Source organism: Pseudomonas oryzagri (genome assembly GCF_020831405.1).
In the GTDB taxonomy this organism is placed as follows: Bacteria; Pseudomonadota; Gammaproteobacteria; order Pseudomonadales; family Pseudomonadaceae; genus Geopseudomonas; species Geopseudomonas oryzagri.
This window is the reverse complement of the sequence record NZ_JAJHPU010000041.1, coordinates 169,495-219,445: the sequence shown is the minus strand read 5'-3', so window position 1 is coordinate 219,445 and position 49,951 is coordinate 169,495. Positions and strand designations below refer to the sequence as shown.

Below are 49,951 nucleotides of genomic sequence, written 5' to 3'. Positions count from 1 at the left end.
CTGCTCAGGTCGGCCTCGTAGTAGCCGTAGCCGAACCAGTCGTAGCTGCTGTAGCTGGAGTCGTACACATAACCGTTCTCGTACCCCAGACCGTAATACGTGTAGGCATCAACGTAGTACGCGTACTGCCCGGACTCGCTGTCGTAATAGTTATAGACGCCGACCTGGCCGATCAGGGCATCACTATAGCCAGAATAGTTCGCCGTGACATAGTAGTAGCCATAATTACCAGTCTCGTTATAGCTGTACCAATACTCGCCGGCATAATACTCGCCACTGGCCGAATAGCCGTACCCGGAATAACTGTCCCCATTATTGTAATAATAGGTAAAGTAATAAAGATCACTCATAGGATTAACCACCTATTGCTTTTCACTTCACTGTAAACCGGCCTTCCAGGCCGGCGCCTAACAACCCTGTTGCGCGCAGTCCAAGGTGGTATGCACCCATGCTTTCCTAGCGCACGAAAAATCGTGGCAATATGCTACCCGGCCCCACTGAAGTCAAGGTCGCCAGCCTCTGCCGAAGCCCCCGTCCGACGGGCTTCCGAAGCGCCAGCCAGGGACGCCGCAAAAATCGACAAGCGCGCCCCAAGAGTGAGGGGGTAGCGCCCGACTTTGCATGTACCCCGGGCGATTCCCCGACATTGAAACTTCCGGACCGGATTCGCTCGACACTGTCTTTGTAAAGTTCCTCGTCGGATTACAGATTTCTCCTATTGACAGCGAAAAATGAAACACTTCGTCGATCTGACCAGAGCCGAACCACACCTTTTGAAATAACCCACTACTACTTAATAACAATACCAGCGCAGCTCCACCTGCACCTCGCTCGCCGGCGTGCTCAGCTGGCTGAATTGGCGCGTGGCAGACAAGCGCAGGCCGAGGTTGTCGCCGAGCTCGATCTGCTGGCTGAGTGTCAGGCTGCGGCGTACCTCGCCGTTGTGAAAGTAGTCGCCGCGCGCCTCCAGCAGCAGGTTGCCGCCGCGGTTGCGCCATAGCAGGCCGCCGTCGAAGCCGGCAGCCGGGCTGAGCCAGGCGGCGAAGTCGCGGTTGTGCTCCAGGCGCGCGGTGGCCAGGGCGAAGGCCAGCAGCTCGTCGCCGAGCTGCCAGGTGAAGCCGCCGCCGCCGTCGAGATGGCCGACCAGGCGCTCGTCATCCCCTACCCCCGGCACCCGCTCCAGGCCGCCGGCGAGCTGCCAGGACCAGGGCTTGAGCAGCGGCGTGCGCGGGGTCAGCGAGCGGATACCGGCCAAGTCGAGCCGCTGCAGCTGCCAGTGGTTGCCCTCGTACTGACGCAGCTTGAGCTGGGCGATCTCGATCTGCGCGCCGAGCGGAAAACCGTACAGATTGTCGGTGAGATCGTGGTAGGCCATGCGCAGGCCGTACTCGGCGAAGGCGCGCTGGTCGCGGCTGCCCACCCCGAACTGCAGGGTGCGCGAGTCGTGGCCGTCCTCGGGCAGACCGGGACGGGCGATATCCAGGCGTGGCGGCGGATTGTGGTTGATCGCCTGCAGCAGGCGGTAGCTGCGCGCCGCGCTGGCCGGATCGCGCTCGGCGCCGGCGACCTGGTAGCGCACCAGGCGGTAGGCGCCGTCCTGGATGAGTGCACGCCGTTCGGCCGGCAGGGCCTGGAAGTCGGCGGCCTGCAGTGGCGCGCTGTCCGCCGCCAGTTGCTGCACCCACAGCTGCTCGGCCGGCGCCAGCGGCGCGGCGCGGCTCAGCAGCTCGCGTTCGCGGGACGGCCGGTAGTCGATACGCTCGACCAGCTCGGCGCGCTTGACCGCGCGCACGGTGTCGGCCGGGATGGCGGTGAGGGGGAACTGTGCGGTCAGGCGCAGGCCCGGCCGGGCGATCTCCAGCAGCTCGAGCAGACGGTAGGAGCAGTTCTCGTCGAAGAAGAAGTAGTCGAAGCGGATCTGCCTGAGCTCCCAGACGTGCTCGAGCATGCGCCCGGTTTCCTCGGGCGTCAGGTTGAGGCGGTACTCCCACAGGTCGCGATTTTCCAGGCGGCTGTACTCGCCGATCTTCTCGCGGTAGGGCAACAGCGCGAACAGGCCGGGATAACCGCCCATCAGGCCCTTCCAGGCATAGAGGATACTGTTGTCCATGCCCTCGATGGTGGCGCCGAAGTTGAGCGCGTAGCTGAGCAGCGCGGTGCCGTTGGCGTCGCTGCCGGGCGGATCGATGCGCAGCAGGGTGTGGCCGAACATCGACGACGGGCTGTTCAGGTAGGCGGCCGGGAACACCAGCACGCTGGAGTGCGGATCGATGTCGGCGTACCAGGCGCGGAACTCCGGGCACTCGACCAGCGGCAGGTCGGCAAGCGCCAGGCGCTCGCGCAGCCAGCGGGTACGCGCCGGGTAGATACATTGCGGATGGCGGTCGCCCAGCGCCGGATCGCGATACAGCGCCTCCAGCGTAGCGCTCAGCTCGGCGGCCGGGTCCTCGGCGCCCTGCGCGGCGAGGAAGAAGTCGTCGTCGTCGACGTAGCTGCGCCAGCCGCCCAACTTGCCGCTCTCGTAGTGGCCGAGGGCGAGCCAGTAGGGATCGCCGGCCAGGGCGGCAAGACGGGAACTGTCGATGGGTTGAGCGGCCTGCAAGGCGGTGCAGGCGAGCGATAGCAGCAGCGGGAGCAGGCGTCGCAGCATGGAGAGTCAACGGCGGGCGAATACGACGATGCCCGCGGCAGCGGGCATCAGGGCAAAGGGCGGCCAGCGGCCGCCCGCGGGCTCAGGCCTTGTCGGCGTACTGGGCCAGACGTGCGTCGCCCTTGAGCACGTTCAGGGTGGCGGCGTGCACCTGCTCGGCGGTCACGTCGGCGGAGCTGAAGATTTCCGCGAAGTGCTCGTGGGTCACCGCGGCGAAGTGGGCGCGGTCCTCGGGCTTGACGCCGAGCACCACGGCATAGGTGGTCAGGGCTTCACCCTCGCCCTGGGCCATGTCCTCGGACAGTTCGGTCATGATGCCGCTCAGCACGATCAGCGACTTGCCGGCGTAGGTCAGGGTGCCTTTGGTGGAGCAGCCGTTGGTGCCGGAGGTCATGCCGAAGGTGGCGTTGCCCGAGGTGCCGTTGGTCAGCGAGGCGACCAGGTGCGACGGCAGGCCCTTCTGGCCTTCGAACAGCATGTTGCCCCAGCCGCAGCCCGGGCCGCCCGGGGCTTCGGCGAAAGCGTTGAGGGAGGCGACGGCGAACAGGGAACCCAGCAGAATCCGTTTCATGGTGTTTCTCTTCTCTGTGAATGAGCCGGCCGGCATCCGCGCCGACCTGGCGGGGGAGCTTTTTGTAATCTTCCCGTCATGTCAACGCGACGAACGGCGCGCTGTGCGGCACTTCGCGCTCAGAAGCGCAGGCCCAGCTCCAGACTCAACTGGTCGCGGTCGACCAGGGTGCTGTAGCGCCCTCCGCTGTAGTCGGTCCACGCCAGGCTGGCGGTCCAGGTATCGCGGTAGTCGGCGTCGACGCCCAGGGTCAGCGCCCGCCGCCCCTCGACGAACACCGCCTCGGGCGCCGGCGAGTGGCCGTCGACGTCGTGGGACCAGGCCAGACGCGGAGCCAGGCTGATGCCGGAGAAGCGCTGCGGATATTCCCAGCGCGCCTGCAGGCGGTAGCCCCAGGCGTCGCGCGTGGTGAAGCCGGCGTTCTCGCAGTGGCGGCCGCTGGCGCCCGCCGGCAGCGCGCAGCCGCCGGCCTGCGGGCCGGGACCGAACAGCGGGTCGCGACCTTGGCGGCCGTTCGCGGCGCCGACATGGATCCACGCCAGCTCGCCGGTCAGGGTCAGCGCCGGGGCGTCGAAGCGATGTTCGAGGCTGGTCTGCAACTGGCTGACCGCCTCGCGCCGCCAGGCGGGCTGCGGCGTGCCGGCGACCAGGCCGTCGGCGATCGACGGTTGCAGCGGCGCGTCCGGGCGGTGACTGAGTTCGCCGCGCCAGCGACTGCCGCCGGCCAGGGTGGTGGCGAAGCTCAGGCCGTACAGGCGGATGTCCTCGGGCCAGGCGAGGAAGTAGCTCCCGCCGCTCAGGCCGAGCAGCGGCAGACGGCTGTGGTAGTTGAGCGCATAGGCGGCGAGCTCGGTGTCCAGCGCTTCGGCGTGGTAGCGCAACGCCACGCCGAACTGGCCCTGGTCGCGGGCCTCGCGGTCGGCGCCGCGCACCAGCGGCGCGCCCAGGGGCTGCGCCAGACGGTTGCAGCCGTCGGCCAGGTAGTCCGCCTGGGCGGTGAAGCTGGCGCAGTCGTCCAGCGTGGTCGGCCGCCACTCCAGCTGATAGAAGGCCTCCAGGCTCAGCGCGTCGTCGAGCGCCTGCACGCCGTGCAGCAGGTTCACCGGAACGCGCCCCTCGCTGAGCGGCGCGTCGGGACGGCGCCAGATCGCCGCGTCGAACGGGTTGATGACATCCATACCGCCGGGGATCAGCACGCCCTCGCCCCAGTGCAGCAACTGACGGCCGAGACGCAGGCGGCCGGGCTGCCCGGCGAGCTGATGGTTATGCCAGACGAAGGCCTCCAGCCACTGCGCCCCGGCGGGCTGCGCCCCCGGCGCACGGCCCGGGCCGCCGGCCTCGGCGAACGGCCGCGCCTCGTCCTTCAATTCGAAGTCGTACCAGTAGCGGCCGCTGACGAACAGGCCGCTGTCGCCCGCCTTCAGCTCCAGGCCGTGCCAGCCGCTCAGGCGCTTGCTGAAGGTCTCGCCGCGCTTGAAGTTGAGACGGCCGTCGTCGCCGCTGGCCGCCGGCGCGCGGCCGCCGTTGGCGGCGCCGATGAGGTCGCGGTCGGCATCCTCGCCGGCCCAGCGCGCGCTCAGCGTCAGCTCGCTGTCGAGCTGGCCTTCCAGCGCGCCCAGGTTGAACGGCACCGCCGCGGCCGGCGCGGCCAGGCCGGCCGTCAGCGTGGCGGCCAGCAACGGGCGGATTCTGTTTATCGACGACACCTCGGCTCTCCGTGTAGGCGTGCGGATCGGCTGGCGGGCGTGCAGCCCGCTGCGCGGCATTATCCGACAACTGGCCGGCCGCGGGGTTTCGCCGCTGCCGGCCGACGGCTTGCGGCCGGCCCGCCAGGGTGTAGAGTCGCACCTAGTGCACCGCAGCAACCACGCCGAGAGCGCGAGGAGCCTCCCATGTCCGAGATCGTGATCGTCAGTGCCGCCCGCACCCCGATGGGCGGCTTCCAGGGCAGCCTGTCCGCCCTCAGCGCCCCGCAGCTGGGCGCCGCCGCCATCCGCGCCGCGGTCGAGCGCGCCGGCGTCCCTCCGGCCGAGGTCGACGAGGTGATCATGGGCTGCGTGCTGCCCGCCGCCCTCAAGCAGGGCCCGGCGCGCCAGGCCGCCCTGCAGGCCGGCCTGCCCGCCGCCACCGGCTGCACCACCATCAACAAGCTGTGCGGCTCGGGCATGAAGGCGCTGATGCTGGCCCACGACCTGCTCAAGGCCGGCAGCAACACCATCATGGTCGCCGGCGGCATGGAGAGCATGTCCAACGCGCCCTACGTGCTGGAGAAGGCGCGCGCCGGCCTGCGCATGGGCCACGCCGAGCTCAAGGACCACATGTTCCTCGACGGTCTGGAGGACGCCCGCACGGGCCGGCTGATGGGCTCCTTCGCCCAGGAGACCGCCGACCGCTACGGCCTCACCCGCGCGGAAATGGACGCCTATGCCATCGAGTCGCTGCGCCGTGCCCAAGCCGCCATCGCCAGCGGCGTGCTGGACGCCGAGATAGTCCCGGTGACGGTGACCACCCGCAAGGGCGAGGTGACGGTCAAGGACGACGAGCAGCCGCTGACCGCCAATCTGGAGAAGATCCCCACCCTCAAGCCGGCGTTCAGCAAGGACGGCACCATCACCGCGGCCAACTCCAGCTCGATCTCCGACGGCGCCTCGGCGCTGCTGCTGACCACCGCCGATGAGGCCAGGCGCCGCGGCCTCCGGCCGCTGGCCCGGATCCTCGGCCACGCCACGCAGAGTCAGGAGCCGGGCGAATTCACCACCGCTCCGGTCGGCGCCCTCGCCAGGCTGCTGGCCAAGACCGGCTGGAGCAAGGACGCGGTCGACCTGTTCGAGATCAACGAGGCCTTCGCCATGGTCACCATGCTGGCGATTCGCGAGCACGACCTCGACCCGGCCCGCGTCAACGTCTACGGCGGCGCCTGCGCCCAGGGTCACCCGATCGGCTCGACCGGCTCGCGGATCGTCGTCACCCTGCTCAACGCCCTGCGCCAGCGCGGCGGCCAGCGCGGCATCGCCACGCTGTGCATCGGCGGCGGCGAGGCCACGGCGGTGGCGGTGGAGCTGCTCTGAAGGGCTGGTGCGCACGGCGCACCCTGCCCGGCCGCAGAGGCCCGTAGGGTGCGCTGTGCGCACCGCCACTGTCTTATCCCACCTCGCTGAGCGCCAGGCGCACGCCGAGGGCAACCAGCACCGCGCCCATCACCCGGTCGAACCAGTGGCCCAGGCGGGCGAAGCCGGCGCGCACCCGAGACTGGCTGAACAGCAGCGCCACTGCGCAGAAGAACACCGCGGTGGCGCCGGCCAGGTAGAGGCCGTAGCCGGCCTGGATCAGCCGCGGGGTGTGCGGGTCGATCACCACGCTGAACAGCGACAGGAAGAACAGCGTGGCCTTGGGGTTCAGCGCGTTGGTCAGAAAGCCCGTGGCGAAGGCGCCGCGACCGCTGCGCGCGCTGCCGTCGGCCAGCGCCTCGAACGCCGCCGGATCGGCCGGCCGGGCACGCAGCGCGCGGAAGCCGATATACAGCAGGTAGGCCGCCGCCAGCCACTTGAGCAGGGAGAACAGCACCAGCGACTGCGAGACGATCAGGCCGATGCCGAGCAGCGAATAGGCGACGTGCAGGAAGATCGCGCAGCCGACGCCCAGGGCGGTGAAGATGCCGGCGCGCCGACCATGGCTGACGCTCTCGCGGATCACCACGGCGAAATCCGGGCCGGGGCTGGCCACGGCGAGCAGGTGGACGAGCGCCACGGTGAGAAATTCCGTCCAGTACATGCGGGGCTCCTTGGCAGGCTTGAAGGGGTGGGCGGGCTGCCCTCGCCCGGCCCTTTCCGCTAGGCTGCGCCGATAATAGCGCGCCTGTCGGTCGCGCCGCTCCCGCCCAAGGACCGTCCCATGACCCGAGCCGTATTCCTCGACCATCCCTCCCTCGACCTCGGCGACCTCGACCTCGCGCCGCTGCACGCGGTGTTCGACGAGCTGGTGCTGCACGCGCAGACCGCCCCCGAGCAGGTCGCCGAGCGTCTGGCCGGCGCGCAGGTGGCGATCAGCAACAAGGTCCGGCTGGACGCCGCCACCTTCGCCGCCTGCCCCGAACTCAAATTGGTGCTGATTGCCGCCACCGGCACCAACAACGTCGATCTGGTCGCCGCCCGCGCCCACGGCGTCACCGTGTGCAACTGCCAGGGCTACGGCACCCCGTCGGTGGCCCAGCACACCCTGATGCTGCTGCTCGCCCTGGCCACCCGCCTGCCCGACTACCAGGCTGCGGTGCGCGCCGGGCGCTGGCAGCGGGCCAGCCAATTCTGCCTGCTCGACTTCCCGATCGTTGAACTGGAGGGCAAGACGCTCGGCCTGCTCGGCCACGGCGAGTTGGGCGGTGCGGTGGCGCAATTGGCGCGCGCCTTCGGCATGCATGTGCTGCTCGGCCTGCTGCCGGGCCGTCCGGCGGCCGACGGCCGCCTGCCGCTCGCCGAGCTGCTGCCGCAGGTCGACGCCCTGACCCTGCACTGCCCGCTGACCACCGAGACACACAATCTGATCGGCGCCCGCGAGCTCGCCCTGATGAAGCCCGGCGCCTTCCTGGTCAACACCGCGCGCGGTGGCCTGGTCGACGAACAGGCGCTGGCCGACGCCCTGCGCGCCGGCCATCTCGGCGGCGCGGCCACCGACGTGCTCAGCGTCGAGCCGCCCCGCGACGACAACCCGCTGCTGGCGCCCGATGTGCCGCGCCTGATCGTCACTCCGCACAGCGCCTGGGGCAGTCGCGAGGCGCGCCAGCGCATCGTCGGCCAGCTGGCCGAAAACGCCGCGGCCTTCGCCGCCGGCAAACCGATGCGGGTGGTGTCCTGACGATGATTTCGTAGGGACGAATTCATTCGCCTGACGGGGCCGCGTCGGCGAATGAATTCGCCCCTACAGGAGCGGACTCGGCGCCAATGGTGTGCTCGTCTTGTAGGGGGGAAAATGCCCCAGGCATTTCCCGCCGTAGGTAATCGGCGGCGGATCGCTGCACAACCGGCCCCGTGGTGGACAAGATCTGCGGTCGTTGTCCACCCTACGCCGCTAAACGATTGCACCTTGCCATGGCGAATGAATTCGCCTCTGCAGGCGCGGGCCCTGCGCCAATGGTTTGCCAGCCGCCGGGCCTTTGCCTAAGCTGCCCGCCCTTTTGTTCCGGAGGTGTCCATGGATCCGCGTAGCGAAGTGCTGTTGCGTCAGGCCGAGCTGTTCGAAGGCGATGTGCTGCTCGCCGGCCTGCCGGCCGACGGCCTGCTCGGCGAACTGCCCGAGGCCCATGGCTGGAGCTGGCTGTGGGACGAGCACAGCGGCGTGGAAGCGCGCTATCCCGGACGCTGCCAATTCGGCACCGCCGCGCCGGCGCAGGCGTTCGCCGCCGCCGTGCTGTTTCTGCCCAAGTCGCGCGAGCTGACCGACTACCTGCTCGCCGCCCTGGCCGCGCGCCTGCCCGGCGCACCGCTGTACCTGGTCGGCGAGAAGCGCGGGGGCATAGAGCGCGCCGCCAAACAGCTGGAACCCTTCGGCCGGCCGCGCAAGCTGGACAGCGCGCGCCACTGCCAGCTGTGGCAGGTGACGGTGGACAACCCGCCCGCCGCGCCGGATCTCGACGCCCTCGCCCGCCGCTATCCGGTGGCCAGCGAAGATGGCGAACTGCAGGTGGTCAGCCTGCCCGGGGTGTTCAGCCACGGCCGCCTGGACGTCGGTTCGCGCCTGCTGCTGGAACACCTGGGCGACCTGCCGCAGGGCGAGATGCTCGACTTCGGCTGCGGCGCCGGGGTGCTGGGCGCCGCCCTGCAGCGCCGCTATCCGCACAGCGCGCTGCACCTGCTCGACGTCGATGCCTTCGCGGTGGCCAGCAGCCGCCTCACCCTGGCCGCCAATGGCCTGGCCGGCACAGTGCAGGCCGGCCGCGGCATCCAGGACGCGCCGGGCGGACTGGCCGCCATCGTCAGCAACCCGCCGTTCCATCAGGGCGTGCACACCGACTACCACGCCACCGAACAGCTGCTGCGCGAGGCCGCCGCCCATCTGCGCCCGGGCGGCGAGCTGCGCCTGGTGGCCAACAGCTTCCTCAAGTACGCGCCGCTGATCGAGAAGCACCTCGGCCCCTGCCGGGTGCTCGCCGAGCGCGACGGCTTCCGCATCTATTCGGCGCGCCGCGTCTGATCTTCCGTAGGGTGGACAACGGCGCAGCCTTGTCCACCACCCGGCAACGCAGTCCGTAGGCTGGAAAACTCGTGCAGCGACTTTCCGCCAGCTCCTGTTCCACCCCAACGCCAACGGTGAAAAAGACCTGCGGTCGTTTTCCACGGGGTGGCCATCCACCCTACGCCTTGCCTGCCTCATCCCGCTTGGGCACAATGCGCGCCGTCCTGAGGGAGTAGTCTGTCGCCGAGCGATTCGGCGGCGTGCGCGTCAACATACTTGGTCCGCAGACCATGGCGCGCACAACCCGCACCGGCCCCGCCGGCGCCGCGGTTTGACAAGACTCATGACACTCACGAGCCGACCCGGGGCGGGCAGGCTGTGCGTGTCATGTCTTTGTCGACCCGCCCCCTATGGATTATCCGATGGAAGCCCTGCAATCCCTGTTCGTCCCCACCGGCCTCGTGGCCCTCGCCGAAATCGGCGACAAGACCCAGCTGCTCGCCCTGCTTCTCGCCGCCCGGTTCCGCAAGCCCTGGCCGATCATCTGGGGCATCCTCGCCGCCACCATCGCCAACCATTTCGCCGCCGGCGCGCTGGGCAAGTGGGTCGCCTCGTTCTTCAGCGAAGCCACCCTGAGCTGGGTCCTCGCCGCCAGCTTCCTCGCCGTCGCCGCCTGGATGCTGGTGCCCGACCAGATCGACGAAGAAGACGAGGCCTCGCACTTCAAGCGCTACGGGCCGTTCCTCACCACCTTGATCGCCTTCTTCCTCGCCGAGATGGGCGACAAGACGCAGATCGCCACGGTGATGCTGGCCGCGCAGTACGAGTACTTCTGGCTGGTGGTGGCCGGCACCACCCTGGGGATGATGATCGCCAACGTGCCGGTGGTGCTGGCCGCGCACTTCTCCGCCGACAAGCTGCCGATGACGCTGATCCACCGCGTCTCCGCGCTGTGCTTCCTGGCCCTGGCCGGCTACGCGGCCTGGCACGCCGCCAAGCTCAGCGGCCTGGTCGGCTGACCGGCGCCTGATGCGGGATGGCGACCTGGTCATCCCGCGTCGACCCGCTCGCGTATTCCACCTCCGTCCGATAGCCGCTCACCGACAAACGGCTTACCCTGCCAGACAGTGGGGAAATAAAACGGAGTACAAGAATGTCCCGACTCGCCCGCGTTCCACTGTTCACCGCCTGGCGCCAGGCCCTGCTCGCCGGCTACGGCCGCCAGGCCCTGCGCGGCGACCTGCTCGCCGGCCTGACCGTCGGCATCATCGCCATCCCGCTGGCCATGGCGCTGGCCATCGCGGTCGGCGCGCCGCCGCAGCACGGCCTGTACACCGTGCTGATCGCCGCGCCCCTGATCGCCCTCACCGGCGGCTCGCGCTTCAATATTTCCGGTCCCACCGCCGCCTTCGTGGTGATCCTGCTGCCCATCGTCCAGCAGCACGGCCTGTCCGGGCTGCTGCTGTGCAGCATGCTCGCCGGACTGATCCTCATCGCCCTCGGCCTGCTCAAGGCCGGCCGGCTGATCGAGTTCGTGCCCTACCCGGTGACCCTCGGCTTCACCGCCGGCATCGGCATCGTCATCGCCGGCCTGCAGCTCAAGGACGTCCTCGGACTGACCGTGACCGCCAGCGCCGCGCACTTCCCCGAACAGATGTTCAACCTGCTGCGCGCCCTGCCGAGCGCGCATGCCGGCGATGCGCTGGTCGCCGCCTGCACCCTCGGCGTGCTGATCGCCTGGCCGCGCCTGGTCCCCCGGGTGCCGGGCCACCTCGCCGCGCTGGCGGTCGGCACCCTGCTCGCCCTGCTGCTGGAATTCGGAGGCCTGCCGGTCGCCACCCTCGGCGAGCGCTTCAGCTATCTGGCGGACGGCGTCGCCCATCCGGGCATCCCGCCCTACCTGCCGGGCTTCGCCCTGCCCTGGCAACTGCCGGACGCGGCGCCGCTGAGCCTCAACCTGATCCGCGAGCTGCTCGCCCCGGCGATGGCCATCGCCATGCTCGGCGCCATCGAATCGCTGCTCTGCGCGGTGGTCGCCGACGGCATGACCGGCAGCAAGCACGATCCCAATGGCGAGCTGATCGGCCAGGGCATCGGCAACCTGGTGGCGCCGCTGTTCGGCGGCATCACCGCCACCGCGGCCATCGCCCGCAGCGCCGCCAGCGTGCGCGCCGGCGCCTTTTCGCCGCTGGCGGCGATCGTCCACGCCGGCGTGGTGCTGGCCGCGATGCTGCTGCTCGCGCCGCTGTTCAGCTATCTGCCGATGGCCGCGCTGGCCGCGCTGCTGCTGATGGTGGCGTGGAACATGGCCGAGGCGCCGCACGTGGTCCACACCCTGCGCATCGCCCCGCGTAGCGACGTGCTGGTGCTGCTCACCTGCCTGGTGCTGACCGTGGCCTTCGACATGGTGCTGGCGGTGGGCGCCGGCCTGCTGCTGGCCGCCGGGCTGTTCATCCGCCAGATGAGCGCGCTGACCGACGCCGCGCCCTTGCCGCGCCACTTCCACCAGGCGCTCGGCGACCTGCCCGAGCATGTGGCGGCCTACGCGATCCGCGGGCCGCTGTTCTTCGGCGCGGCGGAGAAGGCGCTGAACACCCTGCGCCGCTTCACGCCGGGGGTGAAGGTGGTGATCGTCGATCTGAGCGCGGTGCCGCTCCTGGACATGACCGCCCTGGCGGCGCTGGACACCGTGCTGCGCGACTACCGCCACCACGGCGTGGGGCTGATCTTCAGCGGCACCAGCTCGCGGGTACGCCTGCAGCTGCGCCGCGCCGGCATCCACCGGCACAACCACCAGCTGGCCTACGTGCACGATCTGGAGCAGGCACGCGGCAAGGCGCTGCGCTGGCTGGAGGGGCGGGAAGAGCAGGCGGAGCCGGCGGTCGCCGGCTCCGTGTAGGGGGGTTAGGCCACAGGCCGTAACCCACCGACCAAGCCGCAGGCTTGGCATGGCCATGCGCGACCTGCGGTCGCGATGGCGGGTTACGCCGCGGCGCGGCTAACCCACCCTGCACAAGGTGATCACATGCCCTTGACCGCGAAGATCCCCGGCGCGTTGCGCCAGTAGCCCTTGTAGTCCATGCCGTAGCCGAAGATGTAGCGATCGACGCAGGGCAGGCCGACGTAGTCGGCGTTCATATCGGGGCGCGCCTTGCGGTCGTGTTCCTTGTCGATCAGCACCGCGGTATGCACCGCGCGCGCGCCGGCGTGCCGGCAGTAGTCGACGATGGCGGCCAGGGTGTGGCCCTCGTCGAAGATGTCGTCGACGATCAGCACGTCGCGGTCGATCAGCGACACCTCCGGCTTGGCCTTCCAGAACAGCTCGCCGCCGCTGGTTTCGCCGCGGTAGCGGGTGGCGTGCAGGTAGGACAGCTCGAGCGGGAAGTCGAGCTGCGGCAGCAGCTTGCCGGCGAAGATCAGCCCGCCGTTCATCACACAGAACACCAGCGGGTTGCGCTCGCCCAGGTCGCGGTTGATCGCTGCGGCCATGCGCGCGATGGCGGCGTCCAGCTCCTCGGCGGTGTACAGGCGGTCGGCTTCCGCCATCACCTGGCGGATATGGGCGAGATCGACGGACATGGCAGGTCTCCCGGTGAGTGGGCCCGGTGCGGGCCGGCAAGGGGGCGAAAGGTACTGGCCCGCCGGCCATCCGGCAACCCTCGGCGGGCGGCCGCGGCGCGGCCCTCGGCCGCCCGTGGCGGATGCTTTACTCTATGCCACCTCGCCCCGTTTCGTCGGAGACTCCCCAGCCATGCCCGTGCACGAGATTCGCCATCCGCTGATCCGCCACAAGCTCGGCCTGATGCGCCGCGCCGACATCAGTACGAAGAATTTCCGCGAACTGGCCCAGGAACTGGGCGCCCTGCTGACCTACGAGGCCACCCAGGACCTGCCGCTGGAGGACGAGACCATCGAGGGCTGGTGCGGCGCGGTCAAGGTCGAGCGCATCGCCGGCAAGAAGATCACCGTGGTGCCGATCCTGCGCGCCGGCATCGGCATGCTCGACGGCGTGCTCAGCCTGATCCCCGGCGCCAAGGTCAGCGTGGTAGGCCTGGCGCGCGACGAGGAAACCCTCGAGGCGCAGACCTACCTGGAGAAGCTGGTGCCGGGGATCGAGCAGCGCCTGGCGATGATCGTCGACCCGATGCTGGCCACCGGCGGCTCGCTGATCGCCACCATCGAGATGCTCAAGCGCGCCGGCTGCAAGGAGATCCGCGCCCTGGTGCTGGTCGCCGCCCCGGAGGGCATCGCCGCGGTGACCGCCGCCCACCCGGAAGTGCGCGTCTACACCGCGTCGATCGACGAGCGCCTCAACGAGCACGGCTACATCCTCCCCGGGCTGGGCGATGCCGGCGACAAGATCTTCGGCACCCGCCAGAAGGACGCCTGAGTCGCCCCGCGGCGCTGCGGCTGCACACCCGGTTACACTGCCGTGGCCACGGAGGGTTGAGCACACGACGGCACCTCCGTGATACTGCGCGGCCATCAGCCTCACCCGGAGCGCCTGCAAACCCTGGCAGACGCGCCCGAGCCGTGGCCGTCGTCAAGCCACCCCGCCCATGAGGGACAGCCATTGTCCGAGCACGCCGCCAAACCGAAGTTGAAAGCGAGCGACCTGCTCTGGACAGTGATCGGCCTCGGCGCGGTGGTGCTGTCCTGCTTCCTGCTCTATCACGAGTTGCACAACGTCTCGCTCGACGAAGTGGCCGACAGCCTGCAGGCCATCCCGCGACAGAACTGGCTGCTGGCCATCGGCGCGACCCTGGGCGCCTACTTCGCCCTGGCCTGGTACGACCACATCGCCCTCGCCCACCTGGGCAGGCACGTCCCCTGGCGCTTCATCACCCTGTGCTCCTTCACTACCTACGCCCTGGCCCACAACATCGGCGCCTCGGTGTTTTCCGGCGCGGTGGTGCGCTATCGGGCCTATCGCAGCAAGGGACTCACCCCCTACGAAATCGGCGTGCTGATCGTCTTCTGCTCCTTCACCTTCGGCCTCGGCACCCTGCTGACCAGCGGTTGCGTGCTGATCCTGCGTCCTTCCCTGCCCCAGCAGCTGCTCAACGTGCCGCCGGCCGTTTCGGTCGCCATCGGCGTGCTGCTGCTGTTGCTGATCGGCCTCTACGTGCTCGGCTCCTGGCGCCACTTCAAACCCTGGAAGCTGGGCAAGCTGCACGTCGAGTATCCGCGCCTGGCCATCGTCACTCGCCAGCTGCTGGCCGGCCCGCTGGAGCTGCTCTGCGCCGCGGCGATCATCTACTTCGCCCTGCCGGCCGCGCACAATCCCGGCTATCTGGTGGTGCTCGGCGCGTTCCTCGCCTCCTTCTCGCTGGCCCTGCTGTCCCACGCCCCGGGCGGGCTGGGCGTGCTGGAGGTGACCTTCATTTCCGTGCTGCCGGATATCCCCAACGTCGATGTGCTCGCCGCGCTGATCGTGTTTCGCACCCTGTACCTGCTGCTGCCGTTCGCCCTGTCGCTGCTGGTGGTGCTGGGCTTCGAATGGAACCAGTGGTACCGCAAGCGCGGCACCGGCGGCGACGCGCAGCCGACCCCGCCGGAGCGGCGCGACTGACCGGCCGGACGCCTGGCGGCTGCCTCCGCCAGGCGCCGCCGCGCCCCCGCCGCCGGGGGGCCGGATGCATTATCATGTTCTGGCCTGCGGCTCCGGACCTTCGCCGGGCATCGCCGCCTGACAGCCGAGGCCATCGATGGACAAGACGCGCAGTACGCCCGATACCCCAAGCCCCGCTCACAAGCCGCGTCCGCTGGTCGACCTGGCGGTGAGCATCCTGCTGCCCTCGCTGGTGCTGATGAAGCTGAGCGGCCCCGAGCGCCTCGGCGCCGACGGCGCGCTGCTGCTCGCCCTGGCCTTCCCGCTGGGCTGGGGGCTGTTCGAGCTGCTGCGCTACCGCAAGTTCAACTTCATCGCCCTGCTCGGCCTGGCCAGCGTGCTGCTCACCGGCGGCATCGGCTTGCTGCAGCTGGACAGCCGCTGGCTGGCGGTCAAGGAAGCGACCATTCCGGGCATCATCGGTCTGGCCGTACTGTTCTCCACCCGCACCAGCAAGCCGCTGATCCACAGCCTGCTGTACAACCCGAGCGTGCTCGACGTGGAGCGCATCCAGCAGCAGCTGGCAGCGCGCGGGCAGAGCGCCGTCTTCGAGCGGCGCCTGCTCAAGGCCACCTACTGGCTGAGCGGCACCTTCTTCTTCTCGGCGGCGATGAACTACGTCCTCGCCCGCTGGCTGGTCACCAGCCCGGCCGGCAGCGAGGCGTTCAACGCCGAGCTGGCGCACATGAATCTGCTCAGCTATCCGATGATCGCCATCCCCTCGATGCTGATGATGCTGGCGATCTTCTACTACCTGTGGCGCACCATCCACGACCTCACCGGGCTGAGCCTGGAGGAGATCGTCGCCCCCCACCATCGCGACAAGCACTGAGGGTCTGGCGGCGGCAACGCAGCCTGCGCCCTGCGCCTTGGCGATGACTCGCTGCCACCCCGTCTGACGACCCGTGGCAGATCGTGGGCAGGAAGTGAAAGTGACGGAGCGGCAACAATTCGCCGCCGCTCTCGCATAGAATGCGCGGCCGTTTTTTCCGGAGCCGCTCCCCATGACCCTCGCCTCGCCCGCCCGCGCCTGCGGCATCGACTTCGGCACCTCCAACTCCACGGTCGGCTGGCTGCGCCCGGGCGCCGGCAACCTGATCGCCCTCGAGGACGGCAAGGACACCCTGCCCTCGGTGCTGTTCTTCAACTTCGAGGAACAGCGCCCGGCCTTCGGTCGACAGGCGCTCGGCGAATACCTGGACGGCTACGAGGGACGGCTGATGCGCTCGCTGAAAAGCCTGCTTGGCTCGCCGCTCTTAGGCAGCGCCACCACCGTGCTGGGCAGCGCGCTGCCGTTCACCCAGATCCTCGGCCTGTTCCTCGGCGAGCTGAAGAAGCGCGCCGAGGCGCACGCCGGCCGCGAGTTCGCCCAGGCGGTGCTCGGCCGCCCGGTGTTCTTCGTCGACGACGACCCGGCCGCCGACCGCGACGCCGCCGACACCCTGGTGCAGGTGGCCCGCGAGCTGGGCTTCGCGGAGGTATCGTTCCAGTACGAGCCGATCGCCGCCGCCTTCGACTACGAGGCGGACATCGACCGCGAGGAGCTGGTGCTGATCGTCGATATCGGCGGCGGCACCTCGGACTTCTCGCTGGTGCGCCTGTCGCCGGAGCGCCGCGCCCTGGCCGAGCGCCAGGACGACATCCTCGCCACCGGCGGCGTGCACATCGGCGGCACCGACTTCGACCGCCTGCTCAGCCTGGCCGGGGTGATGCCGCTGTTCGGCTACGGCAGCCGGATGAAGAGCGACGCACTGATGCCGACCAGCCACCACATCAACCTGGCCACCTGGCACACCATCAACGCGGTCTATGCGCAGAAGGCGCGGCTCGCCCTGGAAAGCATGCGCTACGACATCCAGGACCCGACCGGCATCGACCGCCTGCTGAAGCTGATCGAGCAGCGCGCCGGCCACTGGCTGGCGATCGAGGTCGAGGACAGCAAGATCGCCCTCACCGAGCAGGACAGCCGGCGCATCGACTTCGGCCGCATCGAGGCCGGCCTCGCCGCCGAGCTGAGCCGCCCCCTGTTCGAGGAAGCCATCGCCAGTTCGCTGGCGCGGATCAACGCCAGCATCGAGCGTCTGTTGCAGGATGCCGGGGTGAACGGCGCCGCGGTCGATACCCTGTTCTTCACCGGCGGCTCCAGCGGCATCCCGGCGCTGCGCGCCAGCGTCGCCGCGCTGCTGCCCAACGCCCGCCAGGTGGAAGGCAACCGCTTCGGCGGCATCGGCAGCGGCCTGGCCATCGAGGCGCAGCGCCGTTACGGCTGAACAGCGCCGAGCCGCTGGGCGCGGGACAGGAAACCCACTAGAATTGTGACGCTCTTCACAGATCGAGCCGACCGCAACGGCCGGCCCGATCTGCGCGGGTGGGTACGGCGCATGCCACGCAACGCACGGGGCCGGCGGCTGTTCAGGGACAGGAACTCTTCGTACAGGGCACAGGCTGCATGGCGATCACCGAAAACAACCTCCTGCGCCTGCAGCTGTTCGGCATGCTGGCGCTGGTGTTCGTGCTGACCCTGGCCCTCGGCGGCTACCTGACCGTGCAACAGGCGCGCAGCTTCCGCGCCGACAGCGCCGCCCTCGAGGCCGAAGCGCTCGCCGAGCAGGCCGCGCTGCTGCAGTCCTCGCTGACCACCCTGCACGACCAACTCGACCTGCTGCGCGACAGCACCGAACAGGTGCTGCGCCAGAAGATCCGCGAACGGGTCGACGATGCCGTGCAGAGCGCCGAAGCCATCTACCGCAACGAGCACGGCCGCCGCCCGGACAGCGAGATCCGCCGGCTGATCGTGGAAAGCCTGCGCCCGCTGCGCTTCTTCGCCGGCAACGGCTACTTCTTCATCGACGACCTGGCCGGCAACGGCGTGCTGCTGCCGATCAGCCCCGAGCGCGAGGGCGGCTCGCTGCTCGACAACCGCGACGCCGACGGCCGCTACATCATGCGCGACCTGCTGGCGGCGGTGGACAATCCGGAGCGGCGCGGCTACACCCGCTACCGCTGGTATCGCCCGGGCGACGACCGCGAGATGGCGGAGAAGATCGCCTACGCGCGGGTGTTCGAGCCGTTCGGCTGGCTGATCGGCACCGGCGAATACCTGCAGAGCGTCGAGCAGGAGCTGCAGCGCAAGGCCCTGCGCCAGCTGCGCGCCACGCGTATCGGACGCAACGGCTACATCGCGGTGATCCACCGCGACGGCCGGGTGCTGCTGTCGCCGAGCAACCCGGCGGCCGAAGGCCGGCACGTCGACGAGCTGCCGGCCGCGGAGCAGAAGGTGATCCGCACCATCCTGGCGACCAGCCAGCATGGCGGCGGCCTGACCCGTTACCGGTGGCGCGGCCTCGCCGGCCAGACGCCCGGCGACAAGCTGTCGCTGGTCAGCAACCTCGACGAGTGGGGCTGGATCCTGGTCAGCGGCGTATACCTCGACGATCTGCAGGGGCACCTGGCGCAGCGCCAGCGCGAGCTGGAGCAGAGCCTGCACGACGGCTTCAAAACCACCGCCCTGGCCCTGACGCTGGTGATGCTGCTCGCCCTGGGCCTGGCCGTCGGCCTGTCGGGCTGGCTGGGGCGGCGCTTCGCCCGCTACCAGCGCGACATCGACGCCGGCCACGAGCACCTGCGCCGCTGGGCCGAGTCCGACCCGCTGACCCAGCTGCCCAATCGCGCCAGCCTGCGCGCCCGCCTCGACGAGGCGATCGTGCGCGCCGAGCGCGACGACCTGCACTTCGCCCTGCTGTTCATCGACCTCGACCGCTTCAAGAACATCAACGACTCGCTCGGCCACGCCGTCGGCGACGAGCTGCTGATCCAGGTGGCGCAGCGGCTGACCGCCACCCTGCGCGCCAGCGACACGGTGAGCCGCCTGGGCGGCGACGAGTTCGTCGTGCTGCTGGAGAACCTCGCCCAGAACAGCCAGGCCGCCCAGGTGGCCAACGCCCTGCTGCAGGCCAGTTGCGGCCTGTACGGCGTCGCCGGCCACGAGCTGGCGATCACCATGAGCATCGGCATCGCCATGTTCCCGGCCCACGGCCAGGACGGCGAAACCCTGCTGAAGAATGCCGACGCGGCCATGTACCACGCCAAGTCGACCGGCCGGAACAACTTCCAGTTCTTCGCTGCGGCGATGAACACCCGGGTCAGCGAGCACCTGGAGCTGGAAAACCGCCTGCGCCAGGCGCAGGCGCGCGGCGAGCTGAGCCTGCACTACCAGCCGCTGGTCGACCTGGCCAGCGGCGAGCTGAGCGGCTGCGAGGCACTCCTGCGCTGGCACAACCCGACGCTCGGCCAGGTGCCGCCGGACAAGTTCATCCCGATCGCCGAGGACAGCGGGCTGATTCTCGGCCTCGGCGAATGGGCGCTCGGCGAGGCCTGCCGCCAGGTCGCGGCCTGGCGGGCCGAAGGGCTGCCGGCGCTGCCGGTGGCGGTGAACGTGTCGGCCGTGCAGTTCCGCCACGGCGATCTGGCCGAGCGGGTCGAGCGCGCCCTGCAGCGCAACGGCCTGCCGCCGCACCTGCTGGAGCTTGAGCTGACCGAGAGCGTGCTGGCGGAGAACCTCACCCAGGTCGGACGCACCCTGCAGAGCCTCAAGCGCCTGGGCGTGCGCCTGGCGATGGACGACTTCGGCACCGGCTACTCGTCGCTGAGCTACCTGCGCCACTTCAAGCTCGATGCGCTGAAGATCGACCGCTCGTTCGTCAGCGGTCTGCCGCAGGTTCAGGATGCGACGGCGCTGACCACCGCCATCATCGGCATGGCCCACGCGCTGGGCATGACCTGCGTCGCCGAGGGCATCGAGACCGCCGCGCAGCGCGAGTTCCTCCGCCAGCAGGGCTGCGACCGCGGCCAGGGCTACTTCTTCTCGCGGCCGCTGCCGGCCGCGGCGATGACCGCGCTGCTGGCGCGCGGCGCCGGCGACGCGCCGGCCGCCGGGCTGGCGCCGCTCAGTACTTGATGAAGTGCTCGCGGTAGTGACGCAGCTCGGCGATCGAGTCGCGGATGTCGTCCAGCGCCAGGTGGCTGCTCTGCTTCCTGAACGCGTCGCGCACGTGCGGCGCCCAGCGGGCGGCCAGCTCCTTGAGGGTGGAAACGTCGATGTTGCGGTAGTGGAAGAAGGCTTCCAGGCGGGGCATGTAGCGGTTGAGGAAGCGGCGGTCCTGGCCGATGCTGTTGCCGCACATCGGCGACATCCCGGCCGGCACCCACTGGGCGAGGAACTCGAGGGTCAGGCGCTCGGCCTCGGCCTCGGAAAGGCGGCTGTCGCGCACCCGCTGGGTCAGCCCGCTCTTGCCGTGCTGCTCGATGCACCAGGGGTTCATGTTGGCCAGCACCTCGTCGCTCTGGTGGATCACCAGGGTCGGGCCCTCGGCCAGCACGTTGAGCTGGGCGTCGGTGACGATGGTCGCCATTTCGATGATGACGTCGGTCTGCGGCTCCAGGCCGGTCATTTCCAGGTCGATCCAGATCAGGTTCTGCGGGTTCTGCATGGCGGGAGTCCTCGTTTGCTCCGCGCATTCTAGCAGGCCGCCGCGGGCCGCCGGCGGCGCTCGTCCTGCAGGGTCGCCGGCGCGTGCTAGACTCGCCGCCGAATTCACCCACGGAAACATCATGGCCAAACGCCAACTGACCCGCCGGCAGAGCTGGCGTATCGAGAAGATCCAGGAAGAGCGCGCCGCCCGCGCCGCCAAGCGCGAGTCGCGCGCCATCGACGAGCTGGAAGGCGGCGATCTCGGCCCGGAGCAGAACGGCCTGGTGATCGCCCACTTCGGCGTGCAGGTCGAGGTCGAGGCGCTCGACGACGAACTGGCCGGCCAGGTGTTCCGCTGCCACCTGCGCGCCAACCTGCCGACGCTGGTGACCGGCGACCGCGTGGTGTGGCGCGCCGGCAACCAGGGCATCGGCGTGATCGTCGCGCAGCTGCCGCGCAGCTCCGAGCTGTGCCGCCCGGACATGCGCGGCGTGCTCAAGCCGGTGGCGGCCAACGTCGACCAGATCGTCATCGTCTTCGCCCCGCTGCCCGAGCCGCACGCCAACCTGATCGACCGCTACCTGATCGCCGCCGACCACGCCGGCATCCGCCCGCTGCTGCTGATGAACAAGGCCGACCTGGTCGACGAGGGCAACGCAGCGAAACTCGACGCCCTGCTCGACGTGTACCGGGCTCTCGACTATCCGCTGCTGGAGGTCTCCGCCCACAACGGCAATGCCATGGACGAGCTGCGCGCCGCCCTCGACGGCCGGGTCAGCGTGTTCGTCGGCCAGTCCGGGGTGGGCAAGTCGTCGCTGGTCAACGCCCTGCTGCCCGGCGTCGACCTGCGCGTCGGCGCGCTGTCCGAGCTGACCGGCAAGGGCACCCACACCACCACCACCGCGCGCCTGTTCCACTTCCCCGGCGGCGGCGAACTGATCGACTCGCCCGGCATCCGCGAGTTCAGCCTCGGCCACGTCACCCGCGCCGACGTCGAGGACGGCTTCGTCGAGTTCCGCGACCTGCTCGGCCGCTGCCGCTTCCGCGACTGCCAGCACGATCGCGAACCCGGCTGCGCGCTGCTGCAGGCCCTGGAGGAGGGACGCATCCATCCGCAGCGGCTGGCCAGCTACCGGCACATCCTCGCCTCGCTGCCCAAGACCGAGTACTGAGTCCCGCGCCCGCCGGGTGGGCAGGCAGCGCCTTGTCCACCCGGCGGCACATTTCAGTACACTCCACCGCAACCCCCTGTCCACCGGAGCACGCCATGTCCGCCTTTTCCGACCTGCCGCTGGTGATCGAGCCCAGCGATCTGGCCAGCCGCCTCGGCGCGCCGGAGCTGATCCTGGTCGATCTGACCAGCGCCGCCCGTTACGCCGAGGGCCACATCCCCGGCGCGCGGCATGTCGACAGCAAGCGCACCCAGCTCGGCCAGCCGCCGGCGCCCGGCCTGCTGCCGGTATGGGACGACTTCCAGGCGCTGCTCGGCGAGCTGGGCCATCGCCCCGAGGCCGTGTACGTGCTGTACGACGACGAGGGCGGCCCCTGGGCCGGGCGCTTCGGCTGGCTGCTCGACCTGATCGGCCACCGCGCCTGGCACCACCTCGACGGCGGCCTCTCCGCCTGGCTGGCCGAAGGCCGCGAGCTGTCCACCACGGTGCCGGCGCCGGTCGGCGGCCCGGTCGCGGCGCAGCCGTGCGCCGACGTGCTGGCCACCCGCGAGTACCTGCTCGAACATCTCGGCGACCCGCAGGTGCTGATCTGGGACGCCCGCTCGCCGGAGGAGTACCGCGGCGAGAAGATACTGGCGGCCAGGGGCGGCCACATCCCCGGCGCGGTCAACCTGCAATGGACCGACTGCCAGGATCGCCAGCGCGCCCTGCGCCTGCGCGAGGACCTGGCCGAGCTGCTCGCCGCGCGCGGCATCACGCCGGACAAGCAAATCGTCACCCACTGCCAGACCCACCGCCGCTCCGGCTTCACCTACCTGGCGATGCGCGCGCTGGGCTACCCGAACATCAAGGCCTATGCCGGTTCCTGGTCGGAATGGGGCAACCATCCCGATACGCCGGTGGAAATCTAAGGACTCACCATGACGCTGAAAGACCGCCTGTTCCTCCTCGGCCAGCACCTGCTGCCGCACCACCTGCTGTCGCGGCTGATCGGCGTGGCCGCCGAATGCCGCGCCGAGTGGTTCAAGAACCCGCTGATCAGCTGGTTCGTGCGCCGCTACCAGGTCGACATGAGCGAGGCCGAGATCGGCAACCCGCACGCCTACGAGCACTTCAACGCGTTCTTCACCCGCGCCCTGCGCGAGGGCGCGCGGCCGCTGGACACCACCCCCGGCGCGATCCTCAGCCCGGCCGACGGCGCGATCAGCCAGCTCGGTCCCATCGAGCACGGTCGCATCTTCCAGGCCAAGGGCCACAGCTTCAGCGTGCTCGAGCTGCTCGGCGGCGACGCCCAGATGGCGGCGCCCTTCATGGGCGGCCAGTTCGCCACCGTCTACCTGTCGCCCAAGGACTACCACCGCGTGCACATGCCGCTGGCCGGAACCTTGAAAGAGATGGTTTACGTGCCGGGCAAGCTGTACTCGGTCAATGGCTTCACCGCCGAGAACGTGCCCGAGCTGTTCGCTCGCAACGAGCGGGTGGTCTGCCTGTTCGACACCGAGCGCGGGCCGATGGCGGTGGTGCTGGTCGGCGCGATGATCGTCGCCAGCGTCGAGACCGTGTGGGCCGGCCTGGTCACCCCGCCCAAGCGCGCGCTCAAGCACTTCCGCTACGGCGCGGCGGCGCAGGAGCCGATCCACCTGGACAAGGGCGCCGAACTCGGCCGCTTCAAGCTCGGTTCCACCGCCATCGTGCTGTTCGGTCCCGAGCAGATGCGCTGGGCCGACGGCCTGGTCGCCGGCAGCCCGCTGCGCATGGGCCAGCAGCTGGGCCTGTCGCTGGGCTGAGGGTTGGGGGCGCGCTCGGACGCCCCCTCCGGAACCACGGCGGCGTGTCGCAGGTCACAAGCGCTACAGGCTTTTCCGGTAGACTGGGATGCTTGTATCGGGTCGCCGTTCGCAGCGACCGCGCCAGGGTTGGCATGCCTTTCCCCCGAGACCAGAGCGAGGCCCCATGGACCTGCACGCCGCCTTCGACCTGCTGCACGTCACTCCACCGGACCTGCCGACCCTGTCCTTCGCCGCAGCGCAACCGGCTGCGCTGCGCCGCTGGCTCGACGAGCTGCCCAAGGCCAACCTCGGCGAGACCGCCCGGCGCCTGTACCTCGCCCTGCAGGAGCTCAACCGCCTGCAGACCGCCCCGGCCAAGCGCCTGCAGCTGCTCGAGCTGATCCAGCCGGAACTGGATTTCGCCTGCACCCAGCTGGAGCGGCAACTGCGCAGCCCGGTGGTGATCCTCGATGCGCGGCGCCAGCAGATCGCCGCCCTCTGGCACACCCTCCAGCAACAGCTGGCCCGCGCCGCCAAACTGGCCGCCAGCGAAGCCCTGCGCCTGCCCGCCGGCGACGAGCAGCGCATGCTCGTCGCCCGCGCGCTGCGCCTGGCGATGCAGGCGCTGTATCAGCTGCTGTGTCAGCATCACCTGCTGTACACCCCACCCAGCCAGGGCTTCTGGCTGGAGCTGCACCAGCTGTACCGCCTGGCCGACAGCCAGCAGCTCACCCGCCTGGTGCTGCCGAGCGGTACCGTGCCGACGCCGGGCATCGAGCAGAGCTATCTGGCCTGCCTGCTGCTCGCCTGCGCGCGGACCAATCAGCTGCGCCCGCACGCCATTCTGCTGCTCAACGAGGCGCTGCCGGCCTGGAGCCGCCTGGCCCGCCTGCAACCGGCCGCCGAGCCCGGCAGCCTGTTCGCCTACGCCCCCGCCACCGACAGCCCGCCGCGCTACGCCCAGCTGCTGCAGGACGAGGCGCCGGAGCAGTTGCTCGGCCTCAGCCTGCAGGCCTTGGTCGGCGTGCTGCAGGAATACCTGGGCCTCGATCCCGCCCAACGCCCGCGCAGCCGGCTGGCGATCCCCGAGGGCCTCGACGACGACCTGCTGCGCCATCTGTGCGGCGCCTGGAGCGCGCCGAGCGAACGCAGCTTCCGGCGCATCCCCGGCAGCGGCAGCATCGATGTCTGCCTCGGCATCAGCGCCCTGCACTACCACATCGCCGGCCAGCGGCGCTTCGCCGACTTCCTGCAGCTGCGCGAGGACCAGGTCAGCGCCGACTTCCAGCGCCATCACCGCGAACGCGACCCCTGGGCCAAGGCCTTCGACGCCGCGCGCAACGAAGACCTGCTGCGCCGCCCGCACCGACGCATCGACTATGCGCCCGGCAAGGGCGCCGCCCCCACCCCCGCGCCCGCGGCCGCGCCCGAACGCGAGGAGTATCCGCGCCATACTCTTCAGGTGATCAACCACAGCCCCGGCGGTTACTGCCTCGGCTGGGATGGCAGCGCGCCCGAGCAGCTGCAGACCGGCGACCTGGTCGGCCTGCAGCACCCCGGCGAGAACAGCTGGCACATCGCGCTGATCCGCTGGATCCGCCAGCCGCGCGGCAGCGGCCTGCAGCTGGGCATCGAACTGCTCGCCCCGCGTGCGCAACCCTGCAGCCTGCGCACCGTGCAGGCCAACGGCAAGCCCGGCCAGCATCTGCGCAGCCTGCTGATCGGGGCTATTCCGGCCCTGGGCCGACCGCCCATGCTGATCGCGCCGCACCTGCCGTTCCAGCAGGGCCAGCGGGTTCTGCTCCATATCGACGGTCGGGACCAGCGCATTCTGCTGACCCGCCGCCAGGTGCTGAGCGGCAGCTTCAATCAATTCGAGTACCGCGCCCTGGAGTCTGCCGAAACGCCCAAGCGGAAATCGTTCACAGCTTTGAGCCTGGTCGACGACACGGCAGCGGAAGGTTTTGACTCACTTTGGCACTCCTTGTAAATTTTCGTCACTTTCCCCATTTCCGCGTCGTGAGCGCCCCTCTGGCGCCGGTTCCAGGCCGTCCATGCCCAGCGAAAAGAAAACCGTCCGCCTGCTGCTCCTCGAGGACTCGCAGAACGAGGCCGAACGCCTCATCAATCTGTTCCGCAATGCCGGGCACGCCACCCGCGCTCACCGCCTGACCTCCGACGACGATCTCGCCGAGGCCTTGAATCAGGTCTGGGACCTGCTGATCGCCGCGCCGCAGAGCGAAAACCTCGAACCGGCCGACGCCCTCAACGCCATCCGCCGCCAGGGCAAGGACCTGCCGTTCCTGCAACTGCTGACCAGCAACGACAGTGAGGCGGTCACCGAGGCCCTGCTGCTCGGCGCCCAGGACGCCCTGCCGCAGGGCGACGACGAGCGCCTGATGCTGGTGGCTGAACGCGAACTGCGTAATCTCGAGGAGCGCCGCGGCCGGCGCACCGCCGAGATGGCCCTGCGCGAGGCCGAGAAGCGCTGCCAGCTGCTGCTGGACAGCTCGGTGGACGCCATCACCTACGTCCACGACGGCATGCACATCTACGTCAACCGCGCCTATGTGGAGCTGTTCGGGTATCACGACGCGGACGACATCGCCGGCATGCCGATGATCGACCTGATCCAGGGCAGCGACCAGACCGCCTTCAAGGACTTCCTCAAGACCTACCAGCACAGCAGCGAGGCAGCCGAGCTGCAATGCGGCGGGGTGCGCGAGGACGGCAGCCAGTTCCGCGCCCGCATGACCTTCTCCCCCGCCACCTACGACGGCGAGCCGTGCACCCAGGTGGTGATCCGCGTCGAGAACGACAACGCCGAGCTGGAGGAGAAACTGCGCGAGATCAGCAGCCAGGACCTGGTCACCGGCCTGTTCAACCGCGTGCACTTCCTCGAGCTGCTCGACCAGGCGGTCGAGCGCGCGGTCAAGAACAGCGCCCCGGCGACCCTCGCCCTGCTCCGCATCGACCGCTACGCCAACCTGATCGGCGAGATCGGCCTGGCCGACAGCGACCTGCTGCTGGCCGACTGCGCCCAGCTGCTGCGCCAGCATTTCGGCGCCGGCGCCCAGTTGGCCCGCTTCGCCGACGACAGCTTCGCCGTGCTGCTGGCAGGACCGACGGCGCCTTCCGAGGAAGCGCTGCGCAGCCTGCTGAAGAAGGTCGAAGGCCACCTGTTCGAGATCGCCGGACGCACCGTGCAGATCACCCTGAGCATCGGCGCCACCGGCCTCGACGAGCGCACCGCGCAGGCCTCCGTGGTGGTCGAACGTGCGCACCGCTGCGCCGAGCAGGTGGGCAACGGCAATGCCCTCAAGCTCTACGACCCGGCCGAGGAGCTGGCCGCCGCCGCCAGCCGCGGCAACCTGGTGGCCATCGTCCAGCAGGCGCTGGACGGCAACGGCTTCCAGCTGCTGTTCCAGCCGATCATCAGCCTGCATGGCGACGAGCGCGAGCACTACGAGGTGCAGCTGCGCCTGAACAATCCGCAGGGCGAGCCGGTGCCCGCTGCCGACTTCTTCGCCGCCGCCCAGCAGGCCGGCCTGGCCGCGCGGGTCGACCGCTGGCTGCTGCTCAACGCCATCCGCCAACTCGGCGAACACCGCGCCAAGGGCCGCAATACCCGCCTGTTCGTGCCGCTGAACGCCGCCAGCCTGCAGGACCCGGCGCTGCTGCCCTGGTTGAGCGCCGCGCTCAAGGCCGCCCGCCTGCCGGCGGACGCGCTGATCCTGCAGCTCAGCGAGCCGGACGCGGTGGCCTACCTCAAGCAGGCCAAGGCGCTGAGCCAGGGCCTCGGCGAGCTGCACTGCAAGGTCGCCCTCAGCCAGTTCGGCGTGGCGCTCAATCCTTTCAACACCCTGCGTCACCTGCATGTCGACTTCGTCAAGATCGACCAGCAGTTGCTCGCCCAGCTCAACGAGCCCGAGCATCAGGAAAACCTGAAGAGCCTGATCGCCGGCCTGCATGCCCAGGCCAAGCTGACCATAGTGCCGGGGGTGGACAACCCCAGCGTGCTGACCACCCTGTGGCAGACCGGCGTCAACTACGTGCAGGGCCTCTACCTGCAGGGCCCGAGCCCGCGCATGGACTACGAGTTCTCCTCCGGCGAGGAGTGAGTTGCCCAGCTGCAGAAATGAAAAAACCGCCATCACGGCGGTTTTTTCATTGTGGGGATCGACTCAGTCGCTCCCCTCGCGGTCGCGGTGACCGAGCAGGTAGAGGATGCCGTCCAGGCCCAGGGTGGAGATCGCCTGCTTGGCCGACTGCTTGACCAAGGGCTTGGCGCGGAAGGCCACGCCCAGACCGGCGATGGCCAGCATCGGCAGGTCGTTGGCGCCATCGCCGACGGCGATGGTCTGCTCCAGGCGCAGGCCCTCCCGCTCGGTGAGCTGGCGCAGCAGGTCGGCCTTGCGCTGGGCGTCGACGATCGGCTCCACCGCCACGCCGGTGACCTTGCCGTCGACGATCGCCAGTTCGTTGGCGAACACGTAGTCGATGCCGAGCTTGCGCTGCAGCTGGTGGGCGAAGTAGGTGAAGCCGCCGGATAGGATGGCGGTCTTGAAGCCCAGGCGCTTGAGCTCGGCGAACAGCGTCTCGGCGCCCTCGGTCAGGCGCAGGCCGGCACCGATCTCCTCCAGCACGTCCTCGGACAGCCCCTTGAGCAGCGCCAGGCGCTCCTTGAAGCTGGCGCGGAAGTCCAGTTCGCCGCGCATGGCCCGCTCGGTGATCTCGATGACCTGCTCGCCGACCCCGGCAGCCTTGGCCAGTTCGTCGATCACCTCGGCCTCGATCAGCGTCGAATCCATGTCGAACACCGCCAGGCGGCGGTTGCGGCGGAAGATGGTGTCCTGCTGGAAGGCGATGTCGACGCTGAGTTCCTGGGCCACGCTGAGGAACTCGGCGCGCAACGCCACCGGATCGGCCGCCTCGCCGCGCACGGAGAACTCGATGCAGCCCTTGCCGAGCTCAGCCGGCGTGTCCAACGGCATACGCCCGGACAGACGGTCGATGTGGTCGATGTTGAGGCCGTACTTGGCGGTGATCGAACTGACCCGGTGCAGCTGCTCGGCGGTCACCTTGCGGGTCAGCAGGGTGACGATATGGCGGGCCTTGCCCTGACCGCCGACCCACTCCTGGTAGTCGGCTTCGGGCACCGGGGTGAAGCGAACCTGCTGGTCCAGCTCGTAGGCGGTGAACAGCACGTCCTTGAGCACGGCGGAAGCCTGGGCGCTGGCCGGGATCTCGACCAGGATGCCGAATGACAGGGTGTCGTGGATCACCGCCTGGCCGATGTCGAGGATGTTCACCCCTCCCTGGGCCAGCACGCCGGTGATGGCGGCGGTCAACCCAGGGCGATCCTCTCCGGTGATATTGATCAGGACGATTTCACGCACGGCGCACCTCGCGGAACTGAAAACGCGGCATTTTACCTGCAAAGCGCCTCCGCTGCAGTGCGCTTTCCCGATCGTCGAGCCCCCCGCTATACTTTGCAGCCATCCCCTCTCAAAGCCGAGCCCCCTCTCGTGAACCGGCCCGCGCCCGTCAAGTCCGACAATGTCTTCCTCGTCCTGTTCGGTGCCCTGCGCCGGCGCAGGCTGCCCATCGCCCTGCGTACCGTCAGCCACAGCCTGGTGCTGGTGAGCGTAGTGATGCTGGTGTTCGCCTGGGTGTTCAATCTGCAGATGCGCCAGGTCATGCAGCAGCAGGCCGAGGCCGTGGGCGAGAGCCTGCTGCGCCAGACCGCCGCCTCGACCAGCGGCCTGCTGGCGGCCAACGACCTGCTCAGCCTCAACGTGATGCTCGACAGCCTGGTGAAGAACCCGCTGGTCGCCCACGTGGTGATCAATGGCGTGGACAACCGGATCATCGCCGAGGCCGGCAAGCGTCCGCGCCCCGGGCTGTTCGCCGACGAAGGCACCTTCAGCCAAGCCATCGCCTTCCAGGAGGTCGCCGCCGGTCAACTGCACCTGACCCTCGACATGCAGCAGTTCCGCCAGCCGCTGACCGTCAGCCTGCAGAACTTCGGCCTGCTCGGCCTGATCGTGCTGGTGCTGACCCTGTTCCTCAGCCTGCGCCTGGGCCGTCAGCTGTCGCTGCCGCTGCGCCAGCTGCGCCTGTGGCTACGCGATCCGGACGATCCGGCGCCGGCCCACGACCGCCAGGACGAGATCGGCGACCTGGCCCGCCAGCTGCAGCAGCGCCTGGTGCCGCCGAAGCCGCTGATCGAGGCGGAGCCCGACTCGCCGTTCGACGCCGAGGGCGAAGCCCTCTTCGAGGGCCTGGACAACCTGCTTGACGAGCAACGTCCGGCGGCGGCACGCCGGCCGCTGGACGGCGATGAGTTCGAGCTGGATGCCGCCGCCCTCGGCCTCGACCCTGCCGAGCTGGCCCCGGCCCCAGCCGCCCTGCCGGCGGTCGCCAGCGCCGTGCTGGCCATCCAGCTGGGCGGTCAGGACGAGCTGCAGCGCCGCCTGCCCCAGCAGCGCCTGCGCGACCTGCTGCACCGCTACCGCGACTGCCTGGAACAGGCCGCGCGCCTGTACCACGGCGACCTGCAACGCCTCGGCGACGGCGGCAGCCTGATCCTGTTTCACAGCAACCAGGCCGGCGAGGACTTCCTGACCCGCGCGCTCTGCTGCGGCGAGCTGCTGCGCGCCCTCGGCCATGCACTGCAGATCGAGGTGGCCGATTGCGGCCTGACGCTGCGTCTGCAGCTCAGTCTGAGCCACGGCACCGGCCTGTACGGCCTGCCGCTGAGCGAATTGCTGCTGCAGCCGGCCGCGCAGAGCAGCCTCGGCCTCAACGGTCACAGCCGCAACCTGCTGCTGCTCGATCCCGAACTCGGCAGCGATCCCCGCCTGCGCGAGCGGGCCCGCATCCGCGCCCTGGCCACGCCGGCCGGCGCCAGCTGCATCGAGCGCCTGCAGGACCCGTTGCCGGCGCGCCTCGAGCAACAGCTCGGCGAGATGCTGCAGCGCGCCTGATCCCGCAAAACGCACGAGGCCGCGCCGGTTACCCGGCGCGGCCTCGTTTCATGCGGCGCCCACGCTCCTCAGAAGCGGTACACCTCCGTGGCCGGCCTGACCACCGGTATCCGCGGCACCTCTGCCTTGCGCTCGCTACGGCTGGGCTTGCTCTCCGGCGACGGTGGCGGCACGCGCGCCGCCGCCTCGCGGGTCATGCCGCCGACCGCGGTGGCCATCTGCGTCGCCAGGCTTTGCAGCAGGACGCTCTGGGCGCGGACCTGATCGCCCAGTTCGCCGCTGTGCTTTTCCTCCAGACGCACCACCCGGCTGTCACGCATGGTGCCCTCGCCGTCCAGCAGGCGCCACTGCGCTTCTAGCACCGCCGGCCGGTAGGGACCGGAATCCAGCCGGCTGATGCTGAGCACCAGCTGGGCCTCGGGCGTGAAGCCGACACGGTCGGGATACAGTGCCATGCGGCTGCTGTCCAAACGCGCGGCCAGCTGGCGCAACAGCAGCTGGGCCACGTCGTCCTGCAGATTGCCTGCCCAGCGCGCCTGCGAACTGATCACCAGGCTATCGTCGATCTGGCGCTGCACCAGGGATTCGCGCTGCAGGTAGTCGGCCAGCTTCAGCGGGCCGAGCAGTACCGCCACGCCCTTGCCGGACTGCGGCAGCGCTTGGCCGCCCTGTTGCAACTGATAGAACTGGGCCGGCGGCGTCGCCGCACAGCCGGCCAGGCCGAGCAGGGCTGCCAGGCCCAGGTTTCGGATCAGGCGGGGAAAACCCATGAAAAAGTCACCGTTTCTTGCCAAAAATAAGCGATTCAGGCTGCTGCTCGAGGCTTTCTACCGTGCGTTGCAGAGCCTTGCTGGCGCGGCCCAGTTCCTCCAGGGCCTGCAGCAGCTGGTATTGAGTCTCGGATTCAGGGCCAAGGCTTTGCCGGGCATCGCCGACCAGCGCATGCATCTGCCCGAGCGCGTCGCGGGCGCTCTGCGCCGCCCGGCGGACTTCGCCGATCGTCGCGCGCAGCTCGACACTGCCTTGCTGCGCATTATCCAGCAATGGCGGGATTTGTCGCTGCAGTTGTTGAGTCAAATCCTCAAGATTGTGCAAGGTCTGCCCCAGACTGACCAGCGCGCCCTGCAGTTCGGGCGAGGTGCTCAAGCGCTCCAACGCCTGCAGAGTACCGTGGGCCGACAGGACCATCTCGCGCAGCGGCAATTCGCGCAGGGTGCCGGCCAGCTCGCGCAGCAGGGTGGTCGCCTGGTCGATCCGCGACGGTACGCTGGGAATCACCGGCAGGTCGATCTCGTTCGGCTCGCGCACGTAGCCGGCCTGGCCCGGAAACAGATCCAGCGCCACTATCGACTTGCCGGTCAACAGACTCTGCGTCTGCAGCTGGGCGCGCAGGCCCTGCTCGACCATCTGCTCGACCACCCGGTCGAAACGCTGGTCGCCGCTGCCGCCGGCGGGAACGATGCGCAGCACCACCGGCATCACCACATCCTTCAGCTCGGCGTCGTAGGACAGGCGGATCTCGCGCACGGTGCCGACCTTGACCCCACGGTAGGTGACATCCGCACCGACGTCCAGGCCAACCAGGGAGCCGGTGAAGTAAACCACATAGTCGCTCGGCTGGCTGAACCAGTTGTCGCGGCCGAGCAGCAAAAGGCCGCCGGCCAACAGGGCGAGGCCGCCGAGCAGGAAGGCGCCGATCCAGAACGGCTTGCGCGTTTCACTCATGGCGAGGACTCCTTGGGCGGGGACACGCCACGACGCAGGAAACGCTGCACCGTGGGATGCGGACATTCGTCGAGCAGGTGCGCGAGAGGACCCAGGGCGATCTGGGTGCGCGACTGATGGTCGAGGAACAGGCAGGTGTCGGCCACCGCATGGATGCTCGGCAGCTCGTGGGTGACCAGCACGATGCTGGCACCCAGGCTGTCGCGCAGCTGCAGGATCAGCTCATCGAGGGCCTGGCAGTTGAGCGGATCGAGGCCGGCGGAAGGCTCGTCGAAGAACAGTATTTCCGGGTCGAGCGCCAGGGCGCGGGCCAGGCCGGCGCGCTTGCGCATGCCACCGGACAGCTCGGCCGGATACAGCTCGTCGCAGCCGGCCAGACCGACCAGGGCCAGCTTGAGGGCGGCCAGCTCAATCAGCTCCGCCTGACTCAGATAAGGATGGTAGGCGGCCAGCGGCAGGCAGATATTCTCGCGCAGGGTCATCCCGCTCCACAGCGCGCCGCTCTGGTAGAGCACGCCGAAGTGGCGCTGCAGCGCGGCGCGCGCCTCCGGGTCGCGGGCCCAGAAATCCTCGCCTTGCAACAGCACCCGGCCGGCCAGCGGCGACTGCAGGCCGATCAGATGGCGCAGCAGCGTGCTCTTGCCACAGCCGCTGACACCCATGATGACGAACACTTCGCCGCGGCGGATGCTGAAGTTGAGGTCGTGCAGGATCACCCGACTGCCGTAGCCGGCGCTGAGGTCTTCCACGCGCAGCACGGCCTGGTCCATTTCAGATCCCCAGCTGGGTGCAGATCAGGGTGATCAGCGCATCGCTGACCACCAGCGCCACGATGATCCTCACCACCGCGCGGGTGGTGGCTTCGCCCACCGCCTGGGCGTTGCGGCCGCAGGCCAGGCCATGGTGGCAGCCGATCAGGCCGATCAACAGGGCGAACACCAGACTCTTGACCACGCCGAGCAGGAAGTCGGCGAGACCGATCAGCTCGAGGCTCTGGTTGAGGTAGAGGGGCGCCGAGATGTCGAACACCCCGGCGCCGATGATGAAGCCGCCGAGGATGCCGAGGGCGTCGGCGAACACGCAGAGCAGCGGCATGCTCACCAGCAGGGCCAGCAGGCGCGGCAGGACGAGAAACTCCAGCGGCGGAAAACCGAAGGTCTTGAGCGCGTCGATCTCCTCGTTGGCCTGCATGCTGCCGAGTTCGGCGGCGTAGGCCGCGCCGGTGCGGCCGGCCATGATCACCGCGGTCATCAGCGCGCCCATCTCGCGGGTCATGCCGATGGCCACCATGTTGGCGATGTACAGCTGGGCGCCGAAGGCCTCCAGCTGAGCGGCGCCGACGAAGGCGAGGATCAGGCCGACCAGGCTGGCGATCAGCGCGACGATCGGCAGCGCGCCGGGCCCGCACTGCATCAGCGCGGTCCAGAAGTCGCCGCGACGCAGACAGGCGCGCCCACGCAACAGGCGCCCCAGAGCGAGCAACACCTCGCCGCAGAAGCTGCAGGCCTCGACCAGCGCGTCCCGCACATGCAGGGCCAGCAGGCCGAGACGGGACACCGGGCCGAAGCGCGGCAGCTCCTCGCGCTCCTCGGCGGCGGGCGCGGCGGCCATCCGCAGCAGGCGGCGTACGCCCTCCGGCAGATCGTCGTGGCGCAGCTCGCGCTGCTCCTCATCGGCGAGCCGCTGCAGGCGGCGCAACAGGGCCAGCAGGCTGCTGTCCCAGGCCTCCAGCGCCTCGACCTGCAGCTGCAGGGCCGCCGGCTTGTCGGCCAGGCTGCGCCAGACGACTAGCAGGTCGGGCTTGCGGGCCGCCAGCGTCCAGCTGCCGGACAGGCGCAGCACGGCAGCGCCGTCCTGCAGGCCGGCCCACGCCAGTTGCGCCTGTGCTTTGTCCGCCTCCGCCATCCGCCCTCCCTGATCGCCATGCCACCGGGGTGGAAAACTTCGCTGGCTCCCACGCTCCGGCGGGCAAGCCGCAGCCATGCACGCTTTGCGTCGAGCCGCCGGAGCGGTTCGGCACCCGTGCCCACGCCGGAGCGTGGGCACGATCAGCCTCATCCGACGGCGAAGGGGGCGCCGCTATTCCACCCGCAACGCGTCGACGCGCTGGAAGCCGCGCGGCAACAGACTGCCGCGGCGGCCACGCTCGCCCTGGTAGTGCGCCAGATCCTCGGCACGCAGCGACAGGGTGCGCTTGCCGACCTGCAGCACCAGGGTGGCGTCCTGCGGCAGCACTACCAGGTCGACCAGGTACTCCTCGCGACTGGCCACCCGCTCGGGGGGGATGCCGATGATCTTGTTGCCCTTGCCCTTGGCCAGCTGCGGCAGCTCGGCGACCGGGAACACCAGCAGGCGTCCCTCGCTGGTCACCGCCGCCAGCCGGTCGCTGGCCAACTCGCGCAGCGGTCGCGGCGCCATCACCCTGCTCCCTTCAGGCAGGCTGAGCAGCGCCTTGCCGGCCTTGTTCTTGGCCTGCAGATCCTCGCCCCTCACCACGAAACCATAGCCGGCATCCGAGGCCAGCACATACAACGCCTCGTCTTCGGGCAGCAGCAGGCACTCGAAGCTGGCGCCGGCCGGCGGGCTGAGACGGCCGGTGAGCGGCTCGCCCTGGCCGCGCGCCGAGGGCAGCGAGTGGGCGGCCAGCGAGTAGCTGCGTCCGGTGGAGTCGAGGAACACCGCGAACTGGTTGGAGCGGCCGGGCGCTGCGGCCTTGTAGGCGTCGCCGGCCTTGTAGGACAGACCGGAGGCATCGATGTCGTGGCCCTTGGCGCAGCGCACCCAGCCCTTCTCGGAGAGCACCACGGTGACCGGTTCGGTGGGCAGCAGCTCGGTTTCCGACAGCGCCCTGGCCTCGGCGCGAGCGACGATCGGCGAGCGGCGCGCGTCGCCGTACTTCTCGGCATCGGCGAGCAATTCCTTGCGCACCAGCTTCTTCAGCTTGGTCTCGCTGCCGAGCAGCGCCAGCAGTTGCTCGCGCTCCTTGGCCAGCTCGTCCTGCTCGCCGCGGATCTTCATCTCCTCGAGGCGCGCCAGCTGGCGCAGGCGGGTGTCGAGGATGTAGTCGGCCTGCAGCTCGGTGAGACCGAAGCGGGCGATCAGCACCGCCTTGGGCTCGTCCTCGGTGCGGATGATATGGATCACCTCGTCGAGGTTGAGGAAGGCGATCAGCAGGCCTTCCAACAGGTGCAGGCGCTTCTCCACCTTGTCGAGGCGGAACTGCAGGCGCCGACGCACGGTGCCGATGCGGTAGGTCAGCCACTCGGACAGCAGCTGGCGCAGATTCTTCACCTGCGGCTTGCCGTCCAGGCCGATGACGTTGGTGTTGACCCGGTAGCTCGACTCCAGGTCGGTGGTGGCGAACAGGTGGGTCATCAGCTCGTCGGCGTCCACGCGGTTGGAGCGCGGGATGATGACGATGCGGCAGGGGTTCTCGTGGTCGGACTCGTCGCGCAGGTCGGCGACCATCGGCAGCTTCTTGGCCTGCATCTGCGCGGCGATCTGCTCCAGCACCTTGGCCCCGGAGACCTGGTGCGGCAGCGCGGTGACCACGACGTCGCCGTCCTCGACACGGTATACGGCGCGCATGCGCACCGAGCCGCGACCGGTCTGGTAGACCTTGAGCAGGTCGGCGCGCGGGGTGATGACCTCCGCCTCGGTGGGGAAATCCGGGCCCTGGATGTGCTCGCACAATTGCTCGACCGTGGCGTTCGGCTCGTCGAGCAGGCGCACGCAGGCCGCGGCGACCTCGCGCAGGTTGTGCGGCGGCACGTCGGTGGCCATGCCCACGGCGATGCCGGTGGTGCCGTTGAGCAGCAGGTTGGGCAGGCGCGCCGGCAGGGTCGCCGGCTCGTCGAGGGTGCCGTCGAAGTTCGGCACCCAGTCCACCGTGCCCTGGCCCAGTTCGCTGAGCAGCACTTCCGAGTAGCGCGACAGGCGCGCCTCGGTATAGCGCATGGCGGCGAACGACTTGGGATCGTCCGGCGCCCCCCAGTTGCCCTGGCCGTCGACCAGCGTGTAGCGGTAGCTGAACGGCTGGGCCATCAGCACCATGGCCTCGTAGCAGGCGCTGTCGCCATGCGGATGGAACTTGCCGAGCACGTCGCCGACGGTGCGCGCCGACTTCTTGTGCTTGGCATCGGCGTTCAGGCCCAGTTCGCTCATCGCATAGACGATGCGCCGCTGCACTGGCTTGAGGCCGTCGCCGATATGCGGCAGGGCGCGATCCATGATCACGTACATGGAATAGTTGAGATAGGCCTGTTCGGTGAACTCGGCCAGCGGACGGCGTTCGACGCCTTCCAGGCTCAGATCGAGGGATTCGCTCATATGCGTCCTCAGCAACTCTTCGTTTCAGGGCGCGCCAGCCGGAACCGGCGCACCGGATGGATTCTTCAGCCGCTCCAGCCGCCGGCCGGTGCCGCGAACTGCAGGATCAGCGGCCGGCGCTCGCCGGCGGCATTGGCCTGGTCGCCGTTGTCCAGGCCGATCCAGGCCGCGCTGTCGTCCAGCCACAGGGCTTCGGCCATGCCGTAGGGGGTGTCGTAACGCAATTCGGGGGCCAGCGCGGCGGCCGCGAACGACCAGCAGCGCTCGGCCGCGCCGCTATCCGCGTTGCGGCGGCAGATGCGGTGTTGCAGGCGCTCCAGGCTGTACAGCTTGTTGGCGTGCCAGCTCAGCGCGGTGAAGTCCAGCGACCGCGCCGGGCTGCCCGGCGGATCCAGCGGACGCACGGCGCGGCCGCTCTCGGCCAGCAGCACGCAGCCGGCTTCGGGGCAGCGCCAACGGTCGCCGCCGCGCTGCAGGGCGAGCAGACCGCGTCCCTCGCGCTCGGCGGCGAGCCACAGGCGACCGCCGTCCGGCTGCACCGCCACGCCCTCGAGCAGGGCATTGAAGCGCAGCAGCAGACCGCGGGCGCGCGCCTGGCGCAGCAGTTGCGGCGCGAGCTGCTGCCACTGCGGCTGGCCCGCGGCCGGCACCTGCAGAACGGCCAGTTGGCTCTCGCTGACCAGGTAGCGATTGCCCGCCGCATCGCAGGTCAGCCCCTCGAAGTCGAGGGTGCCGCCGCGCAATGGCGCCAGCAGCTGATTGCCGGTGCGCAGGCCCCAGGGCAGCTCGCTGGGCGGCGGCGCTGGGGCGAGAAACTCCTCGGCCTGCGCCTGCCAGTGCCCGGCACTCGACTCGAGGCGATACAGTCGCGTGTCCTCGCGGTCGGACAGCGCCCACCAGCGCCCGTCGCCGCACCGCGCCAGACCGGACAGATTGCCGGCGGGCATGCCCTCTACCGGCAGGACCGTCTGTAGCGCCAGCTCCGCCGGAGCCTCCCCGGCCTGCGCCGGTACGGCGGACAGCAGCGCCAGCGCAGCGGCCAGGGCCACGGCCAGATGCCTCACGCCAGAACCTCGGCGAGGTTGCCCTTGCTTTCCAGCCAGCTCTTGCGGTCGCCGGCGCGCTTCTTGGCCAGCAGCATGTCCATCATTTCCTGAGCGCCGGCGAAGTCGTCGAGGGTGAGCTGGACCAGACGCCGGGTGTTGGGGTCCATGGTGGTCTCGCGCAGCTGCAGCGGATTCATCTCGCCGAGGCCCTTGAAGCGGGTGACCTGCGGCTTGCCGCGCTTCTTCTCGGCGGCCAGGCGTTCGAGGATGCCGTCGCGCTCGGCCTCGTCGAGGGCGTAGTAGACCTCCTTGCCGAGGTCGATGCGGTACAGCGGCGGCATGGCGACGTAGACATGGCCGGCTTCCACCAGCGGGCGGAAGTGGCGGACGAACAGGGCGCACAGCAACGTGGCGATGTGCAGGCCGTCGGAGTCGGCGTCGGCGAGGATGCAGATCTTGCCGTAGCGCAGCTGGGCGAGATCCGCCGAGCCCGGGTCGATGCCGATGGCCACGGCGATGTCGTGCACCTCCTGGCTGGCCAGCACCTCGCTGCCGTCCACCTCCCAAGTGTTGAGGATCTTGCCGCGCAGCGGCATGATCGCCTGGAACTCCTTGTCGCGCGCCTGCTTGGCGCTGCCGCCGGCCGAGTCGCCCTCGACCAGGAACAGCTCGGCGCGCATCGGCTCCTGGCCGGCGCAATCGGCCAGCTTGCCGGGCAGCGCCGGCCCCTGGGTGATCTTCTTGCGCTCGACCTTCTTGCCAGCCTTGAGGCGCCGGCCGGCGTTGCTGATCGCCAGTTCGGCGAGCGCCAGGCCCAGCTCGGGATGCTCGTTGAGCCACAGGCTGAAGGCGTCCTTGACCACCCCGGAAACGAAAGCCGCCGCCTCGCGCGAGGACAGGCGCTCCTTGGTCTGCCCGGAGAACTGCGGTTCCTGCATCTTCATCGACAACACGAAGGCGATGCGCTCCCAGACGTCCTCGGGAGCCAGCTTGACGCCGCGCGGCAGCAGGTTACGGAATTCGCAGAACTCGCGCATGGCATCGAGCAGGCCCTGGCGCAGGCCGTTGACGTGGGTGCCGCCCTGCGCGGTGGGAATCAGGTTGACGTAGCTTTCCTGCACGCTCTCGCCGCCTTCGGGCAGCCACAGCAGCGCCCAGTCCGCCGCCTCGCGGGTGCCGGCCAGACTGCCGCAGAACGGCACCTCGGGCAGACGGGCGAACTCGCTGACGGCGTCGGAGAGGTAGGAGCGCAGGCCGTCCTCGTAGCACCACTCGACCTTCTCGCCGCTGCTCCTGTCCTCGAAGGACACGGCGAGGCCCGGACAGAGCACCGCCTTGGCCTTGAGCACGTGCTTCAGGCGGCTGATCGAGAACCTCGCCGAGTCGAAGTACTTGGCGTCCGGCCAGAACTGCACGCTGGTACCGGTGTTGCGCTTGCCGACCGTGCCGATCACCTCCAGTTCGCTGGCCCTGAAGCCATTTTCGAAGGTCATGCGGTACTCGCTGCCGTCGCGCTTGACGCGCACCTCGACGCGGGTCGACAGCGCGTTGACCACCGAAATGCCGACGCCGTGCAGGCCGCCGGAGAACTGGTAGTTCTTGTTGGAGAACTTGCCGCCGGCGTGCAGCTTGGTGAGGATCAGCTCGACGCCGCTGACGCCCTCCTCGGGGTGGATGTCGACCGGCATGCCGCGGCCGTCGTCGATCACCTGCAGCGAGTTGTCCTCGTGGAGGATCACCTGCACGCTCCTGGCGTGGCCGGCCAGCGCCTCGTCGACGCTGTTGTCGATGACCTCCTGGGCTAGGTGGTTGGGCCGGCTGGTGTCGGTGTACATGCCGGGGCGCTTGCGCACGGGGTCGAGACCGGAGAGGACCTCGATGGCTTCGGCGGTATAGCTGGTATTGGCCATGGATGGAGTTTCTGTCTGGCTAAAGGAGCCGCCCGCCGGCAGCCGCCGGCGGGCAGGAATTCAGGACTGCGGGAGCGCCGAAAAACCAGCGAAGGCCAGCAGCTCCGGGATGCGCGCGGCGAACCCCTGGTAGCCGTGGTCGCCGTCCGGCTGGATGTCCAGCGTGCAGTGCCGGTAGTAGTCGGCGGCGTCGCGGTAGTCGAGGGTCTCGTCGCCGGTCTGCAGCCACACCAGGAAGCGCTGCGGATCCCGTGGCGGCGGTACCTCCAGCGCAGCCAGCGCGGCGACGTGCGCGGCGGTCAGCTCCCAGCTCTCGCCGCTGTAGTAGTTGCGCTGCGGGCCGAGATAGCCGGCGAAGTAGCGCTCCACGCGTACCGCCGGATTGATCAGCAGGGCCTTGAGACCATGGCGCTCGGCCAAATAGGTCGCATAGTAGCCACCGAGGGAACTGCCGACCAGCACGGGGCAGTCGGCCTCGGCGATCTCTCGCTCCAGCTGGGCGATGGCCTGGCGCGGGTCGTGGTGCAGCGTCGGCACCCGCAGTCGCTCGGCGAGGCCGCGGCACTCGCACGCGGCGACCAGCTCGCGGGCCTTCAGCGAGGCGGGCGAGCTGTTGAAGCCGTGCATATAGATGAGGGTCGGCAGCGGGGGCATCGACGGCGCCTTTGGACTGTATGGATATACAAGGAAAACATTATCCCACCGTCGGATTCAAGTCGAATGACGCCCCAGGGCGAATACGCCCGCCGCGCGCCTCAGCAGGGGCCCGGCCGTCGACGGCGACCACGGCTGCGCGGGGTCGCCCTGCGCAGAATGGGTCAGTAGCCCTTGATGCTGTAGTCGACCACGAAGTCGATGCCACTGACCCGCGACACGCCGGTGTCCAGCGCACCGTCGGCGTGCAGGCGCAGCCAGCGGTAGCCGGGCGCCTCGCTGCTGACCTGGAACTCCTCGCTGCCGGGAGCGAACTGCACGCAGGTCGACGGCGAGGCCAGCAGACGCACGCCATTGCGCTGGGTGTCGATCTCCTGGTGGACGTGCCCCCAGAGGATGCAGCGCAGATTCGGGTAACGGTCGACCACCGCGAACAGCGCGTCGGCGTTGCGCAGCCCGATGGGGTCCAGCCAGCTGCAGCCGACCGACACCGGATGGTGATGGAAGCTCAGCAGCACATGGCGCTCCCCGGCGCCGGCCAGCGCCAGATCGAGCTGCTCGAGCTGCTGCTCGTCAAGCTCACCGAACACGGTGCCGGGAATGCTGGAGTCGAGGGTGATCAACCGCCAGTTGCCGAGGTCGGTGATCATCTGCAGGTGCGGGCTGCCGGCACAGGCCAGCTGCATGACCAGCGACTCGTCGTGATTGCCGGCGAACCAGCGCGACGGCACGTCGAGCGGCGCGATCAGCGCGGCGAAACGCCGGTAGGATTCGAGGGAGCCGTCTTGCGAGAGGTCACCGCTGGCCAGCAGCAGATCGATGCATGGCTGCTCCTCCCGCACCAGCTCCACCACCCGGCGCAGGCTGTCCGCGGTGTCCATGCCCAGCAGGTGACCGTCCGCCTCGGCGAACAGGTGGCTGTCGGTAAGCTGCACCACGAGGAGCGGTGCAGTCTGAGAGGGGGACTTGGCGCTGAACAAAGGCCGTCTCCTGTCGGCGATGGACCCACAAATGCGGAGAGCAATGGTGGCATGCGTCACGCCTGCCGACCGCTATGCGGTTCACACTACCGGCGAACGACCAAATGATCCACCGGGCTTTCCGCCAGATGGCCGCATTGTAAATAGTGCGCCAGCCACTCGCCGAGAAACAGGTTGAGCTGGCTCTTCTCGTCCGGCTGGTGCATGCGCGGGTTCGGATAGAGGTAGCGCGGCTGCAGGCGCCGGCAGTGCTCGGCGCCGGTGACCTCGGCCATCCGCGCGTCGTGGTAGACGCGCACCTCCAGGCACGGCGTCGGCAACCAGGCCAGTCCCGGCTCCTCGCGCACCTCGACGGTACTGGTGTAGGGGCCGGCCTCGGTGACCTTGAGCGCCAGCACCGCCAGCGGGGTATCGCCGGCGCTCAGCGCCAGACGGCGCAGCGCCGGCTGCTCGCGCATGCCGGGCAGCAGACGCATCAGGCGCGCGTAGTTGGCCTCGCAGGTCGCCTGCAGGCCGGCCAGGTCGACCCGATAGCGTTCGGCCAGCGCGCTCATAGCCATGTCTGCCGGACCCGTTCGCGGTTCAGCGCCAGCCACTGCAGGGCGATGATGCTCGCCGCATTGTCGATGCGCCCGGCGTTCACCGCCGCCAGCGCCTCGTCCAGGCTCATCGCCAGCACGCGGATGTCCTCGCCCTCCTCGGCCAGGCCATGGACGCCGCCGGCTCCCGCGCTGTCGCAGCGGCCGACGTACAGATGCACGCGCTCGTCGCTCCCCCCCGGCGAGGGATAGTAGGCGGTCACCGGCCACAGTTCGCCCAGGGTCAGGTCGGCCTCCTCGAGGGCCTCGCGACGGGCGACCTCCTCCGGCGTCTCGTCCTTGTCGATCAGTCCGGCGACCAGTTCGAGCAGCCAGGGATGCGCGCTCTTGTCCAGCGCACCGACGCGGAACTGCTCGATCAGCACCACGACATCGCGCTGTGCGTCGTAGGGCAACACACAGACGGCATCGTGGCGGACGAACAGTTCGCGACTGATCACCGGCCCCATGCCGCCGCCGAACAGCTCGTGGCGCAGATGCAGGCGATCGAGCGCATAAAAGCCGCGGAAACAGGACTCGCGCTCGACGATTTCCACCTTCAGGTCAGTCGTTTTCGACGACTCGCTCATATACTTCCCCCACCCCACCAACGCGCGGACGGAACGCTGCGCGCAATCAAGTTTCCAACCGCCGGCGCTGGCGAATTCCGCCGATTCGCCACCCTACCCAGCATTGTCGATCCACTCAAGGAGTCCCATGCGTCTTCACCCCCTTTTCCTGCTGACCGGCTTGCCACTGCTCGCCGCCTGCCAGTTCCTCGGCGGCCAGAGCGCGCCGCCGGCGCCGCAGCATATCGTCTGGGAGCAGCGCCCGGAGATCTGCCAGCGCGAGCGCTGCAGCCTGGTCAACGTCGACACCCTGAAGTTCGCCGACGAGCCGCGCCTGAGCGTACTGATCGAAGAGGCCCTGCTGGCGATGACCCGCGAGGACGCCGATAGCCAGCTGCCCACCTCGCTGCGCGCGCACGGCAGCGAGCTGCTCCGCGCTCAGCCCGAGGGCTGGGAAACCTGGCTGCAGGCCAAGCTGATCGACCGTCACGACGACCTGCTGGTGGTCGAGCTGTCCAGCTACCTGTACCGCGGCGGCGCCCATGGCATGCCGGGGCGCGGTTTCATCAACTATTCGCGCGGCGAGCAGCGCGCCCTGCAGCTCGCCGACCTGCTGCTGCCCGGCCAGGAGGCCGCCTTCTGGCAGGCCGCCGGCGAGGCGCACCAGCGCTGGTTGCAGACCCAGCAGATCGACGATCCCAAGGAGTTCCGGCGCATCTGGCCGTTCAAGCCCACCGCCAACATCGCCCTGCTCAAGGACAAGGTGCTGCTCAAGTACGACGTCTATGCCCTGGGCCCGTACACCATGGGGCATCCGAGCCTGGAGATCCCCTATTCCCGCCTGCGCGGCGTGCTCAAGACGGAGTACCTGCCGACGCAGAAATGAGAAACGGGCCCCAGGGCCCGTTTCCATGTCATCCGACTGCTGACAGCTTACACCTTGTGGTAGAGCTGCGAACCCTGGGCCTTGAACTCCTCGGCCTTGGCCTGCATCTCGCGCTCCAGCTCAGCGGCTTCCAGTTCGACGCTGTCGATCTTCTCCAGGCCGGCGGCGTAGTCGCGCACCTCCTGGGTGATCTTCATCGAGCAGAACTTCGGCCCGCACATCGAGCAGAAGTGCGCGACCTTGGCCGACTCCTTCGGCAGCGTCTCGTCGTGGTAGCTGCGCGCGGTGTCCGGGTCGAGGCCGAGGTTGAACTGGTCCTCCCAGCGGAACTCGAAGCGCGCCTTGCTCAGGGCGTTGTCGCGGATCTGCGCGCCCGGGTGGCCCTTGGCCAGGTCGGCGGCGTGAGCGGCGATCTTGTAGGTGATGATGCCGGTCTTCACGTCGTCCTTGTTCGGCAGGCCGAGGTGTTCTTTCGGGGTGACGTAGCACAGCATGGCGCAGCCGAACCAGCCGATCATCGCCGCGCCGATGCCGGAGGTGATGTGGTCGTAGCCCGGGGCGATGTCGGTGGTCAGCGGGCCGAGGGTGTAGAACGGCGCCTCGTCGCAGCATTCCAGCTGCTTGTCCATGTTCTCCTTGATCATGTGCATCGGCACATGGCCCGGGCCTTCGATCATGGTCTGCACGTCGTGCTTCCAGGCGATCTTGGTCAGCTCGCCGAGGGTTTCCAGTTCGCCGAACTGCGCGGCGTCGTTGGCGTCGGCGATCGAACCCGGACGCAGGCCGTCGCCCAGCGAGAAGCTGACGTCGTAGGCCTTCATGATTTCGCAGATCTCTTCGAAATGCGTGTACAGGAAGTTTTCCTGGTGGTGCGCCAGGCACCACTTGGCCATGATCGAGCCGCCACGGGAGACGATGCCGGTGACGCGCTTGGCGGTCAGCGGCACATAGCGCAGCAGCACGCCGGCGTGGATGGTGAAGTAGTCCACGCCCTGCTCGGCCTGCTCGATCAGCGTGTCGCGGAACAGCTCCCAGGTCAGGTCCTCGGCGATACCGCCGACCTTCTCCAGGGCCTGGTAGATCGGCACGGTGCCGATCGGCACCGGCGAGTTGCGGATGATCCACTCGCGGGTCTCGTGGATGTGCTTGCCGGTGGACAGGTCCATGACGGTGTCGGAGCCCCAGCGGATGCCCCAGGTCAGCTTGGCGACTTCTTCCTCGATGGAAGAACCCAGCGCCGAGTTGCCGATATTGCCGTTGATCTTCACCAGGAAGTTGCGGCCGATGATCATCGGCTCCAGCTCCACGTGGTTGATGTTGGCCGGAATGATGGCGCGGCCGCGGGCGATTTCCTCGCGGACGAACTCGGCGGTGATCTCCTTGGGAATGGCGGCGCCGAAGCTGTGGCCCGGATGCTGGGCGGCGAGCAGGCCGGCCTCGCGGGCTTCCTGCAGCTTCATGTTCTCGCGGATGGCGACGTACTCCATCTCGGGCGTGACGATACCCTGCTTGGCGTAGTGCATCTGCGTGACGTTGCGGCCGGCCTTGGCGCGGCGCGGGTTGCGCACGTGGGCGAAGCGCATCTTGGTCAGCTCGGCGTCGTTCAGACGACGCTGGCCGAATTCGGAAGACAGTCCCGGCAGGCGCTCGGTGTCGCCGCGCTCCTCGATCCAGGCGCTGCGTACGTCGGCCAGGCCCTTGCGCACGTCGATGGCGACGTCCGGGTCGGTGTACGGACCGGAGGTGTCGTAGACCAGCACCGGGGCATTCTTCTCGCCACCGAAGTCGGTGGGCGTATCGGCCAGGGAAATCTCGCGCATCGGCACGCGGATGTCCGCTCGCGAGCCCTGGACATAGACCTTGCGCGAGTTGGGGAGGGGCTGGACGGACTGCTGGTCGACCTGGGCGCTCTCGCTCAGGTTCTTCAATTCGGTGGCGCTCATCGACGGGACTCTCCACGGCACGCGGCAGGAAATGTCGGAGCGAACCTGAAAGCAGGAAAGCCCTCGCCGGACGGCGGGGGCATCTTGTTCCCTACGCGGGTACTAGCCCGATCAGGTTCAACGGGATTCGGAACTGTCCGATCTCAGCCTGCGACTCCAGGCACCCCGACAAGAAACCCGAGCAGTTTAATCGGCCTCTGCGCATGGGGCCAGTGGTTCGGACGAGCGCCCTGCCGGCAGGCTGCGCGACCTACGCGGCAGTGGCCGCGTCATCGCCCCTGTCCTGGCGACCGCCGGGAATCGCCAGCAGTATCGCCACGGGTAGCCAGAACACCGTCCAGTAAACGCTGGGGCGGGTAATGATCCGTTCGACATCCGTCAGCAGGGCAATCAGCGCGAAAACCAAGGCGGGAAAAGCCAGGCGAACCCAGGGATCGTCGCGCAGTCGCCATGCCTTGCGAGCCACGCCGAGCAGGCCGATGGCCATGAGCGCGAGCGAGACCAATCCGCTGTCATAAACCTGCTGCAGATACAGACTGTGGGCATGGGGAGAAATGTTCACGCCATCGGGCCAGTTATATACGAAGGGCGTCCCCAACCCGTAGCCGAACAGCCAATGCCCCTGCATGACCTCGAAGAAGTACTGCCAGATCGCCTCGCGCCCGGACAGTTGCTGCGTCTGCACCTCGAAGGTCAGTGCTTGCCAATAAAGCATGCCGACGCCCAGCAGCAGCACCAGAAATGCCGCGGATAGCCACCATCCGCGCCGCGAGTTCTGCACCAGCACCGCCGCAAGGCAACCGCCGAGCACGCCGAACCAGGCCCCGCGCGCATAGGTGAACACGACATACAGCACCAGAACGCCGAACATCGCCAGAGCGACGGAGGCGGCCTTGGTGCCGACCTTCCGATCTATCGCATAACCGAACACCCAGACCGCTATCGCTCCATGAAAAATCCCGGCGATCACCGGCCAGCCATAATTGGCGAAGTCACCGTATCCCAGCCGATCGATGCGATACGCTCGATAAGCCAGCGGCTTATCAAGCAGGAAGAACTGATAGATCAGACTGGCCAGGGCGCCCAGCGCCACCACCACGAAGCCGGCCATCAAGGCCCGGCGCAGATGGGCTTCCCCCTGCCTCAACAGGATTGCGAGCGCGGCCAGAAAGAGCGCGATGAACATCGCGCACTTCGCCAGATCCAGCGGGCGCTTTTCCGCATTCGTGCTCCAGAGCGTGCTACTCGCGACCCAAGCGAGAAAAAGCAGCCATGGCAGATATTCGACCGAAACGCGGATGGGCGCGCGGCTGACCAGCTTGCAGACCAGCGCAATCAAGGCCGGCAGCAGTAGCCCCAGGTAGACCTGAGTGTTGTGGGCGCTGCCTGACTGCAGCCACACCTGTCCGCTCAACTGAACGAACAGGCCAAGCGCCAGAATTCCCGGCAGGAGCCGACTCCAGACGCGAGAGTTCTTCGTATCGATAATCCGCGAAACCATTTCCACCACAAAACCCCTTGGAAACCACTCACTCAGTAAGCATTTTCCCCAATGAACCCCTTGAAAATCGTCCAAAATATGATTTTCAGATCCAGCCACATCGACCAGTTGTCGATGTACCAAAGGTCGTATTCGACACGCTTCTGCATCTTTTCCAAGGTATCGGTCTCACCCCGGTAGCCATTCACCTGGGCCCAGCCGGTGATGCCTGGCTTGACCTTGTGACGCTGCATGTAGGATTCGACCAGATCCTTGTAGTACTCGTTGTGCGCCAGGGCATGCGGCCGGGGACCGACGATGGACATACGCCCCTGCATGACATTGAAGAACTGCGGCAGCTCGTCGAGGCTGGTACGCCGCAGGAAGGCACCGATTCGCGTAATACGCGGATCCTGCTTCTTCGCCTGGGTCACCTCGTCCCGCGCTTCCTGGTGCACGACCATGGAGCGGAACTTGTAGACCTTGAACTTCCGGCCATTGATGCCGGTTCGGTACTGCTTGAACAGCACCGGCCCTGGCGAAGTCAGCTTGATGGCTATGGCGATTACCAGGCAGATCGGCAGGATCAGCAGCGAGATCGCCCCGCCGATCAGCAGGTCCTCGGCCCGCTTCACCCAGCGCGACGGCCCATCCATCGGACTGCAGCTGAGATCCAGCGAATATAGTCCGGCAATATGGCTGATCCTGTGATTGAGCAACGGCAGATCGCCCCACTCGGGAATGAAGCGTATCTCTACCGTCCGATGGCGCAGGGCATAGAGCACGGAGCGAATGGCATCGCCCGCGGTCAACGGCAGGCACAGCCAAACCTCATGGGCACCCTGTTCGTCCACTTGGTCCACCAGGCGCTGCAGCCACTCCTCGCTGCGTTCGAAATGCAGGCTGGTCAGCAAGCGAAAGCCATTCTCCGCCAGCGAGCGCTCGCCATTGAGCTGGCGAGCGGCGCTGCCACCGCTATCGATCAGCAGCACGCCTTTCAGGTTGCGACCTGCCGAGCGCAGTTGACGCAGCGCGAGGAATACCACAAGGCGCAGCAGGATGCTGACCGTTCCCCCCAGCGTAACCAGGCCCATGAACCATAGCCGTGAATAGCTTTCCGCCACCTTGGTTAAGAAGACGATGCTCAAGGCGGTACCGATGGCCACCAGCCACCCCAAACACACCCTGCCCCCTAGCTGCAGGAACCCCCTGCCGCGCCAGGAATGGTAGACGCCACTCATCAGCAGGCTGAGCATGACCAGCAACGCAAAAATGAAGGTTGCCGTGGTGTAGCGGCCATCCAGCTCCAGGGAGCCGAAACGCCACAGGTGGGCCAGATACCCGACGGCGACCACCGACAGGAAGTCGACTACCGCCGCCAGCATCGCCAGAGGATAGCGCTCGGCAAAAGTCGGCTGATAGCGAGGAGGGTAAGACATTGGGAAAGTAACTCCATGTCACGAGAGAGCAATGCCACGACTACCGGGCATTGCCCCACGCCGGCTGGCAGGGATCATTTGCTGCAGGAAGCAAAGCACAACCAGAACGCGAACAACCTCTCCTGGCTTGGTTAGCATGCGTTATACAGGCAAACCACCGTGAGGGAGCGCCACTAGCGCCCGGGCGCGTTGCCCAGCTCGGCAAGCACCAGCCCCAGCTCGTGCCGCCAGTCGGTCTGCTCGATACTGCACGTCTCCCGGAGCTTGCCGCAATCCAGCACCGACCAGGCCGGGCGCGTGGCGGGCGTGGGATACTCGCTGGTGGCGATGGCCCGTACCCGCGGTGCTCGCTCCAGCAGCCCCTGCTCGACAGCCTGGCGAAAGATTTCCGTGGCGAATTGATGCCAGGTGCAGGCGGGCGTGCCGCTGAAGTGGTAGATGCCCCAGGGCAGAGCTCCCTGCTCGCGGAACTGCCGCGCCAAGGCCCAGAGCGCCCGCGCGATGCTGGCCGCCGAGGTCGGACAACCCTGCTGATCGGCGACCACCCCCAACTCCTCACGCTCGCGCCCCAGGCGCAACATGGTCTTGACGAAGTTGTTGCCGTGGCTGCCGAACACCCAGCTGGTGCGCAGGACGATGTGGCGGCTGCAATTGGCGGCCAGCATGACTTCGCCACCCAGCTTGCTGGCGCCGTAAACGCCGGTGGGGCCGGTTGCATCGGTCTCCCGATAGGGCGTTTGCGCGTCGCCGGCGAACACGTAGTCGGTGGAGATGTGCAGCACGGGAATGCCCAGGCGCTCGGCCTCCACCGCCAGGTGCGCGACGCCATCGCGGTTCACCGCCCAGGCCCGCTCCGGCTCGCTCTCCGCCTTGTCCACCGCGGTATAGGCCGCGGCGTTGATGATCAGCTGGGGTTGCAGCTCGGCGACCACCCGGGCCACCTGGCCGGCATCGGCGATATCCAGCTCGGCGGACCCCAAACCCTGGACCGAGAAGCCTTCGGGGGCCAGGCGCAACAGCTCGTGGCCGACCTGGCCACGGGCGCCGCTAATCAGCACGCGCATCTCAGGACTCCTTGCCCAGCAGCTGGCGGAGGGTCGGATTACGCTGATCCTTGGCGGACAACTGGGGAGCTTCGACGGGCCAGGGAATGTTCACATCCGCATCGTTCCACAGCAGACCGCCTTCATCCTCGGGGAAGTAAAGATCGGTGCACTTGTACTGGAAATCGGCCACATCACTGAGCACGCAGAAGCCGTGGGCATAACCCGGCGGAATCCACAGTTGGCGATGATTGTCGTCGCTCAGCTCGACGCCGACGAACTGGCCGCACGTGGGCGAATCCGGATTGATATCCACCGCCACGTCGTACACGGCACCGCGGCTGACGCTGACCAGCTTGCCCTGCGGGCGGGTCTTCTGGAAATGCAGGCCGCGCAGCACGCCGCGCGGAGAGCGGGAATGGTTGTCCTGCACGAACGGCAAGGCGATGCCGGCGTCGCGGTAACGCTCCACCTGGAAGGTTTCGATGAAGAAACCACGATGATCCCCGAATACCTTGGGCTCGATGATCAGCACGCCAGGCAGGGCCGTTTCGATCACTTTCATTGCACAGCCTCCTGGGTCAGCAGTTGCTTGAGGTACTGACCATAACCGGTCTTGCTCAGCGCCTCGGCTTGAATCGCCAGTCGCTCGGCCGAAAGCCAGCCCTGGTGATAGGCGATTTCCTCGAGGCAGGCGACCTTGAGGCCCTGGCGGGCCTCGATGGTATGCACGAAATGGCTCGCCTCCATCAGCGAGTCATGGGTACCGGTATCCAGCCAGGCGAAGCCACGACCCAGCACGCTCACGTGCAGGTCACCGCGTTGCAGATAGGCGTTATTCACGTCGGTGATTTCCAGCTCGCCGCGGGGCGACGGCTTCACCTCTTTGGCGATGCGCACCACGTCGTTGTCGTAGAAATACAGGCCGGTGACCGCATAGTGGGACTTCGGTGCCTTGGGCTTTTCCTCGAT

General features: G+C 68.5%; 42 protein-coding genes and 2 riboswitches (1 of these 44 cut by a window edge). Of the genes, 17 read left to right on the top strand and 25 right to left on the bottom strand.

Features of this window, described 5'->3' with window-relative positions:
- The 4 genes from LMJ29_RS15080 to LMJ29_RS15065 form a co-directional block, all read right to left on the bottom strand.
- Nucleotides 1-350, bottom strand: a 350-nt coding sequence (locus LMJ29_RS15080) for a hypothetical protein (RefSeq protein WP_229606335.1), incomplete at its 3' end; no start/stop codon positions are given.
- Between the two features lie 443 nt (nt 351-793).
- Nucleotides 794-2,650, bottom strand: a complete 1,857-nt coding sequence (locus LMJ29_RS15075) for an Lnb N-terminal periplasmic domain-containing protein (protein WP_229606334.1) — start codon at nt 2,648-2,650, stop codon at nt 794-796.
- A gap of 82 nt (nt 2,651-2,732) precedes the next feature.
- Nucleotides 2,733-3,221, bottom strand: coding sequence for a DUF3015 domain-containing protein (locus tag LMJ29_RS15070; protein WP_229606333.1), 489 nt, complete (start codon nt 3,219-3,221; stop codon nt 2,733-2,735).
- A 119-nt stretch (nt 3,222-3,340) separates the two neighbouring features.
- Nucleotides 3,341-4,927, bottom strand: a complete 1,587-nt coding sequence (locus tag LMJ29_RS15065; protein ID WP_229606332.1) for a DUF1302 domain-containing protein — start codon at nt 4,925-4,927, stop codon at nt 3,341-3,343.
- A gap of 186 nt (nt 4,928-5,113) precedes the next feature.
- Between LMJ29_RS15065 and LMJ29_RS15060 the strand changes: the two genes are divergently transcribed.
- Nucleotides 5,114-6,289, top strand: coding sequence for an acetyl-CoA C-acyltransferase (locus tag LMJ29_RS15060; protein ID WP_229606331.1), 1,176 nt, complete (start codon nt 5,114-5,116; stop codon nt 6,287-6,289).
- Nucleotides 6,290-6,362: 73 nt separating this feature from the next.
- Here LMJ29_RS15060 and LMJ29_RS15055 read toward each other — a convergent pair whose 3' ends face one another.
- A complete protein-coding gene (locus tag LMJ29_RS15055; RefSeq protein ID WP_229606330.1) occupies nt 6,363-6,992 on the bottom strand; it encodes a LysE family translocator in 630 nt (209 codons plus the stop codon).
- A gap of 120 nt (nt 6,993-7,112) precedes the next feature.
- On the opposite strand from LMJ29_RS15055, the gene LMJ29_RS15050 reads away from it, so the two are divergent.
- The 4 genes from LMJ29_RS15050 (at nt 7,113) to dauA (ending at nt 12,285) form a co-directional block, all read left to right on the top strand.
- Entirely contained in the window at nt 7,113-8,069 is a 957-nt protein-coding gene (locus LMJ29_RS15050; RefSeq protein ID WP_229606329.1) for a 2-hydroxyacid dehydrogenase, read from the top strand.
- Nucleotides 8,070-8,405: 336 nt separating this feature from the next.
- On the top strand, nt 8,406-9,404 hold the full coding sequence (locus LMJ29_RS15045; protein WP_229606328.1) for a class I SAM-dependent methyltransferase: 999 nt from the start codon (nt 8,406-8,408) through the stop codon (nt 9,402-9,404).
- A gap of 205 nt (nt 9,405-9,609) precedes the next feature.
- Nucleotides 9,610-9,717, top strand: a riboswitch (yybP-ykoY riboswitch).
- Nucleotides 9,718-9,817: 100 nt separating this feature from the next.
- The gene (locus LMJ29_RS15040) at nt 9,818-10,405 is read left to right on the top strand and encodes a TMEM165/GDT1 family protein (protein ID WP_229606342.1); all 588 of its coding nucleotides are present in this window, start codon (nt 9,818-9,820) and stop codon (nt 10,403-10,405) included.
- A 134-nt stretch (nt 10,406-10,539) separates the two neighbouring features.
- The gene (gene dauA / locus LMJ29_RS15035) at nt 10,540-12,285 is read left to right on the top strand and encodes a C4-dicarboxylic acid transporter DauA (protein ID WP_229606327.1); all 1,746 of its coding nucleotides are present in this window, start codon (nt 10,540-10,542) and stop codon (nt 12,283-12,285) included.
- Nucleotides 12,286-12,407: 122 nt separating this feature from the next.
- Here dauA and LMJ29_RS15030 read toward each other — a convergent pair whose 3' ends face one another.
- Complete coding sequence (locus tag LMJ29_RS15030) at nt 12,408-12,965, bottom strand: hypoxanthine-guanine phosphoribosyltransferase (protein ID WP_229606326.1); 558 nt, start codon at nt 12,963-12,965, stop codon at nt 12,408-12,410.
- 172 nt (nt 12,966-13,137) lie between these two features.
- Here LMJ29_RS15030 and upp point away from each other — a divergent pair, with 172 nt between their 5' ends.
- From upp to LMJ29_RS15005, 5 genes are all read left to right on the top strand, one after another.
- Nucleotides 13,138-13,776: a uracil phosphoribosyltransferase gene (gene upp / locus LMJ29_RS15025; protein ID WP_229606325.1), complete on the top strand. Its 639-nt coding sequence runs from the start codon at nt 13,138-13,140 to the stop codon at nt 13,774-13,776.
- A gap of 183 nt (nt 13,777-13,959) precedes the next feature.
- Entirely contained in the window at nt 13,960-14,958 is a 999-nt protein-coding gene (locus LMJ29_RS15020) for a lysylphosphatidylglycerol synthase transmembrane domain-containing protein (RefSeq protein ID WP_229606324.1), read from the top strand.
- A gap of 136 nt (nt 14,959-15,094) precedes the next feature.
- Nucleotides 15,095-15,829, top strand: coding sequence for a VC0807 family protein (locus LMJ29_RS15015; RefSeq protein ID WP_229606323.1), 735 nt, complete (start codon nt 15,095-15,097; stop codon nt 15,827-15,829).
- Between the two features lie 172 nt (nt 15,830-16,001).
- Nucleotides 16,002-17,267, top strand: coding sequence for an Hsp70 family protein (locus LMJ29_RS15010; RefSeq protein ID WP_229606322.1), 1,266 nt, complete (start codon nt 16,002-16,004; stop codon nt 17,265-17,267).
- 179 nt (nt 17,268-17,446) lie between these two features.
- Nucleotides 17,447-19,954 carry an EAL domain-containing protein gene (locus tag LMJ29_RS15005; protein WP_229606321.1) on the top strand — a complete coding sequence of 836 codons (2,508 nt, stop codon included), beginning with the start codon at nt 17,447-17,449 and terminating at the stop codon, nt 19,952-19,954.
- Here LMJ29_RS15005 and orn read toward each other — a convergent pair.
- A complete protein-coding gene (orn, locus tag LMJ29_RS15000) occupies nt 19,944-20,486 on the bottom strand; it encodes an oligoribonuclease (RefSeq protein ID WP_229606320.1) in 543 nt (180 codons plus the stop codon). The genes LMJ29_RS15005 and orn overlap by 11 nt on opposite strands.
- Before the next feature lie 121 nt (nt 20,487-20,607).
- Here orn and rsgA point away from each other — a divergent pair, with 121 nt between their 5' ends.
- From rsgA to LMJ29_RS14975, 5 genes are all read left to right on the top strand, one after another.
- Nucleotides 20,608-21,639: a small ribosomal subunit biogenesis GTPase RsgA gene (gene rsgA, locus LMJ29_RS14995; protein ID WP_229606319.1), complete on the top strand. Its 1,032-nt coding sequence runs from the start codon at nt 20,608-20,610 to the stop codon at nt 21,637-21,639.
- A 95-nt stretch (nt 21,640-21,734) separates the two neighbouring features.
- Entirely contained in the window at nt 21,735-22,550 is an 816-nt protein-coding gene (locus tag LMJ29_RS14990) for a rhodanese-like domain-containing protein (RefSeq protein WP_229606318.1), read from the top strand.
- 9 nt (nt 22,551-22,559) lie between these two features.
- Nucleotides 22,560-23,426 (top strand): archaetidylserine decarboxylase, encoded by an 867-nt coding sequence (asd, locus tag LMJ29_RS14985; protein ID WP_229606317.1) that lies wholly within the window; start codon nt 22,560-22,562, stop codon nt 23,424-23,426.
- Between the two features lie 166 nt (nt 23,427-23,592).
- Nucleotides 23,593-25,398 (top strand): molecular chaperone, encoded by a 1,806-nt coding sequence (locus tag LMJ29_RS14980; RefSeq protein ID WP_229606316.1) that lies wholly within the window; start codon nt 23,593-23,595, stop codon nt 25,396-25,398.
- 64 nt (nt 25,399-25,462) lie between these two features.
- Nucleotides 25,463-27,529 (top strand): EAL domain-containing response regulator, encoded by a 2,067-nt coding sequence (locus LMJ29_RS14975; protein WP_229606315.1) that lies wholly within the window; start codon nt 25,463-25,465, stop codon nt 27,527-27,529.
- Nucleotides 27,530-27,592: 63 nt separating this feature from the next.
- Here LMJ29_RS14975 and serB read toward each other — a convergent pair whose 3' ends face one another.
- Entirely contained in the window at nt 27,593-28,807 is a 1,215-nt protein-coding gene (serB, locus tag LMJ29_RS14970) for a phosphoserine phosphatase SerB (protein WP_229606314.1), read from the bottom strand.
- 129 nt (nt 28,808-28,936) lie between these two features.
- Between serB and LMJ29_RS14965 the strand changes: the two genes are divergently transcribed.
- On the top strand, nt 28,937-30,397 hold the full coding sequence (locus LMJ29_RS14965; RefSeq protein ID WP_229606313.1) for a histidine kinase: 1,461 nt from the start codon (nt 28,937-28,939) through the stop codon (nt 30,395-30,397).
- Between the two features lie 68 nt (nt 30,398-30,465).
- Here LMJ29_RS14965 and LMJ29_RS14960 read toward each other — a convergent pair whose 3' ends face one another.
- The 11 genes from LMJ29_RS14960 to LMJ29_RS14910 form a co-directional block, all read right to left on the bottom strand.
- A complete protein-coding gene (locus tag LMJ29_RS14960; RefSeq protein ID WP_229606312.1) occupies nt 30,466-31,167 on the bottom strand; it encodes a PqiC family protein in 702 nt (233 codons plus the stop codon).
- A 7-nt stretch (nt 31,168-31,174) separates the two neighbouring features.
- The gene (locus LMJ29_RS14955; RefSeq protein WP_229606311.1) at nt 31,175-32,122 is read right to left on the bottom strand and encodes an MlaD family protein; all 948 of its coding nucleotides are present in this window, start codon (nt 32,120-32,122) and stop codon (nt 31,175-31,177) included.
- Nucleotides 32,119-32,892, bottom strand: a complete 774-nt coding sequence (locus LMJ29_RS14950; protein WP_229606310.1) for an ABC transporter ATP-binding protein — start codon at nt 32,890-32,892, stop codon at nt 32,119-32,121. Before LMJ29_RS14950 ends, LMJ29_RS14955 begins: the two co-directional genes overlap by 4 nt.
- 1 nt (nt 32,893) lies before the next feature.
- Complete coding sequence (locus LMJ29_RS14945; RefSeq protein ID WP_229606309.1) at nt 32,894-34,027, bottom strand: MlaE family ABC transporter permease; 1,134 nt, start codon at nt 34,025-34,027, stop codon at nt 32,894-32,896.
- A 174-nt stretch (nt 34,028-34,201) separates the two neighbouring features.
- Nucleotides 34,202-36,451 (bottom strand): DNA topoisomerase IV subunit A, encoded by a 2,250-nt coding sequence (gene parC, locus LMJ29_RS14940; RefSeq protein ID WP_229606308.1) that lies wholly within the window; start codon nt 36,449-36,451, stop codon nt 34,202-34,204.
- A gap of 65 nt (nt 36,452-36,516) precedes the next feature.
- A complete protein-coding gene (locus LMJ29_RS14935) occupies nt 36,517-37,515 on the bottom strand; it encodes an esterase-like activity of phytase family protein (RefSeq protein WP_229606307.1) in 999 nt (332 codons plus the stop codon).
- Entirely contained in the window at nt 37,512-39,407 is a 1,896-nt protein-coding gene (gene parE, locus LMJ29_RS14930) for a DNA topoisomerase IV subunit B (protein WP_229606306.1), read from the bottom strand. The genes LMJ29_RS14935 and parE overlap by 4 nt, the downstream gene beginning before the upstream one ends.
- A gap of 60 nt (nt 39,408-39,467) precedes the next feature.
- Nucleotides 39,468-40,061, bottom strand: a complete 594-nt coding sequence (locus tag LMJ29_RS14925; protein ID WP_229606305.1) for a YqiA/YcfP family alpha/beta fold hydrolase — start codon at nt 40,059-40,061, stop codon at nt 39,468-39,470.
- Nucleotides 40,062-40,225: 164 nt separating this feature from the next.
- On the bottom strand, nt 40,226-41,041 hold the full coding sequence (gene cpdA, locus LMJ29_RS14920) for a 3',5'-cyclic-AMP phosphodiesterase (RefSeq protein WP_229606304.1): 816 nt from the start codon (nt 41,039-41,041) through the stop codon (nt 40,226-40,228).
- Between the two features lie 86 nt (nt 41,042-41,127).
- Nucleotides 41,128-41,595 carry a DUF1249 domain-containing protein gene (locus tag LMJ29_RS14915; RefSeq protein ID WP_377657242.1) on the bottom strand — a complete coding sequence of 156 codons (468 nt, stop codon included), beginning with the start codon at nt 41,593-41,595 and terminating at the stop codon, nt 41,128-41,130.
- The gene (locus tag LMJ29_RS14910; protein ID WP_229606302.1) at nt 41,592-42,209 is read right to left on the bottom strand and encodes an NUDIX domain-containing protein; all 618 of its coding nucleotides are present in this window, start codon (nt 42,207-42,209) and stop codon (nt 41,592-41,594) included. Before LMJ29_RS14910 ends, LMJ29_RS14915 begins: the two co-directional genes overlap by 4 nt.
- 127 nt (nt 42,210-42,336) lie before the next feature.
- On the opposite strand from LMJ29_RS14910, the gene LMJ29_RS14905 reads away from it, so the two are divergent.
- A complete protein-coding gene (locus tag LMJ29_RS14905; RefSeq protein ID WP_229606301.1) occupies nt 42,337-43,074 on the top strand; it encodes an RsiV family protein in 738 nt (245 codons plus the stop codon).
- A 47-nt stretch (nt 43,075-43,121) separates the two neighbouring features.
- Here the strand turns inward: LMJ29_RS14905 and thiC are convergent, their stop codons facing one another.
- From thiC to rfbA, 6 genes are all read right to left on the bottom strand, one after another.
- Nucleotides 43,122-45,017, bottom strand: coding sequence for a phosphomethylpyrimidine synthase ThiC (gene thiC / locus LMJ29_RS14900; RefSeq protein ID WP_229606300.1), 1,896 nt, complete (start codon nt 45,015-45,017; stop codon nt 43,122-43,124).
- A 71-nt stretch (nt 45,018-45,088) separates the two neighbouring features.
- A riboswitch (TPP riboswitch) is annotated at nt 45,089-45,195 on the bottom strand.
- 72 nt (nt 45,196-45,267) lie between these two features.
- Nucleotides 45,268-46,518, bottom strand: coding sequence for an O-antigen ligase family protein (locus LMJ29_RS14895; protein ID WP_229606341.1), 1,251 nt, complete (start codon nt 46,516-46,518; stop codon nt 45,268-45,270).
- 32 nt (nt 46,519-46,550) lie between these two features.
- Nucleotides 46,551-47,936, bottom strand: a complete 1,386-nt coding sequence (locus LMJ29_RS14890; protein ID WP_229606299.1) for an undecaprenyl-phosphate glucose phosphotransferase — start codon at nt 47,934-47,936, stop codon at nt 46,551-46,553.
- 173 nt (nt 47,937-48,109) lie between these two features.
- Nucleotides 48,110-49,000 carry a dTDP-4-dehydrorhamnose reductase gene (gene rfbD / locus LMJ29_RS14885; RefSeq protein ID WP_229606298.1) on the bottom strand — a complete coding sequence of 297 codons (891 nt, stop codon included), beginning with the start codon at nt 48,998-49,000 and terminating at the stop codon, nt 48,110-48,112.
- A 1-nt stretch (nt 49,001) separates the two neighbouring features.
- A complete protein-coding gene (rfbC, locus tag LMJ29_RS14880) occupies nt 49,002-49,544 on the bottom strand; it encodes a dTDP-4-dehydrorhamnose 3,5-epimerase (RefSeq protein WP_229606297.1) in 543 nt (180 codons plus the stop codon).
- Nucleotides 49,541-49,951, bottom strand: the 3' portion of a protein-coding gene (rfbA, locus tag LMJ29_RS14875; RefSeq protein ID WP_229606296.1) for a glucose-1-phosphate thymidylyltransferase RfbA. Its footprint extends 468 nt past the window's final position; the window shows 411 of its 879 coding nt (coding positions 469-879); its start codon lies beyond the right edge, outside the window — the gene reads right to left on this strand; it ends in the stop codon at nt 49,541-49,543. Before rfbA ends, rfbC begins: the two co-directional genes overlap by 4 nt.

Excerpts from the sequence above, each read along its gene's own strand:
- LMJ29_RS15075 (WP_229606334.1), bottom strand. The coding sequence starts at position 2,650 with ATGCTGCGACGCCTGCTCCCGCTGCTGCTATCGCTCGCCTGCACCGCC.
- LMJ29_RS15070 (WP_229606333.1), bottom strand. The coding sequence starts at position 3,221 with ATGAAACGGATTCTGCTGGGTTCCCTGTTCGCCGTCGCCTCCCTCAAC.
- LMJ29_RS15060 (WP_229606331.1), top strand. The coding sequence starts at position 5,114 with ATGTCCGAGATCGTGATCGTCAGTGCCGCCCGCACCCCGATGGGCGGC.
- LMJ29_RS15055 (WP_229606330.1), bottom strand. The coding sequence starts at position 6,992 with ATGTACTGGACGGAATTTCTCACCGTGGCGCTCGTCCACCTGCTCGCC.
- LMJ29_RS15050 (WP_229606329.1), top strand. The coding sequence starts at position 7,113 with ATGACCCGAGCCGTATTCCTCGACCATCCCTCCCTCGACCTCGGCGAC.
- LMJ29_RS15045 (WP_229606328.1), top strand. The coding sequence starts at position 8,406 with ATGGATCCGCGTAGCGAAGTGCTGTTGCGTCAGGCCGAGCTGTTCGAA.
- dauA (WP_229606327.1), top strand. The coding sequence starts at position 10,540 with ATGTCCCGACTCGCCCGCGTTCCACTGTTCACCGCCTGGCGCCAGGCC.
- LMJ29_RS15030 (WP_229606326.1), bottom strand. The coding sequence starts at position 12,965 with ATGTCCGTCGATCTCGCCCATATCCGCCAGGTGATGGCGGAAGCCGAC.
- upp (WP_229606325.1), top strand. The coding sequence starts at position 13,138 with ATGCCCGTGCACGAGATTCGCCATCCGCTGATCCGCCACAAGCTCGGC.
- LMJ29_RS15015 (WP_229606323.1), top strand. The coding sequence starts at position 15,095 with ATGGACAAGACGCGCAGTACGCCCGATACCCCAAGCCCCGCTCACAAG.
- LMJ29_RS15010 (WP_229606322.1), top strand. The coding sequence starts at position 16,002 with ATGACCCTCGCCTCGCCCGCCCGCGCCTGCGGCATCGACTTCGGCACC.
- LMJ29_RS15005 (WP_229606321.1), top strand. The coding sequence starts at position 17,447 with ATGGCGATCACCGAAAACAACCTCCTGCGCCTGCAGCTGTTCGGCATG.
- orn (WP_229606320.1), bottom strand. The coding sequence starts at position 20,486 with ATGCAGAACCCGCAGAACCTGATCTGGATCGACCTGGAAATGACCGGC.
- rsgA (WP_229606319.1), top strand. The coding sequence starts at position 20,608 with ATGGCCAAACGCCAACTGACCCGCCGGCAGAGCTGGCGTATCGAGAAG.
- LMJ29_RS14990 (WP_229606318.1), top strand. The coding sequence starts at position 21,735 with ATGTCCGCCTTTTCCGACCTGCCGCTGGTGATCGAGCCCAGCGATCTG.
- asd (WP_229606317.1), top strand. The coding sequence starts at position 22,560 with ATGACGCTGAAAGACCGCCTGTTCCTCCTCGGCCAGCACCTGCTGCCG.
- LMJ29_RS14980 (WP_229606316.1), top strand. The coding sequence starts at position 23,593 with ATGGACCTGCACGCCGCCTTCGACCTGCTGCACGTCACTCCACCGGAC.
- LMJ29_RS14975 (WP_229606315.1), top strand. The coding sequence starts at position 25,463 with ATGCCCAGCGAAAAGAAAACCGTCCGCCTGCTGCTCCTCGAGGACTCG.
- LMJ29_RS14960 (WP_229606312.1), bottom strand. The coding sequence starts at position 31,167 with ATGGGTTTTCCCCGCCTGATCCGAAACCTGGGCCTGGCAGCCCTGCTC.
- LMJ29_RS14955 (WP_229606311.1), bottom strand. The coding sequence starts at position 32,122 with ATGAGTGAAACGCGCAAGCCGTTCTGGATCGGCGCCTTCCTGCTCGGC.
- LMJ29_RS14950 (WP_229606310.1), bottom strand. The coding sequence starts at position 32,892 with ATGGACCAGGCCGTGCTGCGCGTGGAAGACCTCAGCGCCGGCTACGGC.
- LMJ29_RS14945 (WP_229606309.1), bottom strand. The coding sequence starts at position 34,027 with ATGGCGGAGGCGGACAAAGCACAGGCGCAACTGGCGTGGGCCGGCCTG.
- parC (WP_229606308.1), bottom strand. The coding sequence starts at position 36,451 with ATGAGCGAATCCCTCGATCTGAGCCTGGAAGGCGTCGAACGCCGTCCG.
- parE (WP_229606306.1), bottom strand. The coding sequence starts at position 39,407 with ATGGCCAATACCAGCTATACCGCCGAAGCCATCGAGGTCCTCTCCGGT.
- LMJ29_RS14925 (WP_229606305.1), bottom strand. The coding sequence starts at position 40,061 with ATGCCCCCGCTGCCGACCCTCATCTATATGCACGGCTTCAACAGCTCG.
- LMJ29_RS14915 (WP_377657242.1), bottom strand. The coding sequence starts at position 41,595 with ATGAGCGCGCTGGCCGAACGCTATCGGGTCGACCTGGCCGGCCTGCAG.
- LMJ29_RS14910 (WP_229606302.1), bottom strand. The coding sequence starts at position 42,209 with ATGAGCGAGTCGTCGAAAACGACTGACCTGAAGGTGGAAATCGTCGAG.
- LMJ29_RS14905 (WP_229606301.1), top strand. The coding sequence starts at position 42,337 with ATGCGTCTTCACCCCCTTTTCCTGCTGACCGGCTTGCCACTGCTCGCC.
- thiC (WP_229606300.1), bottom strand. The coding sequence starts at position 45,017 with ATGAGCGCCACCGAATTGAAGAACCTGAGCGAGAGCGCCCAGGTCGAC.
- LMJ29_RS14895 (WP_229606341.1), bottom strand. The coding sequence starts at position 46,518 with ATGGTTTCGCGGATTATCGATACGAAGAACTCTCGCGTCTGGAGTCGG.
- LMJ29_RS14890 (WP_229606299.1), bottom strand. The coding sequence starts at position 47,936 with ATGTCTTACCCTCCTCGCTATCAGCCGACTTTTGCCGAGCGCTATCCT.
- rfbD (WP_229606298.1), bottom strand. The coding sequence starts at position 49,000 with ATGCGCGTGCTGATTAGCGGCGCCCGTGGCCAGGTCGGCCACGAGCTG.
- rfbC (WP_229606297.1), bottom strand. The coding sequence starts at position 49,544 with ATGAAAGTGATCGAAACGGCCCTGCCTGGCGTGCTGATCATCGAGCCC.